Origin of the sequence: Martinezella tropici (genome assembly GCF_003287875.1) — a bacterium.
In the GTDB taxonomy this organism is placed as follows: domain Bacteria; phylum Pseudomonadota; class Alphaproteobacteria; order Rhizobiales; family Rhizobiaceae; genus Rhizobium; species Rhizobium tropici_C.
In genome coordinates this window covers 802,030-859,700 of sequence record NZ_QMKK01000054.1, presented here as the reverse complement: position 1 = coordinate 859,700, position 57,671 = coordinate 802,030, and the positions used below count along the sequence as shown (strand labels likewise).

Annotated in this window: 49 protein-coding genes and 1 pseudogene (1 of these 50 running past the window's edge); 17 read left to right on the top strand and 33 right to left on the bottom strand. The window is 60.2% G+C overall.

The features are described 5' to 3' along the window. The 3 genes in view from DQ393_RS29245 to DQ393_RS29235 are tightly spaced (at most 32 nt apart) and all read left to right on the top strand, a layout consistent with a single transcriptional unit that may run on beyond the window. Window positions 1-389, top strand: partial view of an amino acid ABC transporter ATP-binding protein gene (locus DQ393_RS29245; RefSeq protein WP_112345155.1) — the 3' end only. It extends 400 nt beyond the left edge of the window; 389 of the gene's 789 nt are visible here — the last part of the coding sequence; its start codon lies off the left edge, out of view; the stop codon is at window positions 387-389. Between the two features lie 2 nt (window positions 390-391). After that, the gene (locus tag DQ393_RS29240; RefSeq protein WP_112345154.1) at window positions 392-1,732 is read left to right on the top strand and encodes an MmgE/PrpD family protein; all 1,341 of its coding nucleotides are present in this window, start codon (window positions 392-394) and stop codon (window positions 1,730-1,732) included. A gap of 32 nt (window positions 1,733-1,764) precedes the next feature. After that, window positions 1,765-3,063: an LLM class flavin-dependent oxidoreductase gene (locus DQ393_RS29235; protein ID WP_112345153.1), complete on the top strand. Its 1,299-nt coding sequence runs from the start codon at window positions 1,765-1,767 to the stop codon at window positions 3,061-3,063. Between the two features lie 55 nt (window positions 3,064-3,118). On the opposite strand, the gene DQ393_RS29230 is transcribed toward DQ393_RS29235, so the two are convergent. The 14 genes from DQ393_RS29230 to DQ393_RS29165 form a co-directional block, all read right to left on the bottom strand. Then, the gene (locus DQ393_RS29230; RefSeq protein ID WP_112345231.1) at window positions 3,119-4,840 is read right to left on the bottom strand and encodes an ABC transporter ATP-binding protein; all 1,722 of its coding nucleotides are present in this window, start codon (window positions 4,838-4,840) and stop codon (window positions 3,119-3,121) included. Window positions 4,841-5,152: 312 nt separating this feature from the next. Next, window positions 5,153-6,106 carry a sugar kinase gene (locus tag DQ393_RS29225; RefSeq protein WP_112345152.1) on the bottom strand — a complete coding sequence of 318 codons (954 nt, stop codon included), beginning with the start codon at window positions 6,104-6,106 and terminating at the stop codon, window positions 5,153-5,155. Beyond that, a complete protein-coding gene (locus DQ393_RS29220; protein WP_112345151.1) occupies window positions 6,103-7,161 on the bottom strand; it encodes an ABC transporter ATP-binding protein in 1,059 nt (352 codons plus the stop codon). The genes DQ393_RS29225 and DQ393_RS29220 overlap by 4 nt, the downstream gene beginning before the upstream one ends. A 36-nt stretch (window positions 7,162-7,197) precedes the next feature. Next, the gene (locus tag DQ393_RS29215; protein ID WP_112345150.1) at window positions 7,198-8,019 is read right to left on the bottom strand and encodes a carbohydrate ABC transporter permease; all 822 of its coding nucleotides are present in this window, start codon (window positions 8,017-8,019) and stop codon (window positions 7,198-7,200) included. A 1-nt stretch (window position 8,020) separates the two neighbouring features. Then, window positions 8,021-8,956, bottom strand: a complete 936-nt coding sequence (locus tag DQ393_RS29210; RefSeq protein WP_112345230.1) for a carbohydrate ABC transporter permease — start codon at window positions 8,954-8,956, stop codon at window positions 8,021-8,023. Beyond that, window positions 8,956-10,287 carry an ABC transporter substrate-binding protein gene (locus DQ393_RS29205; protein WP_112345149.1) on the bottom strand — a complete coding sequence of 444 codons (1,332 nt, stop codon included), beginning with the start codon at window positions 10,285-10,287 and terminating at the stop codon, window positions 8,956-8,958. The genes DQ393_RS29210 and DQ393_RS29205 overlap by 1 nt, the downstream gene beginning before the upstream one ends. A gap of 59 nt (window positions 10,288-10,346) precedes the next feature. Then, a complete protein-coding gene (locus DQ393_RS29200; protein ID WP_112345148.1) occupies window positions 10,347-11,006 on the bottom strand; it encodes a GntR family transcriptional regulator in 660 nt (219 codons plus the stop codon). A gap of 21 nt (window positions 11,007-11,027) precedes the next feature. Continuing rightward, entirely contained in the window at window positions 11,028-11,912 is an 885-nt protein-coding gene (locus DQ393_RS29195) for a dihydrodipicolinate synthase family protein (protein WP_112345147.1), read from the bottom strand. 181 nt (window positions 11,913-12,093) lie between these two features. After that, window positions 12,094-13,386 carry an amidohydrolase family protein gene (locus DQ393_RS29190; RefSeq protein WP_112345146.1) on the bottom strand — a complete coding sequence of 431 codons (1,293 nt, stop codon included), beginning with the start codon at window positions 13,384-13,386 and terminating at the stop codon, window positions 12,094-12,096. Window positions 13,387-13,401: 15 nt separating this feature from the next. Then, entirely contained in the window at window positions 13,402-14,343 is a 942-nt protein-coding gene (locus tag DQ393_RS29185) for an ABC transporter permease (RefSeq protein ID WP_112345145.1), read from the bottom strand. Continuing rightward, the gene (locus DQ393_RS29180; RefSeq protein ID WP_112345144.1) at window positions 14,340-15,389 is read right to left on the bottom strand and encodes an ABC transporter permease; all 1,050 of its coding nucleotides are present in this window, start codon (window positions 15,387-15,389) and stop codon (window positions 14,340-14,342) included. Before DQ393_RS29180 ends, DQ393_RS29185 begins: the two co-directional genes overlap by 4 nt. Further along, a complete protein-coding gene (locus tag DQ393_RS29175) occupies window positions 15,379-16,905 on the bottom strand; it encodes an ABC transporter ATP-binding protein (protein ID WP_112345143.1) in 1,527 nt (508 codons plus the stop codon). The genes DQ393_RS29180 and DQ393_RS29175 overlap by 11 nt, the downstream gene beginning before the upstream one ends. Further along, a complete protein-coding gene (locus DQ393_RS29170; protein WP_112345142.1) occupies window positions 16,902-18,326 on the bottom strand; it encodes an amidase in 1,425 nt (474 codons plus the stop codon). The genes DQ393_RS29175 and DQ393_RS29170 overlap by 4 nt, the downstream gene beginning before the upstream one ends. Before the next feature lie 14 nt (window positions 18,327-18,340). Next, entirely contained in the window at window positions 18,341-19,327 is a 987-nt protein-coding gene (locus DQ393_RS29165; protein ID WP_112345141.1) for a BMP family protein, read from the bottom strand. Window positions 19,328-19,678: 351 nt separating this feature from the next. On the opposite strand from DQ393_RS29165, the gene DQ393_RS29160 reads away from it, so the two are divergent. From DQ393_RS29160 to DQ393_RS29145, 4 genes are all read left to right on the top strand, one after another. After that, on the top strand, window positions 19,679-19,885 hold the full coding sequence (locus DQ393_RS29160; protein WP_112345140.1) for a KTSC domain-containing protein: 207 nt from the start codon (window positions 19,679-19,681) through the stop codon (window positions 19,883-19,885). A gap of 166 nt (window positions 19,886-20,051) precedes the next feature. After that, window positions 20,052-21,362, top strand: a complete 1,311-nt coding sequence (locus DQ393_RS29155) for an MFS transporter (RefSeq protein WP_112345139.1) — start codon at window positions 20,052-20,054, stop codon at window positions 21,360-21,362. A 270-nt stretch (window positions 21,363-21,632) separates the two neighbouring features. Continuing rightward, the gene (locus DQ393_RS29150) at window positions 21,633-22,346 is read left to right on the top strand and encodes a FadR/GntR family transcriptional regulator (RefSeq protein ID WP_112345229.1); all 714 of its coding nucleotides are present in this window, start codon (window positions 21,633-21,635) and stop codon (window positions 22,344-22,346) included. Between the two features lie 81 nt (window positions 22,347-22,427). Next, a complete protein-coding gene (locus DQ393_RS29145; protein WP_112345138.1) occupies window positions 22,428-23,348 on the top strand; it encodes a dihydrodipicolinate synthase family protein in 921 nt (306 codons plus the stop codon). A 119-nt stretch (window positions 23,349-23,467) separates the two neighbouring features. On the opposite strand, the gene DQ393_RS29140 is transcribed toward DQ393_RS29145, so the two are convergent. Beyond that, complete coding sequence (locus DQ393_RS29140; RefSeq protein WP_145644276.1) at window positions 23,468-23,782, bottom strand: hypothetical protein; 315 nt, start codon at window positions 23,780-23,782, stop codon at window positions 23,468-23,470. 183 nt (window positions 23,783-23,965) lie between these two features. Continuing rightward, window positions 23,966-24,586: a 5-formyltetrahydrofolate cyclo-ligase gene (locus tag DQ393_RS29135; protein WP_348628030.1), complete on the bottom strand. Its 621-nt coding sequence runs from the start codon at window positions 24,584-24,586 to the stop codon at window positions 23,966-23,968. Window positions 24,587-24,760: 174 nt separating this feature from the next. Between DQ393_RS29135 and DQ393_RS29130 the strand changes: the two genes are divergently transcribed. The 3 genes from DQ393_RS29130 to DQ393_RS29120 all read left to right on the top strand — a co-directional run bounded on the left by DQ393_RS29130 (window position 24,761) and on the right by DQ393_RS29120 (window position 27,291). After that, entirely contained in the window at window positions 24,761-25,666 is a 906-nt protein-coding gene (locus tag DQ393_RS29130) for a LysR family transcriptional regulator (protein ID WP_112345135.1), read from the top strand. A gap of 52 nt (window positions 25,667-25,718) precedes the next feature. After that, the gene (locus DQ393_RS29125) at window positions 25,719-26,840 is read left to right on the top strand and encodes an HPP family protein (RefSeq protein ID WP_112345134.1); all 1,122 of its coding nucleotides are present in this window, start codon (window positions 25,719-25,721) and stop codon (window positions 26,838-26,840) included. A 175-nt stretch (window positions 26,841-27,015) separates the two neighbouring features. Continuing rightward, entirely contained in the window at window positions 27,016-27,291 is a 276-nt protein-coding gene (locus DQ393_RS29120) for a DUF6522 family protein (RefSeq protein ID WP_112345133.1), read from the top strand. 76 nt (window positions 27,292-27,367) lie between these two features. Here DQ393_RS29120 and DQ393_RS29115 read toward each other — a convergent pair whose 3' ends face one another. The 3 genes and pseudogenes from DQ393_RS29115 to DQ393_RS33930 form a co-directional block, all read right to left on the bottom strand. Continuing rightward, window positions 27,368-27,715 (bottom strand): DUF488 domain-containing protein, encoded by a 348-nt coding sequence (locus DQ393_RS29115; protein ID WP_112345132.1) that lies wholly within the window; start codon window positions 27,713-27,715, stop codon window positions 27,368-27,370. Window positions 27,716-27,765: 50 nt separating this feature from the next. Continuing rightward, window positions 27,766-28,752, bottom strand: coding sequence for a GlxA family transcriptional regulator (locus tag DQ393_RS29110; protein WP_112345131.1), 987 nt, complete (start codon window positions 28,750-28,752; stop codon window positions 27,766-27,768). A gap of 26 nt (window positions 28,753-28,778) precedes the next feature. Then, window positions 28,779-28,907 (bottom strand): annotated as a pseudogene (locus tag DQ393_RS33930) (proline racemase family protein); the annotation flags it as partial. Between the two features lie 124 nt (window positions 28,908-29,031). Here DQ393_RS33930 and DQ393_RS29100 point away from each other — a divergent pair. Then, complete coding sequence (locus DQ393_RS29100) at window positions 29,032-30,027, top strand: GntR family transcriptional regulator (RefSeq protein ID WP_112345130.1); 996 nt, start codon at window positions 29,032-29,034, stop codon at window positions 30,025-30,027. An 11-nt stretch (window positions 30,028-30,038) separates the two neighbouring features. Here DQ393_RS29100 and DQ393_RS29095 read toward each other — a convergent pair whose 3' ends face one another. The 3 genes from DQ393_RS29095 to DQ393_RS29085 form a co-directional block, all read right to left on the bottom strand. After that, window positions 30,039-31,568, bottom strand: coding sequence for a UxaA family hydrolase (locus tag DQ393_RS29095; RefSeq protein WP_112345129.1), 1,530 nt, complete (start codon window positions 31,566-31,568; stop codon window positions 30,039-30,041). A 101-nt stretch (window positions 31,569-31,669) separates the two neighbouring features. Next, on the bottom strand, window positions 31,670-32,401 hold the full coding sequence (locus DQ393_RS29090) for a response regulator transcription factor (RefSeq protein ID WP_112345128.1): 732 nt from the start codon (window positions 32,399-32,401) through the stop codon (window positions 31,670-31,672). Further along, window positions 32,398-33,636, bottom strand: coding sequence for a GAF domain-containing sensor histidine kinase (locus DQ393_RS29085; protein WP_112345127.1), 1,239 nt, complete (start codon window positions 33,634-33,636; stop codon window positions 32,398-32,400). The genes DQ393_RS29090 and DQ393_RS29085 overlap by 4 nt, the downstream gene beginning before the upstream one ends. A 298-nt stretch (window positions 33,637-33,934) precedes the next feature. Between DQ393_RS29085 and DQ393_RS29080 the strand changes: the two genes are divergently transcribed. The 5 genes from DQ393_RS29080 to DQ393_RS29060 all read left to right on the top strand — a co-directional run bounded on the left by DQ393_RS29080 (window position 33,935) and on the right by DQ393_RS29060 (window position 39,363). Then, window positions 33,935-34,951, top strand: coding sequence for an ABC transporter substrate-binding protein (locus DQ393_RS29080; protein ID WP_112345126.1), 1,017 nt, complete (start codon window positions 33,935-33,937; stop codon window positions 34,949-34,951). Between the two features lie 108 nt (window positions 34,952-35,059). Continuing rightward, on the top strand, window positions 35,060-36,523 hold the full coding sequence (locus DQ393_RS29075) for a sugar ABC transporter ATP-binding protein (protein WP_432422044.1): 1,464 nt from the start codon (window positions 35,060-35,062) through the stop codon (window positions 36,521-36,523). Next, window positions 36,520-37,464, top strand: a complete 945-nt coding sequence (locus DQ393_RS29070; RefSeq protein ID WP_112345124.1) for an ABC transporter permease — start codon at window positions 36,520-36,522, stop codon at window positions 37,462-37,464. Before DQ393_RS29075 ends, DQ393_RS29070 begins: the two co-directional genes overlap by 4 nt. Beyond that, on the top strand, window positions 37,461-38,411 hold the full coding sequence (locus DQ393_RS29065; protein WP_112345123.1) for an ABC transporter permease: 951 nt from the start codon (window positions 37,461-37,463) through the stop codon (window positions 38,409-38,411). The genes DQ393_RS29070 and DQ393_RS29065 overlap by 4 nt, the downstream gene beginning before the upstream one ends. Window positions 38,412-38,442: 31 nt before the next feature. Continuing rightward, a complete protein-coding gene (locus DQ393_RS29060; protein ID WP_112345122.1) occupies window positions 38,443-39,363 on the top strand; it encodes an SMP-30/gluconolactonase/LRE family protein in 921 nt (306 codons plus the stop codon). Window positions 39,364-39,411: 48 nt separating this feature from the next. Here the strand turns inward: DQ393_RS29060 and DQ393_RS29055 are convergent, their stop codons facing one another. The 6 genes from DQ393_RS29055 to DQ393_RS29030 all read right to left on the bottom strand — a co-directional run bounded on the left by DQ393_RS29055 (window position 39,412) and on the right by DQ393_RS29030 (window position 49,789). Continuing rightward, window positions 39,412-41,835, bottom strand: coding sequence for a cellulose synthase (locus DQ393_RS29055; protein WP_112345121.1), 2,424 nt, complete (start codon window positions 41,833-41,835; stop codon window positions 39,412-39,414). Further along, window positions 41,826-42,875 carry a glycosyl hydrolase family 8 gene (locus DQ393_RS29050; RefSeq protein WP_112345120.1) on the bottom strand — a complete coding sequence of 350 codons (1,050 nt, stop codon included), beginning with the start codon at window positions 42,873-42,875 and terminating at the stop codon, window positions 41,826-41,828. Before DQ393_RS29050 ends, DQ393_RS29055 begins: the two co-directional genes overlap by 10 nt. Continuing rightward, window positions 42,872-45,403 (bottom strand): cellulose biosynthesis cyclic di-GMP-binding regulatory protein BcsB, encoded by a 2,532-nt coding sequence (locus tag DQ393_RS29045; protein ID WP_181592429.1) that lies wholly within the window; start codon window positions 45,401-45,403, stop codon window positions 42,872-42,874. The genes DQ393_RS29050 and DQ393_RS29045 overlap by 4 nt, the downstream gene beginning before the upstream one ends. After that, complete coding sequence (gene bcsA, locus DQ393_RS29040) at window positions 45,403-47,592, bottom strand: UDP-forming cellulose synthase catalytic subunit (RefSeq protein WP_112345119.1); 2,190 nt, start codon at window positions 47,590-47,592, stop codon at window positions 45,403-45,405. The genes DQ393_RS29045 and bcsA overlap by 1 nt, the downstream gene beginning before the upstream one ends. 60 nt (window positions 47,593-47,652) lie before the next feature. Then, window positions 47,653-48,636, bottom strand: coding sequence for a cellulose biosynthesis protein BcsN (gene bcsN / locus DQ393_RS29035; protein WP_112345226.1), 984 nt, complete (start codon window positions 48,634-48,636; stop codon window positions 47,653-47,655). 250 nt (window positions 48,637-48,886) lie between these two features. Then, window positions 48,887-49,789 (bottom strand): alpha/beta hydrolase, encoded by a 903-nt coding sequence (locus DQ393_RS29030; protein ID WP_112345118.1) that lies wholly within the window; start codon window positions 49,787-49,789, stop codon window positions 48,887-48,889. 297 nt (window positions 49,790-50,086) lie between these two features. Between DQ393_RS29030 and DQ393_RS29025 the strand changes: the two genes are divergently transcribed. Next, window positions 50,087-52,270: a TonB-dependent siderophore receptor gene (locus DQ393_RS29025; RefSeq protein ID WP_112345117.1), complete on the top strand. Its 2,184-nt coding sequence runs from the start codon at window positions 50,087-50,089 to the stop codon at window positions 52,268-52,270. 375 nt (window positions 52,271-52,645) lie between these two features. Here DQ393_RS29025 and fhuB read toward each other — a convergent pair whose 3' ends face one another. The 5 genes from fhuB to DQ393_RS29000 form a co-directional block, all read right to left on the bottom strand. Next, a complete protein-coding gene (fhuB, locus tag DQ393_RS29020) occupies window positions 52,646-54,631 on the bottom strand; it encodes a Fe(3+)-hydroxamate ABC transporter permease FhuB (RefSeq protein ID WP_112345116.1) in 1,986 nt (661 codons plus the stop codon). Continuing rightward, a complete protein-coding gene (locus DQ393_RS29015) occupies window positions 54,628-55,536 on the bottom strand; it encodes an iron-siderophore ABC transporter substrate-binding protein (RefSeq protein ID WP_112345115.1) in 909 nt (302 codons plus the stop codon). The genes fhuB and DQ393_RS29015 overlap by 4 nt, the downstream gene beginning before the upstream one ends. Next, window positions 55,526-56,338, bottom strand: coding sequence for an ATP-binding cassette domain-containing protein (locus DQ393_RS29010; protein WP_112345114.1), 813 nt, complete (start codon window positions 56,336-56,338; stop codon window positions 55,526-55,528). Before DQ393_RS29010 ends, DQ393_RS29015 begins: the two co-directional genes overlap by 11 nt. A gap of 61 nt (window positions 56,339-56,399) precedes the next feature. Next, entirely contained in the window at window positions 56,400-56,873 is a 474-nt protein-coding gene (locus DQ393_RS29005) for a GNAT family N-acetyltransferase (protein ID WP_112345113.1), read from the bottom strand. 58 nt (window positions 56,874-56,931) lie between these two features. Next, on the bottom strand, window positions 56,932-57,522 hold the full coding sequence (locus DQ393_RS29000) for a sigma-70 family RNA polymerase sigma factor (protein WP_112345112.1): 591 nt from the start codon (window positions 57,520-57,522) through the stop codon (window positions 56,932-56,934). Between the last annotated feature and the right edge of the window lie 149 nt (window positions 57,523-57,671).

The window sequence follows — 57,671 nt, the reverse complement described above, 5'->3', positions numbered from 1 at the left end:
TACGCCTGTCCGAGAAGGCGAACGTCTATCCCGGGCAGCTTTCCGGTGGCCAGCAGCAGCGCGTGGCCATTGCCCGGGCACTTGCGATGCGGCCGGATCTCGTCCTTTTTGACGAAGTGACCTCGGCCCTGGATCCGGAGACCGTCGGCGAGGTGCTTGCCGTCATTCGCGATCTCGTCAAGGAAGGTATGACGAGTATTCTGGTCACGCATGAGATGCGCTTTGCCGAAGAGATCAGCGATGTCGTGGTCTTCACTGAAAACGGCCGCATCGTTGACCAGGGGCCGCCCGAAGCTATCTTCCAGACATCGACAAATGCGCGCATCCGCCGTTTCGTCAACGGCCTTGCCGGTGCGCGGGCTTCGCTCGAGGATGGTGAGGGAATTTGACGATGGAAAAGGCCTTCCCGCTCACGACAGGCTTTGCCGAAGCCATCGCATCGGCCGATCCGCTGCGAGATGAGACGGCCGTTGCCGCAGCCCGCACGGCGATCGTCGATTGGCTGGCCTGCGCCTTCGGTGGCGCTGCCGACCGCACGACACGCATCCTGCTGGAACAGCTGCCGGCAGGCCCGGGGAACGCCGTCATTATTGGGCACGGGCGGCGTACCGATGCGCTGACTGCGGCCCTGGTCAATGCCCATGCCGGCCATGTGCTCGACTATGACGACGTGCATGCGAGCGTACGCGGGCACCCGACGACGGTCATTGTTCCCGTTCTGCTGGCGCTGGCATCGGAGACACCGATATCGGCGGACCGTCTGATTGCCGGCTACATCGTCGGGCTGGAAGCCATGGCACGCCTCGGTCTCTCGCTCGGCATGCGCCATTACGAGAACGGCTTTCACGCAACGGCAACGCTCGGCACGCTCGGTGCTGCCGCAGCCGTCGCCCATGTGCTTGGCTATTCGGTCGCCGAGACCGCCACGGCACTGGGGCTGGCTGCCACGCATTCGAGCGGTTTGCGCCTGCAGTTCGGCCATGATGCCAAGCCTTATCACGCCGGCATGGCAGCGCGCTCAGGCCTGCTGTCGGCCAAGCTCGCCAAGGCAGGCTTCGGTGGCGCCAGGGATTTTCTCGACAATCCGATCGGCTTCTATTCGGCCTTCGCCTTTGGCGAGGAGCGGCCGCGGGCAGCCATCGAGGGGTGGGGCGCGCCTTGGCAGATCGTGACGCCCGGCCTGACACTCAAGGCTTTTCCGTGCTGCACGGCGAGCCATCCGGTGGCGATGATCGGTCTTCAGCTTCATGAAGAGGGATTGAACGCAGAGCAGGTCGAGTCCGTCATCATCACCTTCCCGCCGGGAGGCGATGCAGCGCTGGTCGTGACCGATCCGACGACCGGTATCGATGCGCGCTTCAGCGCCGAATATGTGTTCGCAACCGCCCTGGTCGACGGTGCTCTGAAGATCGGCCATTTCGGCGAGACGCCGGTGAGGGAGGATCTGATGGCGATCGGCCGGCGCGTTCGCCGCCGTCATGACGAGACGGCGCCACGCCTTTCGAACGATCCGAAAACGCGTTTCGTCATTGCCGAGGTAACGCTCAAGGACGGAAGCCATCTGACGCGCGAGTTCAAGGGCTTGCCCGGCCTCAGCGATCCCACGGAAAAATTCCGCGACGCGACCGGAAACCATCCGGCCGTGTCGGCCGTTCCCGATCTGGTGAGAACCATGCGCGGCGAGGACGACCTTCATCGTCTCGTCCAGCTTCTATCCAACAGTTTGAACTGATCCAGTTTCCAAGAAACGCAAGGCATGCACCCATGAGCAAGACCCGCAAGATCCATCTCGGCCTTTTCCTGCAAGGTGCCGGCCATCACGTCTCCGGCTGGCGTCATCCTGAGGCGGAAGCCGGCAGCGAGAATTTCGACTTGCTGCGCCGTGTCGCCCGGATCGCCGAGGCTGCGAAGTTCGACATGCTGTTCCTGGCGGACGGCCTGACGAGCGGTGTCGATGCGCATCCCTCGATGATTGCCCGTTTCGAGCCGCTGACGTTGCTTGCCTCGCTCGCAATGGTGACCGAGAAGATCGGCCTTGCCGCGACGGCATCGACCACCTATGGCGAGCCCTATCATCTCGCCCGGGCCTTTGCCTCGATCGATCATCTGAGCCATGGCCGCGCGGCCTGGAACATCGTCACCACCTCCTATGCCCGTACGGCCGCCAACTTCTCCAAAAGCCATCCGGAGCATGACGAGCGCTATGCCGTGGCGGAGGAGTTCGTCGATGTGGTGCGCGGCCTGTGGGACAGCTGGGCCGACGATGCCTTCCCCAAGGATAAGGAGAGCGGCGTCTATGCCGATCCCGCAAAGGTGCGCGTGCTCGACCACAACGGCAAATATTATTCGGTCAAGGGCCCCCTTAATATCCCGCGCTCACCGCAGGGACACCCCGTGCTCATCCAGGCCGGCTCATCCGGGCCGGGCCAGGATCTTGCCGCCCGCACCGCCGATATCGTCTTTACTGCGCAGCAGAGCCTCGACGAGGCGCAAGCCTTTTACAGGAGCCTGAAGGGCAAGATCGCCGGCTTCGGGCGCAGCCCCGACGATGTCGCCGTCATGCCTGGCTTCCTACCCGTCATCGGCAGAACGGCTGCCGAGGCGCGCGAAAAGCTGGATGTCTTGAACCGCTGGACCGACATCAAGAGCGCCATGCCGCTTCTGGAAGAGCGTCTCGGCCATAGCCTCGCAGGGTATGATCTTGATGGCGCGCTGCCCGATCTGCCGATTTCCGACCAGCTGCGCAGCCGCGCCGAGCTGCTGACCGAACTCGCCCGTCGCGAAAAACTGACGATCCGTGAGCTCGCCCTGCGCGTCGCTGCCGGCCGCGGCCATCACATCGTGCTCGGAACGGCCGAGGAAATCGCCGATCGCATGCAGCAATGGTTTGAAAACGGCGCCGCAGACGGTTTCAACGTCATGCCGCCCTTCTTCCCCGGCGGCCTTGAGGATTTTGCCAACGATGTCGTGCCGATCCTGCAGGAGAGAGGTCTCTTCCGTCGGGATTACGAGGGCACGACGCTGCGCGATCATTTGGGCATAGCGCGGCCGGCCTGGGCTTGACGAAGGCCGAGGCCATCAGTCTCGGCTCTCTTTTTCAGGCGTCCATAAGGATGGATCAGGCGTAAAGGCCGAACTGCGCATTGTGCAGCCGCGCATAGGCGCCATGGCGGGCAAGTAGTTCGTCATGTGATCCCTCTTCGACAATGCCGTTATCGCCCATGACGATGATGCGGTCCGCATTTCGGATCGTCGACAACCGATGGGCGACGACCAGCGTCGTGCGTCCCTTCGCAAGTTCCAGCAGCGCCTGCTGGATCGCATATTCGGTCGCGGTATCGAGCGCCGAGGTAGCCTCATCGAGAATAAGGATCGGCGGATCTTTCAGGAAGATGCGGGCAATCGCAAGGCGCTGCTTTTGCCCTCCGGAAAGCTTGACACCGCGCTCGCCCGTCGGCGTATCGAGCCCGGCGGGCAGGGAGCCGACGAATTCGTCAAGCGAAGCGCGTTGCAACGCCTTCATGATGTCTTCGTCGGTGGCGCCGAGCTTTCCATACGCGATGTTCTCGCGAATGGTCGAGCCGAACAGGAAGACGTCCTGCTGTACGATGCCGATCTGGCTGCGCAGCGAAGCCTGGGTCATGTCGCGAATATCGATGCCGTCGATCGCGATGCTGCCGGCCGTGACATCGTAGAAGCGTGGCAGCAGCGAGCAGATCGTCGTCTTGCCGGTGCCGGAGGCGCCGACAAAGGCCACGGTCTCGCCAGCGGCAATCGTCAGGGAGAGATCCTTGAAGATCACAGCCTGATCGGAATAGCCGAAGCCGACATTCTTGTAAGCGATATTGCCTCTCAGATGATCGACCACAATCGCATCCGGCCTGTCGGCAAGATCGGGTTCCGTATCGATCAGCGACAGGAAACGTTTGAAGCCCGCTATGCCCTTGGGATAGGTCTCGATGACCGAGGTAATCTTGTCGATCGGGCGGAAGAAGACGTTGATGAGCAGCAGGAAGCTGACGAAGCCGCCGTAGCTCAGCTCTCCTGAGATGACGAACCAGGTTCCCGCCATCATGACGACGAGCTGAACCAGGCGCGTGCTGAAATAGCTGAGCGCGATGCTTGCCGTCATATAGGCGTAGCCGTCGAGTTTGGTTGCCTTGTAATCCTCATTGTCGCGGGCAAAGAGCTGGCTTTCATATCGCTCATTGGCAAACGCCTTGACGACCCGGATGCCGCCGACCGTCTCCTGCATGCGGCTATTGAAGTTGCCGACTTTGCCGAACAGGCTGCGCGAATTCACCGTCATCTTCGAGCCGTAACGGCTGACCAGCCAGGTCATAAAGGGCACGATGGTCGTTGTCAGCAGCGCGAGCTTCCAATGGACGCTGAACATCAGCAGGAAGGCGCCGATGAAGGTCATGATCGCGATGAACAGGTCCTCGGGACCGTGGTGGGCAATCTCGCCCACCTCCTCGAGATCCTTGGTGACGTGCGTGATCAGATGACCCGTCCGGTTATTGTCGAAATAGCGGAAGGAAAGCTTCTGGATATGATCGAATGCCTGGCGGCGCATATCGGACTCGATCGAGATGCCGAGCGCATGGCCCCAATAATTGACAATCGCCGACAGGCCGGTGCTCGTCGCATAGACGACAAGCAGCAGCGCCGCTGTCGCAAAGATCAGACCCCAGTCGCGGCTCGGAAGCAGTTCATCGACGAAAAGCTTGACCGCCAGCGGAAAGCCGAGTTCCAGCAGGCCGGCAAGCACGGCGCAGCCGAAATCCAGGAAGAACAGCTGCTTGTAGCGGGCATAATAGGAAAAGAAGCGACGAAGCATGAATGCCTCCATGGGCACTGAAGAGGATAGGGGAGACAAGAACGGACTGAGCGGCAGCCCGAATTCGGCATCGCCGTTCAGCGTCAATTGGTGCCGAAATTTCTCATCTGGCGATCCTCCTGCTTGAGTCGCGCGATTTTTATAGTCGACGCATGCAGGCGTGTCACCCCTATAAACGGCGGGGGACGGTCGTGGCATTTGGCTTGCCGCGCGAAGGGAAACAATGCCCGCAATGGACGGATTATGGCTGTCAGGTGATGCCAATGGTGAGATATAAATTCGCGACGAGTTCCGATGGCAGCTTCAATACCGTCAGAATCCTTGAAGCCGTTCAGAACGCCTGATCACATCGATACGTTTCGGCGCACCGGCACGACCTCCGAAGAACTCGCATTTGATCGCCGCAGCGACCGAGGAGAAGCGGATAGCTTCTTCCGCCGCCATTCCCTCTGCAACGGCAAGAGCGAAGGCGCCGTGGAAGATATCGCCGGCGGCAAGCGTATCGACAGCCTTGATGGATATGGTCGGACAGTGCTGGACCTTGCCGGCGCCATCGTCGAACCAGTGACTGCCGGCGGCACCCGCCGTCACGCAGATGAAGGCATGATCGAACCGTTGTTTCAGCCGCTGAGTCATCACGGAAACATCGTTGCTTCCTGTCAGGCGTTCGGCGGCCGGTTCGGAAAAGATGATGTGTGTTGCCTCCGGCGCCAGCTGCTCGATGATGCCGTCGGGCGCGACGTCGCCGTCAAGAATGGCCGGCTTGCCCATGGCGCGCGCCGCCTCCAAAACCCGAAGAGCCAGCGCCGGCCAGCGAACATCGACAAGCACGGCATCGAAGGCGGCGATATCGGCTGGCATGAATTTCTTGATGGTATGGTGCAGTTTCGGATCGTAGAAAGGAACGATCAGCCTTTCGCCGTTATCGTCCACCAGGATCGTCGAGACGGCAGAACGGGCGCCGCCCACGCGCAGCATGCCATCCATATCGATGCCGTCGCCTTTGAGATCGCGAACGATCCGATCGCCGGTCTCGTCCAGGCCGACAGCGCCCCACAGGCTCGCCCTGCCGCCGAGCCGCACGACGGCATAGGCAGCGCTCGACGCCATGCCTTCGGCGATCTGCAGCATCTCGTAAGGCAATACCTTCCCCTGACCTCCCGGAAGGGTACGGACGCGAAAAAGCGTATCGAGAACGGCAGCGCCGACGCACAGGACATGCCTGGGTTGGCCGGGCGGCGGATCGAAGATCGATGGGGCGCTCAAAGCCGCTTTCCGCTCGCCTTGTCGAACAGATGGATGCTGGCCGGGTCGATCCCGATTTCGATCTTGTCGCCGAAGCGGATGTTCAGCCGCTCGCGGAACAGGCAGGAGATGTCTTCGCCGCCGCAGTCGAGCTTGGCATAGATCTCCGAACCCGTGCCCTCGACGATGCCGACTCGGGCCGATAAGCCACCGGTTGCCGCGCGGATATGCTCGGGCCGAATGCCGTAGACGAGCGCGCGCCCGCCATGCTCGGCAGTGGAGAAACCCTCCGGCAGCGGCAGGATGAGGCCCTTGTCGCTGCGGAAGACGCCTTCTTCGATCCTGCCGTCGATGAAGTTCATCGAGGGCGAACCGATAAAGCCGGCGACGAACAGGTTTGCCGGGCGGTCGTAGAGATCGAGCGGTGCGCCGACCTGTTCGATGATGCCGCCGTGAAGCACGACGATCTTGTCGGCCATGGTCATCGCCTCGACCTGATCATGCGTCACATAGATCGTCGTCGTGCCGATGCGCTGATGCATGGATTTGATCTCGCCGCGCATCTGCACACGCAGCTTTGCGTCGAGATTGGAGAGCGGCTCGTCGAACAGGAAGACCTGCGGATCGCGCACCAGCGCACGCCCCATGGCAACGCGTTGGCGCTGGCCGCCGGAAAGCTGGCGCGGCAGGCGCTCCAGCAGGTTCTCCAGGCCGAGGATGGCGGCAGCCTTCTGCACCTTGGCGGCGACTTCCGCCGGGTTTGCCTTCTTCAGCTTCAGCGCGAAGCCCATGTTTTCGGCGACCGTCATATGCGGATAGAGCGCGTAATTCTGGAACACCATGGCAATGTCGCGGTCGCGTGCCGGAAGATGGCTGACTTCGCGGCGGCCGATGTGGATTTCGCCATCGCTGACTTCCTCGAGGCCTGCGATCATCCGCAGCAGCGTGGACTTGCCGCAGCCGGAGGGACCGACAAGGACGACGAACTCGCCATCGGCGATGTCGACGCTGATGTCGAGAATGACCTTCACCTGGCCATAGCGCTTCTGGATATTCTGTATGTTGACGGGTGCCATGAATGTGTTCCTGTCAGAAAGAAAGGGGTGCCATCGTCAGCCGCCCTTGACGGCGCCGGCGGTCAGTCCTGCGATGATCTGGCGTTGCGCGAACATCGTCAGCACCAGGACCGGCAGCGTGACGATCAGGGCCGCGGCCGCAAGCGGCCCCCAGCTCACCTGCTCGAAGGAGAGCATGTTGTAGACGGCGACGGGCAGCGTGCGGGTCTCGCGGCTTGCAAGCACGATGCCGAAGACGAAGTTGTTCCATGAAAAGATGACCGAGAGAATGAAGGCGACGACGATGCCGGGGCGTGCGATCGGTAGTGCGACCAGCCGGAAAACCTGCCAGGGCGTCGCGCCATCGATGCTTGCGGCCTCTTCGAGCTCCATCGGCGTCGTCTCGAAATAACCGATCATGATCCAGACGACGATCGGAACGGTGACGACGAGATGGATGATGATCTGCGGCCAGAGCGTTCCCAAGAGATTGAGCCATTGGAACAGCAGGAACAGCGGAATGAGGAAGGAAAGGCCCGGCGTCATGCGGGCGATCATGATGACGATCGCCGACTTTTCCGCCTTCAGCCGGGCGATGCCATAGCCCGCCGGCACGCCGATGACGAGGGCGAGCAGGGTGGCCGCACCCGTCACCAGAACGGAGTTCCACAGATAGAGGAAGAAGTTGTTTTCCTGGAAGACATTGACGTAGTTCGTCCAGGCAATGCGATCCGGAATGAGGATCGGCGGATAAGCGCCATTGTCGATCTCGTATTTCAACGATAGCGAGATCATCCAGAGGAAGAACAGGACGACTGGTGAAACGACGACCAGGGCCACGAAGAACAGGCCGATACGATTGAGTGTCGAGCGCTTCATGTCAGTTGCCCTCCGCGTCCGTCCACCGCGTGCGCTGGCGGATCATCAGGAGGATGAAGGAGAGCGCGACGATGACGATGAAGAACACCACTGCCATGGCCGAGCCATAGCCAATGTCGTAGTAGGAAAACGCGGTGTTGTAGAGATAGATATTGATCGTTTCGGACGCCGTTCCCGGGCCGCCCTGCGTCATCGCATAGATGATATCGAAGCTCTTGATCGCGTCGATGCTGCGGATGATGACGGCGATCATCAGGAAGGGCGCGATCATCGGCAGCGTCAGGTAGCGGAACTTCTGCCAGGCATTGGCACCGTCGATTTCGGCGCTCTCATAGGGTTCGCGCGGCATGGAGGCGAGACCGCCGAGCACGATCAGCATGACGAGCGGCGTCCACTGCCAGACTTCGACGAGGACGAGCGAGGGTATGACGCTATACTGATTGTAGATCCACTCCTGCGGTCCGATACCCACCATCGACAGAAGATAGTTCAGCACGCCGAGCTGCGGATGGAACATCATCGTCCAGACGAGGGCGACGGCAACGGGCGTTGCCATCATCGGCATCACGAAGATGCCGCGCAGGAAGCCCCGCAACGGAAAATTCGCATCGAAGATCAGTGCGGCCAACGTCCCGAAGAACAAGGGACCGACGACGGAAAGCACGGTGTAGAGCACCGTGTGCCAAAGCGATTCCCAGAAGCGCGCATCGGTCGCCAGCCGGATATAATTGTCCAAGCCGACGAAACTCTGCGATTGGCCGAGCGTCCATTTGTTCACGCTCATCCATAGGGTGAAGACCCAGGGAAAGACGATGACGGCGGCAATCACGATCAGCGCGGGAATGACGAAGGGCCAGTAGTTGGGAGCAAGCCTTTGCGGCTTGCTCCTTCCTTTGGTTGCCTTCGCGGCGGTATCTTCAATGCTCACGGAAGCCATCATCCCTCGCTTCGCGCCAGCACCGGCTCGAACTGGGCAGTTGCCGTCTTCAGTTCGGCCGCCGGATCGGCGCCGCCGATCATGTTCGTCAGCGCGACGCCGTAGATATCGCGAAACTCGGTAACCGGGATGATGACAGGTAGCGCCAGCTGCGAGACCTTGGCGGAGCCGGCGACGGCATCCAGCCAGGCGCCTGGCATTTTCACGCCTTCGCGGACCTTCTGATCCTCCAGAACGGACTGACGGAACGGAACGCCGGCGCCGGCCTGCAGGAGGCGCGCGCCCATGTCGTGCGAGATTGCCCATTGGCAGAAGAGGTAAGCGGCCTCCTTCTTCTGGCTGGCGGCGGTAACGCCGATACCGTCGCCGAAGGTTGCCGCAGCCTGCCCATTCGGCCCCTTCGGCATGATGCCATAGCCGACCTGGCCGACGACGCGGGACTTTTCAGGATTTTCGATCGGCGGCGCGAAGCCGACGCCGTCGAGCCACATGCCGATCTTGCCCTGCAGGAAAGCCGATTGCGCTTCCGCCCAGTTGAAGCCGGAAACGCCGGGAGGTGCCGATTTCGTCATCAGGCGCTGGTAGAGCTTTGCAGCATCCAAGGCCCCTTGCGATTCCGTCTGCAGCTTGCCGTCGGCTGAAAGCGGTGTTGTACCCTCGCCGAGCATGAAGGCCGTCCAGACCGGTGTATTGGCGTTCTTAAGGCCGCGCGCGACAAAGCCGTAAGTGTTGGTCGATTTGTCGGTCAGCGCCTCGGCGGCCTTGACCATGTCCTCGAAGGTCTGCGGATAGGCGAGGCCCTTCTTCTCGAACAGGGTCTTGTTCCAGTAGACGATCCAGTAATCGACCGAGAAGGGCAAGGAGCGCATAACACCAGAGGAATCCTTGGCGAATTTCAGGCCGGCCTCGGCGAAATCGCTTTCCGTCAGCGACGGATCGGTGAGCGACGGATCCTTCATGAAGCCGCTGATATCGGCAAGCCAGCCACCCTTTTCGAACTGGCGCTTCTGGACGTGGTAGCTCAGATGCACGACGTCGAAGCTCGGCTTGCCGGAGCTGAGCTCGATCGTGGTCTTCTGGCGCTGCTGCTGTTCCGGAGTCGCCTCGGCATTGACCTTGATGCCCGTCAGCGCCTCGAACTCGCTTAGATATTTGAGGATCGTCTCGCTGCGCGGGCTCTTGACCAGATTGACTTCGAGCGTCGTGCCGGAAAAGCGCTTCCAGTCGACGGCTGCCGAAGCGGTGCGGACACCGAGAAGGCTTGCCGCGCCGAGTGCGGCGGTGCCGGCCATGAAGCCGCGACGTGTCGGGTTGAAAAATGACGATGACATTGCGTTCCTCCTCCTTTGGCCGAAAATCTCCTCATTCGCGGCCCGTTATCCAAGGTTTTTTACATCTTCAATGCGCGATCCCGTGCTCCGCCGATGTGCGATACGAGAGCGGCAACCGCCTCTTCGGCCGATCGTCGCTGAATGGCCTCAAGCACCTTCAGATGCTCTTCCATGACCGGTCCGACATGGCCGTTGATGCGAAACCTGTCCTGGCTGATCAGCCGCATCTTGATCGAATTGACCCGATAGGCGTTCGAGATGATCGTATTGCCGAGCGCATCGATGAAGGCATCATGCATGCCCCAGTCCACCGATTGCGCGTGAAGCTCGAGTTCCTGCGAGCTGTCGCCGGCCCGGATCGCATCCGCGATATCGCGATGGTCCTTCAAAAGCTTAGCAATCGTCTCATCCGACGCCGAATAGGTGAACAGCGCGACGGCTTCCTTTTCCAGAAAAAGACGGAGCTGGAAGGCCTCGCGGATTAGGTCCAGATCGATATGAGCGATCTGTAGTCCGCGCTGCGGCACCGTCTTGATCAATCCTTCGGCTTCCAGGCGCGGGATCAGTTCGCGGATGGCACCGAGCGTCAGTCCCGTCAGCTCGACCAGCCGCCGCTGCGAGATGAATTGCCCAGGCCGAACGTCGCGCGCCAAGAGATGGCGCGTGAAGCTCTCATAGGCTTTCTCTCTCAACGTCGTCTGTTCGCCTGGTCCGTCCATCGGCAGCTCCGGACTGTTCGGTTAGGCTGCCTCGGCGCGAAACAGCGCACCGAAGGCAGTAAAGAGCGTATCGGAATCTCGGCTGTTCAATGCCACGAGCGGCGGGCGCACGGCAAGCCAGCTGTCGTCCTCGGTCAACCGGGTGAGAATGGCCTTGATCGAGGGGATGACTGGATAGTTCAGCAGCTCTTCGACGAAACGCTCGACATTGGCGTCGTCGATGCCCTTTTCCGCCATGGCCTGGACCTCGCGGGGGAGGAGGTTCGCCATGCCGGAAATGGCTCCCTGTCCGCCGAGGCGCACACCGCGCGCCAGATGCCGTTCATCGCCGATCAGAATGATGAGATCGCCATGCGTCTTCAGCAGTTCCTCGGTATAGGGCCAGTCGCCAGAGGAATCCTTGACGCCGACAACGACATCCGGAAACGCCGTGCGCAGGCGACCCACGAGGGAAATGGAGAGCGGTACCATCGTCACCGAGGGAATATTATAGACGATCACGTCGCGGGCATGCGTGCCGAGCATGGTGAAAACGGCCGAAAACCATTTAAAGAGGCCATCGTCGCTGACGTTCTTGAAGTAGGAGGGCGGGGCAAGAAGAATATTGCGGACGCCCTGCGCCAGTGCCTGCCCAGCTTGAGCTGCCGCATCCTCGGCAGCATCGACGAGCACGCCCATGACGATCTGCTCAGGTGCGATGCCGGCGGCGATCATGGCGGCCAGAACCTGCTTGCGCTCCTGCATGCCGATGGAGGCCCCTTCGCCTGTCGTGCCGAAGAGCGTGACGCTTTTGCAGCCATTGGCCAGACAATGCTTCGCCTGCTCAATCACGCCCGGGATCGCGATCTCACCATCCGCATCAAAGGGCGTTGCCAGGGCGGCCGACAGGCCGAAACTTTCTTTCATCCGATCCTCCCGATCTTGTAGGATCACTGCGTAGCACACTGACATGTTAGTTGTAAAGCGTCGATTCATTTAGTCATGCATAAGGACGCCATGATCGTACAGGGAGCATAATCGGCCGCTGCGACCACGTCCGATGCGGCGCGTGTTGGTTCGCAATGGTTCCGACTGTCAACAGCCAGCGCTATTTCCGCACAGGAACGTAATCGAGCCCGCCATCTATCCGTGAAGGCCGGCCATCGAGGAAGAGTTCACCGATGCGCGGCGCGGAGCGGGCGATGACCTTGCCGCGCTTGATGACGGCGAGGCGATTGGGCTTCAGGCGCAGCGCCTCCAGCGTGTCGATGGCCTGCAACACGACGAAATCGGCATTGCAGCCCTTTTCCAGGCCATAGCCTTCAAGGCCGAGCGCCTTGGCGGAGTTGACGGTGAGCGCATCGAAGATCTTCTTCTTGTCTTCGATGCCGGCCATCTGTGCGACATGGATGGCCATATGGCCGACCTCAAGCATGTCGCCCGAGCCCATCGAATACCAGGGGTCCATCACGCAATCATGGCCGAAGGAGACGTTGAGCCCGGCATCCATCAGTTCGCGCACGCGCGTCATGCCGCGTCGCTTGGGATAAGTGTCGTGCCGGCCCTGCAGCATGATGTTGATCAGCGGGTTGGGAATGACGTTGATCCTTGCTTCCGCCATGAGGGGGATGAGCTTGGAGACGTAGTAATTGTCCATCGAATGCATCGAGGTCAGGTGCGAGCCGGCAACGCGGCCCTGCAGCCCGAAACGAATGGTTTCTGCCGCCAACGTTTCGATGTGGCGCGACATCGGATCGTCGGTTTCGTCGCAATGCATGTCGACGGGAAGGCCGCGATCGGCGGCGATCCTGCAGAGCGCCTCGACGGAGGCTCTGCCCTCATCCATCGTGCGCTCGAAATGCGGAATGCCGCCGACGATATCGACGCCCATGTCGAGTGCGCGTGAGAGGGAAGCCACGCCGTCTTTGGCGCGATAATAGCCATCCTGCGGGAAGGCGACAAGCTGCAAGTCGATATAGGGCTTGACCCTGTCCTTCACCTCCAGAAGCGCCTCGGCCGTCACCAGCTTAGGATCGGAAGTGTCGACATGGCTACGGATGAACAGCAGTCCTTGTGTGACGGCGAGATCGCAATAGCGTAGCGCGCGCTCGACAAGCTCCTCCTTCGTCACGATCGGGCGCAATTCCCCCCAAAGTGCGATGCCCTCCAGAAGCGTGCCTGATATATTCATGCGTGGCAGGCCAAGCGAAAGCGTCGCGTCCATATGGAAATGCGGGTCGACGAAGGGCGGGCTCACCAGCCGGTCGGTCGCATCGATCTCTTCCTTCGCCTCCGCGGCGATCGAGGCTTCGATTGCTGCGATCTTGCCATCCTTGACCGCGATGTCGATGCGCTTGCGACCATCGGGCAGATTGGCATTGCGAATGATCAGATCGAACATGAACGGCTCCTCGGATTATCTTTCGCCACGGCGATAGGGTTGCATCAGCGCCTGCGGCACGCGGGCGCGCCTGCTCATGACGGCAAGGGCAACAATGGACAGAATGTATGGCGTCATCAGAAAGAGCTGATAGGGCACACCCTGCACCGCTGTTTGCAGGCGCAATTGGAAAGCGTCGAAGAAGGCAAAGAGCAGGGCGCCGAACAGCGCTCGACCCGGCCGCCAGGACGAAAAGACGACGAGCGCGATGCATATCCAGCCGCGGCCCTGCACCATCGTCGGAAAGAAACTGTTGAAGGCGGAAAGCGTCAGGAAGGCGCCGCCCATGCCCATCAGAGCACTGCCGGCGATGATGGCGCCATAGCGGATCCTCGTCGGGTTAAGGCCCTGCGCCTCGGCCGCATGCGGATTTTCACCCGTCATGCGGATCGCAAGTCCGACCGGCGTGCGGAAGATGAGATAGGCCATGACCAGTGCCGCCAGGATCGCGAGATAGGTCGGGGCGGTCTGCGTGAAGAGAGCCGGGCCGATGAAGGGCAGGGTGGAAAGCCCGGGGATCGCGATCGGCTGGAACGGCGTGATGGTCGGCGGTGTTCCGGCAACCGGAACGATCAGCCGGAAGACGTAGTAACTGAAGCTGGATGCAAAAAGCGTCACGCCGAGGCCGGAGACATGCTGCGACAGGCCAAGCGTCACTGTCAGGGCCGAATGCAGAAGCCCGAAAATACCGCCAGCGATTGCCGCAATCAGAAGACCGGTCCATAAATCCGCGCCATGATAGACGGAGAGCCAGCCGATCATCGCGCCAAAGGTCATGATGCCCTCGATGCCGAGATTGAGAACGCCGGCGCGTTCACAAAGAAGCGCGCCGAGCGTGCCGAAGATCAAGGGTGTCGCAATCCGCAGCACGGCGGCCCAAAGCCCGGCCGATGCAATGATGTCGACCAGCGTGTTCATCGGCGGATCCTGTATTGCGTGAAGAACAAGGCGATCAGCATGGTCAGTAGCGACAGGGCGACCGTGACGTCGGCAATATACGTGGGAATGCCGAGGCTGCGGCTCATGCCATCGGCGCCGACGAACATCGTGGCGGTGAAGATCGCCGCAAGGACGACGCCGAGCGGGTTGAGGTTTGCAAGCATGGCGACGACGATGCCGGCATAGCCGAACCCGGGGGACAGATCGGTCGTGACGTAACCTTTGACACCCATCACTTCGATCGCGCCGGCAAGGCCGGCAAGCCCACCCGAAAGACAGGCGACCTTGACGAGCGTCGAGCCAAGGCGAACGCCGGCAAAGACAGCGCCTGACGGGTTGAGACCTGCCGCCCGCGACTGCATGCCGAAAACGGTGCGCGACTGAACGAAATAGACGAGCGCCGCAATGACGATCGCAATTGCAAAACCGATATGAAGGCGCGATCGCGCAATCAGCTTGGGCAGCATGGCGTGATCCCCAAGTGCCTGGGATTGCGGCCAGCCGAATGCCGTGGGGTCCTTCAGCACGCCGTCGATCAGCATGGAGACGAAGAGAACGGCGATGAAATTCAGGATGAGGCTGGTGACGACTTCGTCGACGGAAAAGCGCAGCCGCAGCCACAGCGGCACGAGGATCAGGACCATGCCGGCAATAGCGCCGATCACCATCAATAGCGGAATGAGGATCGGGCCGGGCAGGCCGGCGAGCATTTTCGACCCGAAGCCCGCAACGGCAATGGCACCGAAATAGAATTGCCCCTCGGCGCCGATATTCCACAGGCGGGCGCGAAAGGCGACTGCGGCGGCCAATCCCGTCAGGATCAATGGCGTCGCGCGAGTCAGCGTCTCCGTTGCCGAAAGCCTGGAGCCGAAGGCTCCAAGCAGAATCCGGCGATAGGCTTCCAGGACAGGTGCGCCGGCAATCGCGATCAGGATGCCGGCGAGCGCGAGTGCTGCGATGATTGCAAGCAGGGGAGCCAGGGCCATCATGTAGAGTGGGCGGTGTTCGCGCCGTTCAAATCGCATGTTCTGTCCCGCTCTTGTCTTTCCATTCTCCGGCCATCATCAGTCCCAGCAGGCGCGCATCGGCCTCGCCGGCATCGATCGGGGCCGAAAGCCGGCCGCCGACGATGGCCTGGATGCGATCGGCCAGGGCAATCACTTCATCCAGATCCTCCGAAATCAACAGGACGGCGGTGCCTTGCCGGCGCGCTTCCAGAATACGCCCGTGAACGGCGGCGACGGCGCCTTCGTCCAATCCGCGCGCTGGCTGCGCGGCGATCAGGATGCGTGGTCGCTCATGGAGATTGCGGCCGAGGATCAGCTTCTGCATGTTGCCGCCCGATAATAGCCGGGTGCGTGTCGCAGCACCGCCGCCGCGCACGTCGAATGCCTCGATGATCTCCTGCGCAAAGGCCATGCCGGCCTTTTTATCGACGAGGCCATGCTTCGAATAGGAAGACAGGCGCTCGAGCACGGCATTTTCCCAGATCGCCATTTCGCCGATCGCACCATCACGGTTTCGGTCTTCCGGGATGCGTCCGATGCCGGCATCGATGACCGCGGCAACGTCGAGATCGCCGACGGGCTTGCCGAACAGAAGAAGTTCGCCGGATGAGCGGTTCGACATGCCGGACAGGATTTGCCCCAAGGTCGCCTGGCCGTTGCCCGATACGCCGATGATCCCCAGAACCTCGCCTGCCCGGACATGGAAGCTGATCTTTTTCAGCCGTTCGACGCCACCGTTCTTGACGGTGATATCGCGAGCTTCGAGCACGATGTCGCCCGGCTTCGACGTTTCGCGAGTTGGGCGCGTGACACGATGTCCGACCATCAACTCGGCAAGCTCGGCCTTGCTGGTCTGAGATGCCTGTCTTTCGGCCGCGACCTTGCCGCCGCGCAGGACGACAATACGATCGGCCGTGGCCATGACTTCATCGAGCTTGTGCGAGATGAAGATCAAAGACAGGCCTTGTGCTGCCATCTGCTTCAACGTCGAAAAGAGCTTTTCCGCCTCGATCTGGGTCAGAACGGCGGTCGGCTCGTCGAGGATCAGGATGCGCGCATCATTGTAGAGTGCCTTGAGGATCTCCACCCGCTGCTGCTCACCGACGGAGAGATCACCAAGGCGCGCATCGGGGTCGACCTTCAGGCCGAAACGCTCGGAGATCGCCAGGAGCTTGTTGCGGGCCGCACCCGTTTGAGACTTGAGTGACCAAAGCCCTTCGGTACCCGTCATAATATTCTCGAGTACCGTCAGGTTCGGCGCCAACGAGAAATGCTGATGCACCATGCCGACGCCGGCCCGGATCGCTGCGCGCGGCTTGCCCTGCGGCAGTTCCATATTGCCGATCAGGATGCGGCCGCTATCGGGCACATAGTGCCCGAAGAGGATACTCATCAGCGTCGTCTTGCCAGCGCCGTTTTCTCCGAGCAGGGCAACGATTTCGCCCTTTGCCAAGGACAGCGAGATATCGTCATTGGCAATCGTGCTGCCGAAGCGTTTGCTGACACCTTCAATGGAAAGGACAGGAATGGTCATGCCGGAAAGCCTGCAATCGGGAAGCGATGCTGCCAACGTTGCTCGGCCTCGAGCACGGATGCAAGCTGCAGCAACAGCTTATCCTCACCCATGGGTGCCATCAGCTGGACCGGCAGCGGCAATCCCTCTCCATCTTCGCCGAAGGGAAGTGTGATGGCCGGAAAACCGGAAATATTGGCGAGCGCGGCAAGAGGGGCAAAGGACGTCATGCGTTCGAGGTGCAATTCCGTGTCCGAATGATCCGTCGGAAAGGACCCGATGGGCGGTGGTGCAGAGGCGAGCATCGGCATGACGACGACATCGACCCTGTCGAAGACATCCCACAGAATACGGCTTGCCCTGACGGCGCCATTGAGGGAGTTCCAAAGGGCGGTTGCCGGCATGGCGTGTCCGCGCATGATGAAGGCTTGCGTCATCGTCTCTGCAAGGCGCGTGTCCAGTTCGAGATCGTCAATCAGGCTGGCGATATTGACGGAAATGATATCGCCAAAGGCACGGGCGCTGGCTTGAACGGCACTTTCCACCTCACCCCAACGGATGGATACCAGTTCGTTTCCCTGGCTTTCGAGGAAACTGGCCGCTGCTTCCACCGCTTGGGCCCGATCTGGTTCGATTGCGTAACGCTGGCCGGTGTCTGCAAGGAGTCCGACGCGAAGCTTACCGGTCTTGGCCGGGAGTTGAGCGATATCCGCGAACGGTCCTCGCGTTCGACCTCGCACGACATCGAATATCCGTGCGGTATCGCGTACCGAGCGGGTGACGGCCAATTCGCTCGCGATGCCGCCGAGATGATTGCCGAAGGAGGGGCCGGCGGGCACGGCGCCGCGTGTCAGCTTCAGTCCGACAAGGCCGCAGCAAGCGGCCGGCACGCGGATCGAGCCGCCCGCATCCGTCGCATGCGCGATCGCAACGATACCGGCGGCGACTGCGGCCGCCGCACCGCCCGAAGAGCCGCCGGCGGTTCTGTCTTGGTCCAGGGGATTTCGGCAGATCGGGCCGATTGCCGGTTCGGATGCGAGTGAGAAGCCGAATTCCGGGCTGGTGCTCAAGCCGAAGGCGCAAAGGCCACCGTCGCGAAAGCGGCCAGCCAAATCGCTATCTGCTCCTTCACCCGTGCGGGCGAACAGGCGCGAGCCAGCGGTCACCGGTAGCCCCGGGAAGGGGCCGCCGAGATCCTTGGCAACCGTCGGCACGCCTGCGAATGGCCGCAGCGCAAAGCGCTCTGGATATTCCGATGCCTCCTGATCCAAGACTTGCGCTGCGGCAAGTCCCGCCTCTGGATTTAGATAGGTAATGGCGCCAAGCTCATCCTGCTTGGCGCAGGCGGCAAGCGCTGCCTGCATGGCATCCACACAGGTAAGCTTGCCGGACTTGATCGCGCCAGTAAGCTCCGTGGCATCGGCGAATGATGGGCTGGTCATGATCGACCGAAGGATTACTTCGGTTGATCCGCTACCTTCGGCACTTCGAAGGTGCCGGCCTTGATGTCGGCACGAACCTTCTCCATTGCAGCTTCGGCCTCTGCCGGTGCGACGCCTTTCACATAGACGATGTCGCTGCCGCCTTCCTTCATCAGGCCGTAGGCCGTGTAGTTGCGGCCAACCGGCTTGCCGGCGGCGACATCGGCGATCGCCGCATTGAGAATGGGGCGGAAGTACCACATGGCATTGGCAAAGACGGTTTCGGGATAGCGCGGTGTATAATCGATCAGCGATCCCACCGACTTGATGTGGCGCTCCTTGGCGGCATCGGCCGTGCCGATCCGCTCACCGAAGAGAATGTCGGCGCCGGCATCGATCTGCGCGAGACCGGCTTCGCGTGCCTTTGGAGGATCGAAGAAGGTTCCGATGAAGGAGACGAGATGCTTGCAATCCGGATTGACCGCTTTGACGCCCGCGGCAAAGGCATTGATCAGCATATTGACCTCTGGGATCGGGATTGCTCCAACGGAGCCGACGACGTTCGACTTGGTCATCTTACCCGCCAGCATGCCGGCGAGATAGGCGCCGTCATAGTTCCAGGTGCCGAAGACACCGAAATTGCTGCCGGCTGCTTCGCCGCTGGAGCCGAGAACGAAGGCGGTATCCGGATAATCGGCGGCGACCTGACGCGCTTCCTTCTCCACGGCATAGGCTTCGCCGATGATCAGCTTGTTGCCCTGTTCGGCATATTCGCGCATGGCGCGCGGATAGTCCGTGCCGGAAACGCCCTCGGAAAAGACGTATTCGATAACGCCTTCCTTGGCCGCGTCCTGGAGCGCCTTGTGAAGACAGGAGTTCCAGGCGTTTTCGACCGGCGAGGCATGGATGCCCGCCACCTTGAGGGGTGCGGCAGCGCGTGCGGCCGGCGCCAGCGCGCTGACGCCAAGGGCAATGCCGGAGGCTATGACGGCACGGCGTGACAGTATGATTTCATTGGTCATTTTTCAGTTCCCCTGCTTTTTGATCATTTGGTAAAAACCATAGAAGGGGGCTAAAAAAGTGTCAAGCAACAGGCATGCTCAAATAATATGCGAAAGCGCCCCCATGCTTGCTCGTCACATATATTGATAGACAGTCCGTGCGGCCGTTATTCGATCGTCCTGCAGGCCATCGCCGGTTGTTGCTTGGCGCCATACAAATTGGCTCTACGCTGAGGATTCCTGACCAAAAGAGCCGATCCGGCGTGGCAATCGATAAAATCTGCTGATACAACTGTATTCTTCATTAACTAGCTCACTTCACTCAATGTTTTGGATTTCGTGCGATAACGGAACCAAAGGGTAGGGTGATCCATGCAAGAGCTTCCAGTTTCGTCAAAAATCATTAAATCCGTTTTCTTCCGCCCCGATGATGGGCGGCTTTACATCCGCTTTAAGAACGGCGAGGAGCGTCAGTTTACCGGCGTTCCGCAGAAGGCCGCAATTGCCATGGTGAAGGCACCTTCACCGGGCCAGCACTATATCGAGCATATCCGCACCCAGTTCGAACGCGTGGCTTGAGACGAGAGTTCAGAGCCGGCTGTCTTGCCTTGAAGACGCCGGCTGACTTGTTGCTCTCCGGCCACAAGCTCCATAGGCGATGGCCAGGCTTATCCATCAATGCATTGATAAACGAAGAGTTGCGCTATCTACATCGATCAGAACCATCTCCCAGGGAGGACGCGGCGTGATTGATGAAAAGCAACTTATATCCAAGATCACCTGGAGGCTCATGCCCTTCCTCGGGATCCTTTATCTGATTGCCTATATCGATCGCCAGAATGTCAGTTATGCAAAGCTGCAGATGGTCGGCGATCTCGGCATGAGCGAATATGCTTATGGTCTCGGCGCCTCGCTGTTCTTTATCGGTTATTTCATCTTCGAAGTACCGAGCAACCTGCTTCTCGACAGGTTCGGAGCGAGCAGATGGTTCGCGCGCATTCTGATATCCTGGGGCGCGGTGACGGTCGCGCTCGCCTATACGCAGAATGCCACCATGTTCTATATTCTCCGCTTCCTGCTCGGCGCCTGCGAGGCGGGCTTCTTCCCCGGCGTACTCTATCTGCTGACCCTTTGGTATCCTTCGGCCTATCGCGGCACCATGGTCGGGCTCTTCATGATCTTCAGCGCCTTTGCCAATGCGATCGGCGCGCCGCTCGGCGGCGTGCTGCTGGATCTCAATGGACTTTATGGTATTGCCGGCTGGCAATGGGTCTTCCTGGTGACTGGCATTCCCGCGATCATTGCCGGTTTCGTCACCCTGTTCTATCTGCCGGATCTGCCTGCCAAGGCGACCTTTCTCGACGACGCGGAAAAGACCTGGCTTGAAGATCGGCTCGCGGTCGAAAATTCGGCCATGGAGCAAAATGCCGCCGACGGCTTCAAGGCGCTTGTCAATCCGCGCGTGCTGTTGATGGCGCTTTGCTATATCGGCTTTCCGCTGGCCGCCTATGGGCTCAGCTATTGGCTGCCGACCATTGTCAAGAATTTCGGTGTGAGCAACACAACGAACGGTTTTCTCAACATCATTCCCTGGCTTCTGGTCGCGATCGCCCTTTACGCCGTGCCGGCAGCGGCGGACAAGGCCGAATCGAAAACGCCCTACATCGTCATCCCTGCCTTGATCGGTGCCATAAGCCTGGTCTTATCCGCCGTCATTCCCGATCATACGCTGCAATTTGCTTTCCTCTGCATTGCGGCCGCCGGCATCTTCGCCGGCCAGCCGGTCTTCTGGAGCCTGCCGTCGCGCTTCCTTCAGGGCGCTGGCGCCGCAGCCGGCCTTGCCGCGATCAATTCCGTTGGCAATCTTGGCGGCTTCATCGCCCAGAACGTCGTCCCGTGGATCAAGGATTCCACCGGAAGCACGATAGCGCCGATGTTCTTCCTTGCCGCTTGCCTGCTGGCTGCCGCGCTGCTTGTTTTCATCATCGGGCGCATGGTGCCACGCACGCCGCGGCGGGACGGTCTTGGTGCTCCAAATGCGGCCGGCATGAAGTGATTGCGATTATTCAAGCAAGAGCATCCTTCAAATGAGAGGGCGGCCTGACGGCCGTCCTGATTTCTCGCGCGGCTGCTGGCACCATCATCATGGAAATGCCGATACGACGGGCTGCCACCCGTCGCCATCGCATCCCTCTGGCGCAGCGGCAAGACCATATTACGCTCCCAGATAATTACAGGAGTTGACAGATTTTTACAGATTTAGTAGCTCTGACGCACGGGAAATGCGCTATGCCTTATCGCTAGTCGGCCTTCACAAAGGATGATGATGAAACTCTCCGTCGCCAACGATTCCGGTGCAGGCGCGACGCGCTTCGGCGACATCATCTATGAGAGGATTGTCGCGATGATCGCCGACGGACAGTTTGCGGTGAACGAAAGATTGCCGGCGGAAGCCAGGCTCGCGGAGATGTTCGGTGCGTCGCGGCCTGTCGTGCGTGATGCGCTGGAGCGGCTGCGTGCCGATGGCTTGATCGTGTCGCGCAAAGGGTCCGGTTCCTATGTGCGCCAAAGGCCGGATTCCTCAGTCCTGAAAATGGTGCCCGTAGGATCGCTCGCCGACGTCCAGCGCTTTTTCGAATTTCGAGCGGGGCTCGAGGCGGAAGCCGCCGAGCTAGCGGCACGCAACTGGCAGGCTGATGACAAGGAACGGATCACCGCAGCGCTTCAAAAGATCGAACAGTGTCTTCGCGAGGGCCGGCTCGGCGCGGAAGAGGATCAGGAATTGCACGATGCGATTGCGATCGCCACCGGCAACCAGTTCCATGTCACCGCCCGCGAATTGTTCAGGCCGCACTTCGCCATCGGTCATTCGGTGACACGCAGCCTCAGTCTCAAGCGGACTCCGGAGCAGATCCGCAGTGTGCAGGATGAGCATGCGGTGATCGTTCAGGCGATCTTTGCGCGGCAGGATGCCGAAGCGCATGACGCCATGAAACGACACATCTTGAATGCACGCGCCCGCATGTTCAAAGGCGTCTAGAATATTGAATGAGATAAGGCGAGGCGATCTACTTTTTGAAGCTTCCCGCTTGCGCCTCGATGGATGACGAAGGGTAGGAATATGAGCATCGAAACCATGCGGCGGGCGCTGACTGGCGTATCTGGCGTTCCGGTCACGGCCTATGATGCAAATGGCGAAGTGGAACCGCGCATGACCGCTCAGGTCTACCAGCGCGTGGCAGCGGCCGGCATCTACAACATCGTCGCGGCAGGCAATACCGGTGAGTTCTATGCGCTGACGCCTGAAGAAATCCGCCGCGTCCACGAAGCTGCGATAAAGGGCGTCGATGGCAAGGCACCGGTGACGGCGGCAATCGGCCGTTCCCTGCGCGAGGCGATCCAGATGGCCAGGGATGCCGCCTCGATCGGCGCTTCCGCCGTCATGTCGCATCAGCCGGTGGATCCGTTTGCCGCACCCGCTTCTCAGATCGACTATTTCCGCGATCTTGCGGAAGCATCGCCCCTGCCGCTCGTCGCCTATGTCCGTGCCGAAGGTTTCAGCGTCGACGACATGGTTCGCTTGGCCGGCCACGGCAATATTGCCGGCATCAAGTTCGCGACGACGGATCTGATGCTGCTTTCGCGGGCGATCGCCGCCTCCGATCCGAATGGCGCGCTGTTCGTCTGTGGCCTGGCCGAAAGCTGGGCTCCGTCATTTGCAGCCGCCGGTGCACGCGGCTTCACCTCCGGCCTCGTCAATGTCGCACCAAAGCTTTCGCTTGCCGTTCTCGATGCCTTGGCAAAGGGGGACTTTGCTGCTGCCCGTGCGATCGTCAGCACGCTCGAGCCTTTCGAGCGTATGCGCACGAAGTTTCGCAGCGGCGCCAATGTCACGGTCGTCAAGGAAGCGGTCACTTTCTCCGGCCTGAATGTCGGCCCCGTTCGTGTTCCGGGGTTGCCAAGCCTCGATCAGAAGGATCGCGAGGAACTGTTTGCCCTGCTTCGTACCTGGCGGGAAGCAGGCGAGCTTTCTACCAGCTGACTCGCGGCATCGGCACAACCGCTGGCGGCGGGAATGCGCGCGACATACACTCATGCTGATTTGATGAGTGATGCTGCCTCGAGACGCATTCCGTCAACGTCTCACGCCGGCGGCCGCGGTTAGGGCGCGTGCACCGTAAACTGTAGGTAGGCTGCAAGGCTGATGGCGGACAGCGCCACAATGGCGACCGGATGGGAGAGGCTCTTGCTGATGGCCGCAAGCGTCAGGCCGAGCAGGATGATAGCGCCTCCCAGCAGAAGCCCTTTGTCGGCGATAGACAGTGCAAGGGCGGAGAGGCTCACCGCGGCTGCGACCATCGTGACCGGCATCTGGTTTTGCAGACCTTCGCCGCCGCTCGTAAATGTGAGCAGGAACCTGTTCCAGCTCAAACCGAGGGAAATGCTCAAAAGCAGCGGTAGAAGAATGGGCAGCATGAATATCGTCTCTTGCAGTGGGCGATGAAAGAGACGCAATTCATGTGCCAACGACTGCAGGCGGCGATCCGTCCGGCCCAAACGTCATGCCGGCATGAATGGTTGCCCGTTTGGGCGGCGATCTGCCGTTCCGTTCAGCACTCCGGCAGGACTGACGGGCTCAAAATCCCATATGATCAGGGATCACCGACAGCGCGCTCCGTTTTGCGTGATGATGACATCCATCGGAATATCGTGATGAAGCGGATGGATGGTTTCGATCCTCTGCGATTCGAAGCCGACCCCGATGGTCAGCGGCTTGCGATCGAGGGCGGCAAGGGTTCTGTCAAAAAATCCGCCTCCATAGCCAAGACGGAAGCAATGTGGATCGAAACCGACCAGAGGTGCAATGACGATATCCGGAACGGCTTGCCTGCCGCCGGCCGGAACCGGAATGTTCCATACTCCGCGTTCAAGTCGCTCCCCCATTCTCCACGAGCGGAATATCAAGGGTTTCGCCTTGGCGACGACAACAGGCAGCAGACACACGGCGCCACGAGCTGTTGCGGCCGCCATCCATCCCCGGAGGTCCGGCTCTCCGAGAAACGGCCAAAACAGGCTGATATGTTTATCGGCGATGTCGGGAATGACCTGATCGAGATGGGCTGCAATCGAACGCGTATATTCCTCGCGCTCTGCCACCGGCAGGGCTTTCCGATCGTCGATCAGCCTTTGCCGCTCCGCTTTTCGCCACGCAGAGATATCCAGGATTCGGTTCTCGCTTGATGGGATGCCGCTATAAGCCGGGTCGACGTCGTGCAGCATACAGGCGGGAGATGCGTATTCACGAGATTCTTCGTCCGGTTGATGTCGATCTGATTTTACCATCCGCTCCTTAACGCTCCGTCCCACTCGATATCGAAACATGCTTGAGCTATGAGAATGATTTTTATATAGGGAATGATAGGGCAGCTTAATTCCTGAATCGAGATCTTTTCATTGGACCTCTCATCGATCGAGATATTCCTGGCCGTCGCCAGTGATCGCAGCGTGACAAAGGCTGCGAAGGCTGTCGGTCGCGTGCCATCGAACGTGACGACACGCATCCAGCAGCTGGAGGAGGATCTGGGCGTCCTGCTCTTCAGCCGCGACGGCAAGAAGATGACGCTGACGAAAGAAGGCGAGACGTTCCAGATCTATGCCAATCGACTTGCCGCACTGGCGCTTGAAGCGCGCCAAGCGGTCAGGCCCGTGCTTCCATCGGGCACATTGCGGGTCGGAACGATGGAAAGCACGGCTGCAAGCCGGCTGCCCGCGGCGCTCAGCCAATTCAATCGCATGTGGCCGAATGTATCGCTCCAACTGACCCTTGGCGCCTCGCGTGACCTTGCCCGGGATGTTCTGAATGACGTTCTGGACTGCGCGCTGATCGCCTTGCCGCCAAAACCCATGCTGGATGACGATGCGGGTTTTGGGGCCGAGCTCAGACAACTCGAGGCCGCACCGGTCTTTGTCGAGGATCTGTTGCTGCTGTTGCCGTCCGGGCATTCCTCAATCCGGTCGGCCGCCGACCTGCGGGTCGGATCGATTGCGGCCCTGGAACCCGGATGCACCTATCGGCGGATTGCCGAGAGCTGGGCGCGCAAATCGAGCACCTTGCCGACGACGGAACTCGGCTCCTATCATGCCATCCTGGCAAGTGTGGCGACCGGCAATGCTGCCGGTGTCATACCGAAATCGGTCCTTGATCTCATGCACTGGCCGATGACATCAGCGACACATCAACTGGCCGCGGTCGACACGATGCTTATTTTCCGCAAAAATGATCGCCCGAGCGCCTTCAATGCGTTTCATGAGGTCCTTAGCGCCACCAGGGGCAAGGGCTCTCGACTGGTGCCGAACTAATCAAATTCTGTCGCCCAGCCACGAAATACGCTTCCGGAAAACTGGTTTCATCATGCAGCATCAAGAGTCTCAAAAGGCCGGATCCAACCGGTTCCGCTTGTTTTCGCCGATCCTTGCCGGAGCAACCTTACGCGAGCGATTGATTGCCTGCCTCGGCGCTTTGATCGGTATCGGTCTTACCGGCGTCATCAGCGGTTATCTTTTCGGGCAGGGGCCGCATCTTCCGCTTATCGTCGCCCCGATGGGGGCGTCCGCGGTGCTGCTTTTTGCGGTTCCGGCAAGCCCGCTTGCCCAGCCCTGGTCGATCATCGGCGGCAACACCATTTCCGCCATGATAGGTATCATTGCAGCCTATTTCATCCGTGATCCGATCATCGCGATCGGGGTCGGTGTCTCGCTTGCGATCGGGGCGATGTCGTTTACGCGATGCCTGCATCCGCCGGGCGGCGCGGCTGCCTTGACCGCCGTTCTCGGCGGGCCGGTGGTTGCCGGCTGGGGCTTCCTGTTTCCTTTCGTGCCGGTCGCCCTGAATTCCTGCATACTCGTCGGCCTCGGGCTGGTGTTTCACAAACTCTCCGGGCGGAATTATCCGCATGTGGTCGCAAAGCCGGCCGAAAACATCCATCAGACACGCGATCTGCCGCCGCCCTTGCGGGTGGGCTTTCGCGAGGAGGACGTCGATGCAGCCCTGGACGAGCTCGACGAGACCTTCGACATCGATCGGGCAGACCTCGGCCGCCTCCTGCGGCAGGTCGAATTGCAGGCGGCGGTACGATCGCATGGCGACATAAGCTGCGCCGATATCATGTCGCGCGATGTCATCGCCATCAGCGAGGATGCCGAGCCGGATCATGCACGGCATCTTCTCCTGAAGCACAACATCCGCACCTTGCCGGTGAAGGACCGGGAAGGCCGCCTGATCGGCACGGTCGGCCTTCGCGAACTTTCGGAAAGTTCGGATACTATCATAGGTTCCGCATCGAAACCGGCCGTGGCAGATGCCGCGGATCCCGCCTTGTCGCTGTTGCCCGTTCTGACGGATGGTCGCACGCATGCGGTCATCGTCGTCGATGCCGACTGGCGCGTCCTTGGCCTGATATCGCAGACGGATCTTTTGAGTGCCATGGCCCGGCTTCTGCCGACCAGGGGCACTCCAGCGCAAGTGGTCGCATGAAGTAGACGAGAAAGTTTTGGGCGAGCAGCTTTTGAAGCGTTTTCGCGTAACCTTCGGACGCGTCTATCGGAGGTGGACGCCTTCGATGCGTGCTAAATTTCCATTTAAAGAATGACAATTATAAATCATTCTCCATTATTGAAGATGATTGCGGATCCGAAGAATGGGCAGGAATATGTTCGTCGAGCGCGCACAAAATGGAGACTTCATCGTCGATTCCTTCGAGATCGCCGAACGTTTCGGGCTATCGCTCAGCGAGTTCCGCCGCTACATGCAGCGCGGTGCGATCTCCTCTTGCGTCGAGGTGGGCACGGCGGATCATCAAGGCACCAGGCGCCTGTCCCTGCGACTTGGCAACCGGATATGGCGGGCTGTTCTGGACGACGATAACAGGGTTCGGCACGAGGAGATGACATTTCTGCATATGGGTGCGCGACCGCCGGCCCCTTGACGCAACCGCAGCCTGGGTCGAAATCCTACGGGCCTTCCCACAGGATCGCTCCGTCACGGACGAATGTTGCGCTGCTTTAGTCTTTGGTGATGAAATCCACGAGCACGATGGCGTGATTGTGCTCGCTGTCTTTCGCACCGTAAAGAAGCGTCGCAGTCGATTGTCCGATCTCGTCTTTAAGCTGATCCACCGCTTTGGCGTTCTTCTTGAGTTCATCCTGATAGCGATGGCGAAACTCGTTCCATTTGTTCGGATCGTGAGCGAACCACCGCCGCAGATCAGCGCTTGGTGCGACGTCCTTCAGCCAGACGTCGATATGGGCATCGCTCTTGGCTATGCCGCGGGGCCATAATCGGTCGACAAGGATACGCTTGCCGTCATGCTTGTCTGCAGGTTCATAAATTCGCTTGATGCGCACGGACATATCGGATCTCCGCCTTCAGCAGATGTCGCCACGAGAACGCCACAGGCATCTTATGCCTGTGCGCGGCGTAGCTCCGTCGGTGATTGCCCAAATAGCCTTCGGAACAATCTGGCAAAGTGCGACGCACTGTCAAAGCCCACTTCAAGTGCAATTTCGATGAGCGGCGCCTGCGTCTGAAGAACCAGTTGCTTGGCGCGCTCCATGCGAATGCGCGTGTAGACAGCTCCGGGAGACGTCTTCATTTCCTCCAGGAATAGGCGCTCGAGTTGTCGCCGAGACAGGCCGACGGACGCGGCAAGATCTTCGGTCGGCACGACGTCCTCGATATGGCTTTCCATGGTGATGAGCACGGCTTTCAGACGCGGGTCCTGGCATTCGATGGCGAGCGGCTTGCGCGGCTGGATATCCAGGCCGGATCGAGCCCGCTCGATCTGCAGCACTTCTAGAGCATTTCGTTCGGCATCCCTGCTGATATGCCGTCTGACAAGGAAGGCCGCCATATCGGCAGCGCTGCTTCCGCCGGCACACGATCCGCGGCTGCGATCGAGATTGAACAGGCGGTCGGAACGAACCGGATTGTCGGGAAATTGCTCTCGATAGGCCTGGTAGTGCAGCCAGCTGACGCAGGTCTGGTGTGTTTTCATCAGGCCGAGGCGCGCCAGAATGAAGGTGCCGGTGCAAACGCCGATGAGCGGGATTTTTTGAGCCGCGGCCTTCTTCAAATAATCGGCGGTCTGATTGTCTATCGTGATGTCCGTGTTCAAAAGTCCACCGACCACGACGATGTAGTCAAACTCCCGCGGCTCGATAAAGTCCGATGTCGGTGCGACCTGAACCCCGCAGCTGGAGGTGATGAGATGCCGTGTGCTACCCAACAACTGCCAGTCGGCCAGGACCCTGCCGGACTTATCGGCCTCATCGCTCGCCAGTCTTAGCGTATCGATAAACAGCGCGAAGGCGGAAAGGGTAAACGATCGCGCGAGAATAAATCCGACCTTCAAAGGACCATGCTTCAATTCATGCTTGCCGGATTTCATCTAATGCCTCGCCTGATCAAGCCCTTCTACTTGATCTGGAAACCATACGCCAAGGGATAACGATCGTCGACGAAGATCGTATTGTGACCGACGATCCGCGCGCATCCGCTAACGCTCGGCTTGATGCCCTTGAAGTGCCCGATGTCGGCCTCGGCTCTCGAATTCGCACGATTTGATCCGCTTGGAGCGGGCGGCGCCTCTATTGGATTGCCGTTCCCTTTTTGAATAGGCAATGTGGATAGCGATGATGGTAGTCCGTTTGATGAAACATGGAACGATATGAGCGTATCGCATTTGGAGAGCAGCGGTCTGCGCAAGACCAGGCTCTATGAGGAGCTTCACGGGCGATTGAAGGCCGAGATCTTGGCGGGAGCCGTGCCGGATGGACTTGTGGTGACGGAGGCGGCACTTGCCGGCCTGGTCGGCAGCAGCCGCGCGCCGGTGCGCCAGGCGCTGCAGCTGCTGCTTGAGGATGGTCTTATCGCCCGGTTCGATGGCCGAGGCTTTATTGTCGGGGTGCCGGGAACACCGCCGAAACGGGTTAAGCTCGACAATTATCTCGGCAACTTGCTTGATGAAAACAGCGGCAGGCCCGCATTTGCCTGGCAGGCGCTTTATGAAGATGTCGAGCGCATCGTCGTCCATCGCTCCGTCTTCGGTCGTTATCGCATCAATGAAAACGAATTGGCGCGGCATTTCGGCGTCGGGCGCGGGGTGGCGCGCGATGTGCTGCTAAAGCTCGAGACGCTCGGCATTACCGAGAAGGACGACAATTTTCGCTGGTCGATCGTACCGCTCGACGCTCAGCGCATCCGCGACCTATATGAGGTTCGCGAGCAGATCGAGCCGGTGGCGCTCGCCAGCGCCTTGGATGGACTTTCCAGCGACCACGTCGAGGCGATGCTTGCGCGGCTGTCGCAGGCGCTTGCGGATTATCCCGATGTCACGGCCTCGACAATGTACGAACTCGAGCTCGATCTTCATCTGCGCAGCCTGCAGGCCTGTCCGAACAAGGAATTCCTGAATATTCTGAAGCGGACGCATTGTATCCTGACGTTGAGCAAGCACATCGTCGGTAGTCGCATCAAGAGGCCGGACCATGAGCCGTTTCTTGCGGAACATATCGGCGTGTTCGAGATGGTGCAAAAGCGCGACGAACAAGGGCTGCGGAAAGCCATGCGCGATCACATAAGCAATTCGCAGCCTAATGTGCAGGCGCGTGCCGCCTATATCCGCGAGCACTACCAGCCGGACGAATACAGCTTCATCACCTGATTTTGACGGCGTCAGGTAATGGCGCCGACCTGCCAGGGAACGAATTCATTGTCGCCATAGTCGAAGGTTTCGCTCAGCGTCTTCTTGCCGGAGGCGACAGCGATGATTTCCTCGAAGATCCGTTCGCCGGCCGCCTCGATCGTGTCGTCGCCGCTGACGATGTCACCGCAGTTGATATCCATATCCTCGCGCATATGGTTGTACATCTCGGTGTTGGTGGCGATCTTGACGCAGGGTGCCGGTTTGAATCCGGACACCGATCCCCGGCCGGTGGTAAAGCAGATCACATTGCAGCCGCCGGCCACCTGGCCGGTGACGGCAACGGGATCGTAGCCGGGGGTATCCATGAAGACGAAGCCGGGTTCATCGACGATCTCCGAATATTCGTAGACGGCCTTCAGCGGCATGGAGCCGCCCTTGGCGACCGCACCGAGCGACTTTTCGAGGATGGTCGTCAATCCGCCGAGCTTGTTGCCGTAGGATGGGTTGTTGTTGAGTTCCGCGCCGTTGCGGCGGGTATAATCGCGCCACCAATCAATTCTGGAGAGCAGCTTTTCGGCGACTGCGGGCGTGACCGCTCTGCGCGTCAGCAGATGTTCCGCGCCATAGATCTCCGGCGTTTCCGCCAGAACCGATGTACCGCCATTGCGCACGAGAAGATCGGAGGCATAGCCGAGCGCCGGATTGGCCGAAATTCCCGAATAGCCATCGGAGCCACCGCATTCCAGGGCGAGCTTGATGCCCGAGAGGGGCTGAACGGTGCGCTTGGCTGAGTTCACCTCGGGCAACATGTCCTTGATCATTTCCGAAGCAGCCGCGATCGTTTTGCGGGTACCGCCGAGATCCTGGATCGTCATGGTGCGCAGCCGGTTTCCTTCCTCGAGCTTGTAATGTTCGAGAATGGGCGCGATCTGATTGGTTTCGCAGCCAAGGCCGATCATCAGGATGCCGCCGAAATTCGGATGACGGGCGTAACCCTGCAGGGTGCGGGCGAGATAGCGATAGCCTTCAGACTGGGTATTGATGGCGCAACCGCCGCCATGGGTCAGTGCCACCACGCCGTCGACATTGTCGAAGCCGTCCAGGCCTCCGGTGCGATTGAAATGCTCGGCGATATATTTTGAGACGGTCGCAGAGCAGTTCACCGTGGTGATGATGCCGATAAAGTTGCGCGTGCCGACACCGCCTGCTCCGCGATCGAAGCCCATGAAGGTCCGACAGTCCTCGCGCGGCAGCATGCCCGTCTCTTCGATATCGACGCTGAACTGGTAGGGGTGTTCGGATTCGATGACTGCCAGGTTCTGCAGATGGACATGGCCGCCGGCCGGAATGAACTGCGTCGCAACGCCGATCGGCTGGCCGAATTTGCGGATTTCCTGGCCCGACTGGATGTCGCGGACTGCAACCTTGTGGCCGCGCGGGATCTGGTCTGCAGCAATCAAGCCGTCGATGCCGGTGGCGCTGCCGGCGCGGATCATCACGCGGGCAACCGCGACATCGTCGATGGGATTGAGCAGGATGACAGGCGAAACGGCGGACATGAGAAATTCCGTATGGTTGGATTAATGTCTATTGCTAGCAATAGACAATTATTCGGTAGAAGACGTCAAGCGTGATCGACGCCGGCGGCAAATTCTGTCACTCAATCGTGGGGCTGGCGGGCGAGCCAGCCGGTAAGATCGGTTTCCGCCCGCTCCAGAGCACTATGATTGAGCAGCTTTCTGAGAAACGCCACGGCCACGGCGCGGGCTCTTAGGTTGAAACGGCTGTCGTCGTCCTGATTGCCGAGCGGCTGATAGACCCCGAGCTTGATGTAGAGCTGCTGTAATCGATTTTGAACGCTGCGCACTGAGAGATTGCGCCTTTGGGCAATGGCGCGGTCGGTCAATCCCAGTGCGATATCGACCAGGATCTCATATTCGGCTTCGGTGAAGCCGTTGACATTTCCAAGGCTTCTTTGCTGCATGCCACGCACTTCGCGGTCGATCACGCACTGGCTCTCGATGAAGATGCTGCGCAGCGCCAGCTTCAACCTGTCATCTGAAGCCGATTTCAAAACATAGCCATAGACGGCACCGGCCGGCACGATGCGGGAGACGCCGCGAACATAGGCTTCATCGGAATAGTTCGACCAGAAGAGGATACGCGTCTCCGGCCGCTCCTTCCATATGGTGCGCGCCGCCTCGATGCCGTTGCGCTGGCTCATCTGCAGATCCATGACGATATGGGCAGATTTGCAATCCCGCGCCAGCCGTTCGCCGCTGTTGCCGTTTTCGGCTTCCAGCACGCCATCGCATTCGGGAAGTGCGGCTCGGATTGCTTCGTTGAGATAGGAGCGATGAAGCGGATCGTCCTCGATGATCAGAACCTTCATGCCGCGGCTCCTCCCACCGGCTGCGCCTTGGCGGGCAGGGTGACGCTGACCAATGTTCCTCCGGATGCGCCGGCCGGTTTGATCGCAAAGCGTGCCGAGATCAGCCGCGCGCGGGTCCGCATATTTTCGATGCCGCCACCTGACGGCCTGCGGGCATTTCCAAGTCCAAGACCGTCATCCGTGACGTCAATGGTCACCGCGCCCCCGGCCGCTTTCAGGTGAACATCAATGTTGCTGGCATGGGCATGGCGTATGGCGTTATTGATGGCCTCCTGCGCGATGCGGAAAAGGGCAATGGAAACTGGCTGTTCGAGGCAGTCGATGGCGCCGCCGGTCTCGTCTTTCAGCGTCCAGGCCAAAGTGGCGCCGCTCTCCTGAATCGACCGCTCAAGATGGTTTTCCACCGCTTGCGCAAAGCCGAACAGCTGAAGGACCGAGGGCTTGGCCTCCTCGATGATCTGGCGAAGATCGTGCATGCTATGCTGCAAACCGCGAAAAAGCGGTTCAAGAGCCTCACCGGTGACATCGGGCTGGCTGGCAAGCCTCTCCAGCCGGCGGGAGAGGCGGGTCAGATCGGCCAGAATCTGATCGTGCAAATCCATGCCGATACGTTGCCGCTCGGCCTCCAATGCCTCGGTCAATTTCAGGGCACCGAGGCGAAGACCTTCTTCGCGGGCGCGGGCTTCGGCTTCGACGATGGCCGAGAGCTTAGCCTGGTCGGCGGCACGGATGGCGAAGAAATGGGGTGCCAGCAGATCGGCAATGACGCGGGCGCTTTCGACATGCTGCATGGTGTAGAAGCCGGTCTGATGGCTCGAGCAGGAAAGCGCGCCGATAACGTGCCCCTGTACTTTCAGTGGTACGTGCACGCGGCTATGCAGCGATTGGTGAAAGATCGGGTGTGAAAAAGCGCCCTGGAAATGGAACTGCGGGTCGCTCCAGGCATCGTCGGTCAGCAGATAATCGCTCTCGCCCCAGAGAAGCGTGCGGATGGGGCTGTTGCTGACCGGCGCCGGAAACCGGCGTCCCCAATCGGTTTCGAGCCCGCTCTCGTAGGCCGTGTGAAATTGCTCGTCCACCAGCAGGATACAGACGTCGAGATGATCGTGCGGGATCACGTGGCTGATTTCGGCTGCGACTGCTCGGATGACGGAGTGAAAGTCGAGCTGGCCGGCGAGTAGCCTCGATATGTTGAGATAGTGGTCGAAGACCGATTGCGGCGCCAGATCGCGCAAGGCACGCCCTCCCAGGCAATGCGTCGACCGCTTCTCCTCCGGTCGATCGCAGCATAAGGATTTCCGACGCTATTAAGCGCCGATCCGAGCCGTTCGTCCTGCGGGCTTGCGCATTTTTTCTGCGGGATCCCGCAAGGTCCCGCAGCTTAAGCGCCTGTACAATCGAAACAATCTCGGACATCCTGTTTGTACTGACAGGGGAACCTTCAGTGCAAATATTATTTTCGGTCGTTCGTTGAGGAGCGCGCTCGAAAATCTTGGCCTGGAAGAGGAAGTACGGGCTCATTGGGAGGAAAATATGAATATTGCCAAGATGCTGCTGGCATCCGCCGTCATCGCCTGCGTTGCCGTGCCGGGTTCCGCTTTTGCTGATACATCATCCAAGAAAATTGCGTTGTCGAACAATTACGCCGGCAATTCCTGGCGCCAGGCCATGCTGACCAGCTGGCAGAAAGTCACGGGCGAAGCCGTGAAAGCCGGCGTGGTGGCTGCCGCCGATCCGTTTACGACGGCGGAAAATCAGGCAACCGAACAGGCAGCGCAGATTCAGAACATGATCCTGCAGGGCTATGACGCGATCGTCATCGACGCCGCGTCGCCGACGGCGCTGAACGGTGCGATCAAGGAAGCCTGCGATGCCAAGATCGTCGTCGTTTCCTTCGATGGCATCGTCACCGAACCCTGCGCCTGGCGCATCGCCGTCGACTTCAAGGGCATGGGCGCCAGCCAGATCGAGTATCTCGCCAAGAAGATGCCCAAGGGCGGCAACGTCCTCGAAATTCGAGGCCTTGCCGGCGTTTCCGTCGATGACGAGATTTCCGCCGGTATCCATGCGGCTGCCGCCAAATATCCGCAGTTCAAAATCGTCGGCTCCGTGCACGGCGACTGGGCGCAGGACGTCGCGCAGCGCGCCGTCGCCGGCATCCTGCCGAGCCTTCCGGATATTGCCGCGGTCGTGACGCAGGGCGGCGACGGCTACGGTGCTGCACAGGCATTCGCCGCTGCCAAGCGCCCTATGCCGACGATCGTCATGGGCAATCGTCAGGACGAGCTTGCCTGGTGGAAGAAGGAGAAGGATGCCAGTGGTTATGAAACCATGTCCGTCTCGATCGCCCCCGGCGTTTCGACGCTTGCCTTCTGGGTGGCGCAGCAGATCCTCGACGGTCAGCAAGTGAAGAAAGATCTGGTCGTGCCGTTCCTGCGCATCGATCAGGACAATCTCGAAGCCAGCCTGGCCACCACGCAGGCGGGAGGCGTCGCCAATGTCGAATACACGCTCGATGACGCCAAGAAGGTCATCGCCGCAGCGAAGTAATCCATATCGACAAGCAAATGAAGGCCGGTGCCGCCGATAGAGGGCGGCGCCGGTTGGATACAACGCCCGGCCGGACGATCCATGATTGCAGTCAAAGACAATAGTTCGATGAAGGAAGACACCGAGCCGCATGCCGTCGTCTCGGCGAGAGGCATCAAGGTGCATTTCGGCGCGGTGAAGGCGCTCGATGGTGCCGATCTGACCATTCACGCCGGCGAATGCATCGGCCTTGTCGGTCACAACGGTGCCGGCAAGTCGACGATCGTCAACGTCATCAATGGCGGTCTTAACCCGCATGAGGGAACGATTACCTACGACGGCAACGACAAGGCGCACGGCATCAATGCCGCACGGGCATACGGCATTCGTTGTGTCTTTCAGGAGCTGTCTCTTGCTCCCAATCTGACCGTTGTCGAGAACATGCGGGTCGTTCATCACGGTCTTTCCGGCTGGAACTGGCGCCGGCAGGCGGCTGGGATCGTACGCGCCAAGCTCGACGAGATTTTTGCCGGCCACAAGATCGATGTTATGCGCAGCGTCGGTGAGCTTTCCATCGCCGAACGGCAGATGGTGGAGATTGCGATCACCTTCTGCACCGTCGGTCAGAAGCCGAAGCTGGTTATTCTCGACGAGCCGACCTCATCGCTGGATGCCGGATTGGCCGAGCAATTGATGACCTATGTGCGGGCATTCGTGCAGGCAGGCGGCGCGGTGATGCTGATCTCGCATATTCTCGGCGAGATTCTTTCGACGGCGAGCCGCATTCTCGTCATGAAGGATGGCCGCGTCGTCGCCGATCGCGCCGCCCAAGACTTTAATGTCCGAAGCCTTGTCCAGGCCATGGGCAGCGTCGTCAAGGAACAAGACCGCAAGCACGGGAATGAGGAGCGTACCGCTACACCTCCCATCCTCACCTTGCCGTCGCGCAGGGGCAGGGGCCTGACCTTCGAGGTCCGAAAGGGGGAGGTTGTCGGACTTGCCGGACTTGCCGGTCATGGCCAAACCGACATGCTGCTCGATCTCCATCGCTCCTTGTCGGGCAATTGGCTGCCGGGCAGGCGGGAGAATATTACCTTCGTCGCCGGCGATCGCAGCCTGAACGGAACCTTTCCTCTGTGGAGCATCTTGAAGAACCTGAGCATCGCATCGCTCGGTGATCTCTCGAAGATGTCGCTCGTCAACAAGGAGAGTGAGAAAAGCCTCGGAGCCGAATGGAAGGGTCGCATCGAAATCCGCACGCCAACGATGGAAAACGGCATCCTGTCATTGTCCGGCGGCAATCAGCAAAAGGTCCTGTTTGCCCGCGCGCTTGCGACGACGGCACCGATCGTGCTGATGGATGATCCCATGCGCGGTGTGGATATCGGTACCAAGCAGGAGGTCTATCGCATCCTGAACGATGAGGCTTCAGCCGGCCGGACCTTCATCTGGTACTCCACTGAAATGGATGAAATCCGCCTTTGCGACCGTGCCTATGTCTTTCGAGACGGCGTCATCGTTGCGGAACTGGTCGGAGAGGAAATCACGGAGGAAAACGTGCTGGCAGCGTCCTTTGCCGGAGAGGGCGCATGATCCGTCCATCGTCCACCACCTTGCGCCTGCTTATCCCCGCGCTGTCGCTTGCTGTCTTGCTGATCGCGGTCTTCTATCTCCAGCCGCGGGCCATGAGCTATATCGGGCTCAATCTGCTCTTCAATCTCGCCGTCCCGATTGCGCTCGCGACGATCGCCCAGATGATGATCATGTCGGTGAACGATCTCGATCTGTCGATGGGAACATTCGTCAGCTTCACCGCTTGCGTGGCGGCGACCTATCTTCATTCGTCACCGCTCCTGGGCATCCTCATTCTCGCCGCGGCAATCGCCGTTTACGCCATCATAGGGGTGATCATCTATGTCAGGGACCTGCCGTCGATCGTCGTCACCCTCGGCATGAGCTTCGTCTGGGGCGGCTTTGCGGTGCTGCTGCTTCCCGCGCCGGGTGGCACGGCGCCCGACTGGGCCCGCTGGCTGATGACCTCGAAGCCACCGTTGGTTCCTATGGCGATCGTTGCGAGCGTCGTCATCGCGCTGATGTCCCACCTGATCGTCATGCGCTCTTCCTTCGGCGTGCTGATCCGTGGCGTCGGCGGCAATCAACGTTCGCTTGAGCGGGCCGGCTGGTCCGTCGTCGCCCTGCGTGCGGCAGCCTATGGGCTGGCCGGCCTCTTTGCGGTGCTATCGGGCATCGCGCTGGTCGGGCTTACCACCTCGGCGGATGCAAATATCGCGTTGCGCTATACGCTTCTGTCGATTGCCGGCGTCATCCTTGGAGGCGGGGAATTCATAGGCGGCCGCGTTTCCCCGATAGGGGCCGTAATCGGTGCACTGACCCTGACCTTGGCAGGTTCGTTCCTGTCGTTTCTGCGGATCTCGCCGGATTGGCAAATCGGTGCCCAGGGCGCCATCCTGATCATCGTGCTGGCGCTACGGCTCTTGCTCAACCGCGTTGAAAAGCGGGAGAAACAATCATGATCGCTTTTCGCGTGCTTGGCCGGAAGCCCTGGATCTGGTCCTTCTTCGCCACCATCATCGTTTGGCTCGTCACCGTGCTCTTCACGGGCGGCGCGAGCTCCATCGGCCTCTCGCAGGCAGCGCTGACCTTCGCCGCTTTTTCCGTGATCGTCGGCATCGGCCAGATGTTCGTCATTACGCTCGGACCGGGCAATATCGATCTGTCGGTACCTGCCACGATGACGCTTGCCGGCACGGTCGCGCTCAAGCTGATGAATGTCGAGGACGGCATGATCGTGCCCGGTCTCTTGGTGTCGATCCTCATTGGCCTTGGCATCGGTATCGGCAATTATGCCCTGATCAAGCTTTTGCGCATCCCGCCCATCATCGCGACACTCTCGATGAGCTTCATCGTCCAGTCGACCGCCATCTGGAGCAATCGCGGCCTGCGCATCAAGCCGCCGGATCAACTGGCCGATTTCACCACGTCCGGTTTCCTCGGTGTGCCGAATGTCGCGATTGTCGCTCTTCTGCTCTCGGTCGTTGCCTGGGTGCTTTTGGAGCGGACGATCTATGGCCGCTGGATATCGGCAATCGGGCAGAGCATGTTCGCGGCGCGCATGGCGGGCATTCCTGTCGACGGAACACGGCTTGCAACCTATGTGCTTTGCGCTGTGCTCGCCTCGATCTGCGGCTATCTGCTCGCGAGTTTTTCCGGCGGCGCCGCTTTGAACATGGGGGCCGAATATCTGCTGATGTCGATCGCCGTCGTTATCATCGGCGGAACGGCGGTCGCCGGCGGCGATTCGAACGTGCCGGGCATATGGGGCGCGTCGCTTTTCATGTTCCTGGTGGTCTCGATGCTGAACACCTACGGCTTCGGCGCCGGGCCGAGGCTCATTCTGACCGGCCTCATCATCATTGCCGTCATTCTCGTTGCAGGCGGCCGCCCCATCGGCGGGCGCTGACACTGTTCTCCAGCAGTTTTAGGACAATCAAATGTCGAACGACTCCTCGTCCCTTTACGAAATCTACGATACCCGTTTCCGGAACCTCATTGTTCCAAGTGCCGGGCTGGAGGAGCTTTATTCGGACTGCCGCTGGGCGGAAGGACCTGTCTGGTTTGCCGATACCGGATGCCTGATCTGGAGCGACATTCCCAATGAGCGCATGCTGCGCTGGGTGCCGGGCGGCGGCGTCTCGATCTTCCGCGCGCCGTCGAATTTCGCCAACGGCAACACGCGCGACCGGCAGGGGCGATTGATATCCTGCGAACATGGTGGCCGCCGGGTCACACGCACGGAAATCAACGGTTCGATCACGGTGCTTGCCGACAGCTACAAGGGCAAGCGCCTGAATTCGCCGAACGACGTGATCGTTCGTTCCGACGGATCCATCTGGTTCACCGATCCGACCTATGGCATCCTGTCGAACTACGAGGGCTACAAGGCGGAGCCAGAGCAGGCGACCCGCAACGTCTACAGGCTTCATCCGTTGACAGGCGAATTGGACGTCGTCGTCGACGATTTCCGCCAGCCGAACGGCCTGGCATTTTCTCCCGACGAGACGAAGCTCTATGTTGCCGACTCCGCCGCCAGCCACGACATCAGCGCCCCGCGCCACATCCGCGTCTTCGATGTCGTCGATGGGAAGAAACTCGCAAACGGCCGGGTCTTCTGCAACATCGATACCGGCATACCGGACGGTTTCCGCGCCGATATCGATGGCAACATCTGGACCAGTGCCGGCGACGGCATCCACTGCGTCGCGCCTGACGGCACCCTGATCGGCAAGATCAAAATACCCCAGACGGTCGCCAATCTGACTTTCGGTGGTCCGCGCCGCAATCAGCTGTTTATCACTGCGACGCAATCGCTTTATCGGATCTACACGACGGCGACCGGGGCGCAGGTGCCGTGAAGGCGCACTTGTTTGTGCTTGCCAGTGGGGCTGGTGATACCGCTGGCCTCAATAATCCCCCCCCGGCTGCGGATGCTTGGCGAGCATGAGGTCTCTAAGTCCGCGGCTGCCGTCGCGGTTGCCGGTGGCGGCGACGGCGGTGAAGATGCGTTCGGCGTCGTCGTACATTTTGAGATTGAGATAGCAGTATCCGCGTAGCACCATGAGATCGACCCGCTCCTGTTGCAGTTGCGCGCGCTGGTCGAGATAGAGCAGCGTCTCGTGATAGCGTTTGCCCGAGAAGGCTGACAATGCCCGATCGGAGAGTATCGCCACCTGCAGTTCGGCGGCACGTTGGTGGCTCATCGAGGCCTTGGTCGCGGCAACGGCCGCATTGTTGGCGAGGCCGGCGCGGAGATAGGCGAGGCTCTGGCCATAGGCGGCCTCTTCCCGGGATTTGGGATCGGCATTGTTCAACGCGACGCCGAAGGCTTCCACCGCCTCCATCGGCCGATTGAGGTTCATCAGGCACCAGCCGCGCGACAAGGCATTGGCCGGTGTGAGCAGCTCTGCATTGGTTGTGGTCGTGCATCCGGACGGCTGTCGCGCTGCGCGCGCAGCCGTTCTCGTGCGGGGTGTCGGTTCGGCATAGTCGACGGACGGGGCTCGACGAGCAGGCGTGAGCGGCTGCGTGGCATTCGGCGCGTTGACGTTAGATTGCGCCATGGGGGCTTGAGTCGCCGCTTGAGGAGTGACCGGCGCTGTATATTGCGGGCTGCCCTGTTGTGTTGTCTGGGACGTTCCTTGCGGTGATGCCTGCTGTATTGTCTGCGCCGCCTGGTTGGGAGAGGGCAATGGTGCCGAGGCAGGTGCGCGCGGCGCCGGCTCACCGAGAACGGCGATGCGCTGCGAGCGGCCGGCCCAAAGCCGTTGGATCTCGGCGACACCCTGCCGGTCATTCAACTGATCGCGTGTGATTGCGAGGCCATAGGCGGAAGGTTCGTCATCCGGTTTCCAGCGCAGCGCCGTCTCGAACCAGCGGGCGGCCGCCTGCGGCTGATTGAGCGTGCGGGCATACCAGCCGAATTGCTGCGCCGTCGGCACATATTTCTCCTTCACGATCTCAGCGGCAACACGCTGCAGCACGTCCTCGCCAAGATTGGCGGGCGGTTGCAAGGCCATCAGATTGGCGGTCGCAGCGAGATACGTCGCCATCGCATCCTTGGATTCGTTGCGCCATTTGTACATGACGTCTTCGGCTTCCTGCGGCTTGTGATCGGCGATCAGAACCAGTGCCAGGCCCTGCGAGATCGTTGCGGAATCCTTTTTCTCATGTGCTGCTTTGAACCATTGTTCCGCATCGCCGTAGTTGCTGCGCCGCAGATAGTACCAGCCGAGGAGCGCATCATCCGATGCCAGGCCCTGGCTGCGGGCGATACGCTCGACCTGAGACAGATAATCCTGTGCAATGGTCAGCTTCGGGTCTTCATTGCCCTGGGCCACGAAACGGCGGGCAAGATCGATCCTTATGCTGTCGAACTCCCGCCCACCATTGCCGTCGGGTTTTTCAAGCGCCAGCAGCTCCTGCATCGGTTGATACGACAGCAGGCTCGCGGCCTTCTGAATGGTGGCAATTCTTTCCTGCGGGTTGGTGCAGGTCTTTAGAATATATTTGTAGGCATCCTGGCCGCGCGCGGCGCGATCCGTGCGGATGAAGGCTTCGGCAACGCGCCAGAGGATGTCGATGTCGCTGCAGGTCAGCAGGCTTGGCGTATTGGCGCCGACGGCGATCACGGTCGCGTATTGCTTGAGGTCGGAGGCGTTGACAAGGCGGGTGCGGGCTTCCGCTATCTCGAGGCGCTCAAGGAGATCAGTGGGCGGCTGCCAGCCGGTTTCGGCCGTCTGGCGATCGGCAATGGCCTTGCGCACCTCTGCATAGCGGCCCTCCGAATAGAGCTGCCACATGGCCTCGAGCTGCTTGTCGCCATTTTGCGGGACGGCCAGCGGATCGGCGGGCGGCGTCCAATTGGGATAGAGCGCCTGCAGGCGCGAGATCTCGGCCTGTAGCCTTGCCTTGTCGCCACGGCTGGCAAAATAGCGCAATGCGCTTTCATCCACCTTGGGCGGGTTACTGCCTGGTTGAGCCTCGCCCTGTTGCTGCGAGGATGGCTGCGGCTGTGATTGCGATGGCGGCGTGGTCTGTGCGACGACGTCCGGTTCGGCCGAGCCCGCCTGCTGCGTGCTCGAAGGCTCGGAGAGAACCGCAGAAGGCGCGTTTGCCTGTATGTGATCGGCAAGCGCCCGCAGGTCGACAGGCTGTTCGGGGGTGTCGCCCCGCGCCATCTCCCCAGCGAGCGCGATCTGCGGTTCCAGGCGACTGGATTTTGCCAGCCTGATCTTGTCCTCAGGCGAGTCATGATCCTTCGTCGCGAGCGTGAACCCCGCCATGGCGACGGCCATGAAAGCCATGATCAAGGTGGACTTTATAAACACTCCGGGTGTTTCTCCGCGATGAAAGCCAGGCTCAGCAGTTGCAAGGTGGCTGGATAGTAAAGCGATGGTGCGAACTGCCTGACCGAAGCTGGCAGTTTTGTTCCGTTCACCACACACGCCACAACATGGTTAACAATTTCATAACCGGGATCGGAAAGCAGGTCCTTCGGCTTGCCGGTTGTAAGGTCGATCGTCGCCGGCACATCTCCCTCGACATTCATGCCTTGCCGCAGACGCGTGAGCAGGGCTTTGTCGTCTATGCCAGCTCGCGCCAGGTAGAGCGGGATCCTGACGGCATTATAGCCGAATTCCGCCTCGAAGCCGTCGGCGGGCTCCGGCTTGGCCCTCAGGCTGATCCAATCGGCCGGGAGCTTGCGTGGGCCGAACTGTATCGTGTGCAGCAGGGCCAGACCATCGTCGCTCAGCTTCCGCCAGCGATCGGAAGGCGCCAGCAGGGCCATGACGGGAAACGCTTCGAAGATCCAGTAGGACGGATTGATGACGGGGCCATCCTTGCGCCCAGGCGGCAGATACCCATCCACACCCGGGATGAGCAGCGTCCGCCCTCCGGAATTGACGACTACATGCGAGAGAATTGCCTTGGCCATATTCGCCGCCGCCTGCAGGTAATCCTTCCTGTCCCAGGCCGATCCCGCAAGCGCCAGGGCATAGGCGATCAACAGGTCGCCATCGGAGGCGTCATTCGTGTCGGTGACGTGAGGTGTGACCGCCGGATCCCATTTCCAGACGGCGAGACCATCGTCGCGGAGCAGGAGTTCCGTGCGGGTAAAATACCAGATCTGCTCGAAATCAGCCTGGCTATTGGCAAGATAGGCAAGAAGGAGACCGTAGCCTTGCCCTTCGCTGTGGCTGACACCATTATTGCCATTGTCGATGATACGGCCGTTCTGATCGAGAAACTTCGCTTTATAGGCAGCCCAGGCTTGCGCATCGATCGCTGCGCGCTGAGCGGCGACCGGTTGGGCCACCATCAGGGCGGTTGCGGTGCAGATCGCAAGAAGGGAGCGCCAGCCTCTCATTCACGCCTGCCGATCTTGGAAAGGACGCTCGCCGTGCTGACGCCGAGCAGAAAAGAGGCGGCTACAAAAAGAAGTGCGTAGGACAGGATGTTGCTGGAAAGCCAGTTTGCAGCGATCAATCGATAGTTTGTCAGCGACCAGGGCTGGGTTGTGACAAAGGTGAAGCGGCTGATAGGGACCGTATCGATCTTTCCGGTCTTGCCGGAATAGACGGTGATGCGACCGCTGATCTCAGGCCAGGTGCTCTGCATGGTCATTGCCTCGACACCGGAGCGCAGGTCTTGGGCGCTCGGTGCGGTCACGGCGGTCCAGGTTGCATCATTGGTCGGATTTGCCTCCTGGGCGATCAGAAGGCTGTTGGCGTTCGATGGCGTGAACACCTGCTCCGAGCTGGGCATGAAGCGCAGCGAGCTCAGCGTGATATCGAAATTGCGATGCATCCATTGCTGGAAATGTTCCATCTGCCCCTGCAGCAGTCCGCCGCTGATACGGGAGCGCCAATCGGCGATCGTCACGGAAGCCTCCGGCGTGCCGGTCTGCCCCGGGGCTGGCGGGCGCCATGCCACCTGGGTCGATGAGGCGATGTTCATTTGCGTGAGGACCGTCGAGGGCAGTTGCGAGACGGAGCCGATGAACAGCGCATTGCTGGACCCGACGGTGTTTGAGGAGACCGTCGGGTCCACGCCGATGGGATGTCCGGCAACGAGCGCCATTCGACCGAGGAGTGTCGCGGCCGCAGATAGCGTGTCGGCATCCGCCCGGTCGATGAAGAGTGCGGTCGGTTCACTGCTGCGATTGTAGGGATAGCCGGTACCGGCAAACGCGGCAAGGTTGGGCCGCTGTGCGACCCTTGCAAAATCCGGCACGCGGAACTGGCTGGTATCGAACAATGCAAAACGCGGTGTCGTGCTCGATGTTGCCGCAGGCGTACAGGCTCGATCCTCGTCTGCGAGCAATATGGCTTCCAGTGTGATTGTGTTCAGGCCCGGCTTGAAATGGCGCATGGTGATGCGGACGGGCAACTGCCGGAAGATGCCGCCTCCGCTCGCCGTGATCGGCTTGGTCGTGGCGATGCTGCCGTTGACGTAGACGTCGATATGGCTGCCCGGCCGCACATCCCTGGCGTAGGCTGCGTCAAGCAGGATGGTGGCTTCCCCATAGGCGTTGGCATAGAAATCGGATGGAATTGCCACATTGAAGCTGGTGTGGAAGCGCCGCCCTGAGAATTCGGTGGTCTTGATGCCCAGCTGCTCGAAGGAAAGGCTGGCGCCGGAGTAGATCAGCGGCGCATCCGGAGCCGACCATCGTTGCGTCACCAGCACATCCCGGCGGGTATCGGGATCTCGGTCGGTCGGAGAAACCACCATATCGATCGCAGAGGAAATCGCCTGCCAGGATGGACCGCTGATAAGCAAAAGCTGCTGACCGCTGCGCGGATCGGTCGCAAACGTCGCCAGAGCTCCATTCTGCGCCGAGGCCGGAACGGCAAAGATCGGTTGCAATTCCGCCGGCGTGCCGACGATAACAGCCATTTTGCCGGAACCGGGCGGGGGCAGTGCGTCCGTATCGAACGAGAAGATCTCGTTCGGCATGCCGCTAAGGAGTGCAAGGCCCTGTGCGAGACGGAGGATCGGCTTGGTCGTTCCGGGTTGTGCGAGCGCCGGCACGACAAGATTGAACTGCGTCTTGCCGGCTCCGTCGACGCCGATCGCGCGGATTGCATCGGTCGTCGACAATTTTTCCGCCTCACTGCTGGCGAAGCTCAGATAGGTTCTCGCGGGATCGATGTCCGACCAGAGCTCGTAGGTCGAGGGGATATCGCAATCGACGCGGTGGCGTTGCGCCGCCTCGAAGATCAGCAGATTGGCGCCGGGTTGCAGGAGCCCGCGCGGGATGTCGAACGTGACATCCGATTCACTGTCGGAAGAGCCGATCTGCTGTTGGTGGACTACGCGATCGTTCAAGAGGACGGTAAGCTGCGATGCCTCCGGAGCAACGACGACGGCGTTCTGATAGGCAAAGCTCAATCTCGCCGGTGCGGCTGCCTGTTCCGGCGTCAGATAGATCGACCAGGACCTGCGATCGGCCTCCCCCTCCAATCGCAATTTGGCGAAGGGAACGACATAACGCCGAAATGGCGTGGGTGCGACAGCGGCTGCCGGTTTTGCCTTCGGCATTGTCTGTGGGCTTGTCTGCGCCGGGGCGGCGGGCGTTGTGGCCTGCGGCGCAGCGGTTTGCGGCATGGCGGCGGGCGGCGCCACGACCAGGGGCTGGGTAACCGGTGGAGCAATGGCCTTAGGTACAACGGCCGGAGGAATTGCGGCTGAAGGCGCCGTCGTCTTGGGCCGTTCGGCCTGTGGTACTGTCGTGCGGGGTGTAGTGATCTGCGGCACCGTCGGCGATGCGTCTTTGGGCCGCTCGCCCGACATGTCGAAGGGGGCGGTCTGCGCCTGCGCGGCCGCAGGGCCCCAGAGAACAAGGAGAATAGCAAGAGCAGGAAGGATAAGGGTGGACAGGATACGGTTCATCAGCTTCTCGCCTTCGCCTCCTGCCGCTGCTGGGTGCGATCCGAGCCGACGCCCCTGAAAAGGTAGATCAAACCGCGACTGGTCTGATAGAACGACAGGCTCAGGAACCAGATCGTTCCCCGGATGATGCCGGGATTGCGCCGTCGCGCTTGCTGGAACTTCGTCCATTGGTCGGAATTGGCGAAGACGAGATCGGCGATCAGGCGATGGTCGGCCGCGCCCTTCGGAACATACTGGCATCCAACGGCCGTGATATCGCCCGTTTGTTCGATATTGCGGATCACGACCGACAAGGTCACCATGTCGGCGCCACTATAGGGCTGGAAGCGAATGGTGGCTTCCGAACCGACCTTGATCGGTTCCATCCCCCTGTTGAAGACGTTCAGCCTGGCGCCATGGACGGAAACATCCTCGATGGATGCGGAGTTCCAGTTGCCGTCGGTCCCGAATTCGCTGCGCCGATCCACCCTGACGCGCCGCGAGGAGGCGCGCTCCCCGCGTTCCGAGACGACGCCAAGTGCGCAGCCGGACAGGATAAGGTTGATGAGGTTCCAACCACCGACGACGAGCGTGACATCCGCCTTATAAGGTTCCGCATAGACGCGGTATATGGTGACCGCCAGCGCGATGATCTGAACGGCGAAGATGACGAAAAACGGACGGCTGATCTCCGAGAGCCGGCTGACGGCGATCGATTCGTCCTTGGCAGTGACCTTGAAGGTCGGCTTGCGCGGATTGAGCATGACCGAAACGACGGCAGGCAATAGATGCACCGTCTGGACATATTCATAGAGCTCGGAAATCCATGGCCAGCGGAACGAGCCGTAGAGATAATTCTGCATCATCAGGTTCACGAGCATGTAGGCAAGCGTATAGGCGAGGAACTCGCTGCCCGACGCCGTAAAGATCTCGAGGTCGAAGAACAGATAGAAGAGCGGCGCGAACAGGAAAATGACGCGCGGGAACGGAAAGAGCCAAAAGAGCGTCGACGACATGTAGCAGAGGCGCTGCGGCAGCGTCAGGCCGCGCTTCAGGAGAGGAAAGCGGAAGCGCAGGATCTGCATCATGCCCTGCGCCCAGCGGCTGCGCTGGCCGATGAAGCTTGCAAAGGTCGCCGGCTGCAGGCCGGCAATAAGGGGCTTGTCGACATAAATGCTGTTCCAGCCGGCCCCGTGCAGGGCAAGCGCGGTTTCGCAATCCTCGGTGATGCTGATGCCGCTGAAGCCATTTTGCGATTCCAGCGCCCGGCGGCTGAGCACGGCGGCGGACCCGCAGAAAAAGGCCGCATTCCATTTGTCCAGGCCGCGCTGAATGATGCCGTAGAACATCTCGTTCTCGCTCGGCATGTTGTCGAAGGTGCGCAGGTTGCGCTCCAGCGGATCCGGATTGATGAAGAAATGTGGCGTCTGCACGAGGAAGAGCTTTGGATCGTCCTCGAAATATCCGACCGTTTCGCGTAGAAAATCGCGAGCGGGCGCGTGGTCGGCGTCGAAGACGGCAATCAATTCGCCGTTCGAATGCTCCAGCCCGTTGTTGAGATTGCCGGCCTTTGCATGTTCGTTGCGCTCGCGTGTCAGATATTCGACTTCCAGATCGTCGCACAGCTGCTTGAGCTCATTGTGGCGTGCGATCGCAGCCCGTGATTCCAGAACCTTCGTCGAGTTGCGCTTTTGCGCGGTACCACCGTCGTCCAACAGCCAAACCCTGAGCTTGTCGGGCGGATAGTCCATCGCCTTGGCCGAGGCGAGCGTATTGGCAAGCAGGTTGGTGTCTTCATTATAGGATGGTACGAAGACGTCCACCGTCGGGAAGTTCTGTGTCTTTGCCGCGCGTGCGGTACGCGGGGGCAGGGGTGTCGCGACGATGAAGAGGCTGAGCATCAGCATCGCGACGTTGTACATTTCGGCGAGATAAAGCAGCAGGCCCGGGATGAAGTTTTCCAGCTGGTTGACCGGCGGCAGCGTGTAGGAGGTGCGCCAATAGACATAGCGCAGCACGATGGCGGTGCCGAAGGCGAGGGCGACCAGGCGCCATGTTCCCTGACGCTTGAGAACCTTGATGATGGCCATGATGGTAACGACCACCGTGCCGGCAATCAGCTGGGTTTGAAGGTTGACCGGCAATGTGATCAGCACGATGCCGCATAGCGCTATCACGGCCCATATCAAGATGCTGCGTGCTGTGTGCATCGGTGTCCCTTCAAAGGTATTGCCAGACGCCATCCTGGCGTCCCTAAGCCGTTCCGCCTGCTAGCGGCACTCCTGGGATATGCCAGCTTCTCCGTTACAGTCGGGTAAAGGCACGACGATATTGCTTGCCGTATTGATTGACGGCGGCTGCCCGATCGAGGTTGGCCCGCTTGCACCATTCGTCTGTGGCGGCACACCTTGTCCGTCGGGCAAGGGTACCCGCGGTCCGATCATTGGCGGCAGGGTTGGCTGGACCGGCGGCTGCGGCTGCACCGCGGCCGGGCGGCGGATGACAACGGTGCGCGCTGGTGCGGGGCGGTTCTGGTAGCCGATGCCGATCGGCGCCGCACGATAGGTCGTCGCATCGGGATAGACCAGTTCGCCCGGCTTGCCCAGAACTGCATCGGCTCCGCGCGGCCCGCCGAAGGGGTTCAACGCGGCACCGGCAAAATGGCCGGCGATCGTATAGCCATAGACGGTGCTCAAGAGCTGGCGTTCGGTCGCATGGGCGTCGCAGAGCCGGATGCGCACCTGCACCATGCCGAAATTGCGTTGCTCCTGCGAGGGGGCAAAGCCGGCCTTCACCTGCTGCCAGGCATAGAGACAGGTATCGCCGGCCCTGCTTTGGCCGGAGGCATAGCCAAAGGGACCGTAGCTGTTCTGGACGAATATCGCCGAGCGAGAGAGCCGCACGCCGGGGATTGCAGCCGCCATTTCACGCGCGATCGCGCCCTCGCTGACCGTCTCGAAGGGCCTGCTCCCGAGCCCGGGATTCGAGCCGGTTATGCCGAGAAACTGAACCTTGAGAAAATTCTGGCCGGGAACTGAAGATGAGGTGTAGAGCGAGATTGTCTGCTCGACATCTTTCGCGCGCCTGCGCTCCACCACATTGACAATCGCCGGTCCGCCCGGAGGCGGAAAGGCCAGCGCCTTGTCGGCGGCAATGGTTTCCACGCCGATCGACTGGCGAACCTGGCCGGTTGTCGTGCATCCGGCACCGAGGCAAGCCAATATTATCAACGCTATCGCTTTTGAAAAATGCATCTCGGGATCGCGGCAATCGTGTGTGGTCGCATTCATCGCAAATTGCGCGACGCTCTTTAGAATCAAGCCCTTGTATTCAATATAGCAAAGAAAGGTGATTATGGTTAACCAGGGGTTAATTTTGCTTGATCGACTCTCCGAAATGACGGGAAATCCGCGCCGAATACGCCTGTCGCGCCGGCTACGCGAGCAGGCGACGTTGCTGAAGAATGCGGTGAAGCCGCAAGTGGCAAGCGGATGAATTTTCTAACTATTTCATCCTGCGAAATGCGATCTGTACAGCCCGGTTCAAAGCGACCGGAAGCACCGACATATGGTTCTCTCCGGCATATTCCTCAAAGCTTATAGCTCCTGTGGATGAGGTCAGCTTAGCCCATCTGTGCGCCATCTCGCGGGCGAGTTCCACCGTGCGCGTGTCCTTTGCGCGTTCCAACCGCTTTTGTTCTTCCGGCGTACCCTTGTGGAAGGGCGCAAGAGTCTCGCCTTCATACTGGCCGGCGGAGAGGTGCAGTTCGATATCGATAGCGTCGTGATACTTATCTAGGAATGCACTCTCGGTCGAAAGAATGGCAGCGTCTTCCCAGTAGATCGCGGGGCTTGCCGAAATCCAGCTGCTGAAAGCAGTTGGTTTCGTCATCAGCGCGTAGAGCACGAAAAGGCCACCGAATGAATGGCCGAAAAGTATCTGACGCGATCGGTCGATCGGAACCTGCTCTTCGACCCAGGGTTTCAGTTCGTTTTCGATCAGCGTCAGGAAATGCTTCCCTCCGCCTGTCCTCACGTCGGGTGTGTCTGGAAAAAATGGTGGATAAACCCGGCCCGGCGGTGGGCTTAGATCCCAGGAGCGGCGAAGCGGATCATACGGCTCGTCCGTGGGATAGCCGATGGCGACGATGACGCCTTCGCCGACATTGGTCCCATTCGGGTAGCTCGCCTGCACCTTCAGCGCATCGACGGAGGTGGCAAAGCAGGCGTTGCCATCCGTCAGATAGAGGACCGGCCATCCCTCCGGCGGCGCCGGCTTGCTGGGGCGATAAAGAAAAATCCTGTGCGGCTGATCGGCATTCTCAAACGTCAGATCGGCAAACGTGCAGCCGCCAAGCGTAACGGGTGCCTGGACACCGGCTGTTTCAGGTAATGACGGTTCGGACATGATTTCTCCGGCTGACCGAATATTTGGAACATCGAATTGCGCGGCGTCCCGACGAAAAGATGATTTTATCCCTCATATTATCGGAGACGCAATCTGACAAGCCACTCAAATGAAGTGGCAATGCAAATTATGGTTGTGCATTTTCTGCCGGCCGTGGACCAGGCAGGCCATTTTGCAACAAGGATTCGGAATTCAGAAAAAAAGATGACTTAATAACTCATGTATTCTTGACGCCGGCTGCACCCGCGAACTAGTTTGCGCCATCTTTTTTCAGGAACGGGCAGGCGAAAAGGGAATATGAAGCAGGGATCGTATAATTATATCAATAACTTGACGCGTCGGAGATTCCACCTTACGGGCAGTGCTACAGCACTTGCCACTGTGCTTGCGCTGGGCGGAAATGCCTTTGCGCAGGATTCCAATGCGGACAGCGGCAACGCGACCAAGCTAGCGCCGATCGTCGTCAGCGGTCAGTCGAGCGATGCAAGCGACAATACGACGATAGCGGCAAAGAAAAGCCAAGGCGCCACCAAGATCAGTACGCCTCTGGTTGAAACGCCACGCTCCGTTTCGGTCATAACCAAAAAGGAGATGGAAGAACGAGGCGCGCAGGATATCATCGAAGCGGTTCGCTATTCTGCCGGCGTCCAGACCGGCTCGTACGGCTTCGATCCGCGTTTTGACCAGATCTATATTCGCGGTAACGACGTCACCACTAATGGCGACTACCGCGACGGATTGCGGCAGCCCTACATGAATTACGGGATGTTCCGAACCGATTCCTATGCGCTCGATCGGGTTGAAGTGATCAAGGGGCCGGTATCGGTGCTCTATGGCGCCGGATCGCCTGGTGGTATCGTCAACAAGATCTCGAAGCTGCCGACGGAAGAAACGATCAGGGAGGTCGGGGTTCTCTGGGGAACGTCGGATCGCGCCCAGACGATGTTCGATTTCGGCGGGCCGGTCAGCAAGGATGACGACACCATGCTGTACCGGATCGTCGGCCTGGCGCGAAAGGGCGACACCAATTTCGATATCGCCGACGACCGCTATTTCATCCAACCTTCCTTCACCTGGAAGCCTGACGATGCGACGAAATTTACGGTCTATGGATCAGCGCAGTCCACCGAGACCGACGCCAATGTCGGCGCACTGACCGGTCCGGACGGTAATGTTCTCAATCTCCGCGACAGCGATCCGGACTATGACTATCAAAAGACTCAGCAGCAGCAGGTCGGCTATCAGTTCGAGCACGAATTCGATGGCGGCTTCACCTTCCGTCAGAACCTTCGCTTCTCGCATCTTGATCTGAAGTCGCGTTATCTCAGCACTTACAGCTGGATCGGCGACGTTGCGCAGCGCGGCGCGACCGCGATCGGCGACAAGATGAATGTCTTCCAGGTCGACAACCAGCTTGAATCCAAATTCGATACCGGCCCTGCTGCCCATACCATGCTGTTCGGTCTCGACTATACCCGCATGAACGATTCGTTCGCATATGGGATGGATGGAACGACCAGCCCCGCCTATGACTTCGATATCAACAACCCTACCTACGGAGTATCGGGTCCGACGCCGGCCTATAATCTCAGCCGGGTCGATGGCAGCCTGCAGCAGTTCGGCGCCTACGCCATGGATCAGATCGAAGTCGACAAGTGGCGCTTCACGCTCGGCGGGCGCCAGACATGGGTCAAGCAGTCGACCGACACCACTATCGTCTCCACTGATACGACCACTGGTGACCGCCTCGACAAGAATGCATTTTCGTACCAGGCCGGCGCCCTCTATCTCTTCGACAACGGCATTGCGCCCTTCACCAGCTATTCGACCTCCTTCAACCCGGTTACCCAGCGATCCGCATCGGGCAGCATCCTCGATCCGACCAAGGGCGAACAGTATGAACTGGGCGTGAAATACCAGCCGCCAGGCACCGACATTCTGCTCTCGGCCGTCGCCTATCATCTCGCCGAGAAGAACAAGCCCGTTCTGGTCGATCCGCTAACGGGCATCTATGCCTCGCTCGGCGAGGTGACCAACAAGGGCATCGAGCTGGAAGCCAAGACGACTATCAGCGACGGCTGGGATGTGATTGCCGCCTACTCATACAACCATTCCGAAATCACCCGTGGTGACGATGCCGGCAATGCGCCCGCAGTGACGCCCAAGAGCATCGCCAGCCTGTGGTCGAACTATACCTTCCAGGAAGATTCGGCAGCAAAGGGCCTCACCGTCGGCGCCGGTGTCCGCTACACCGGCGAGACCTATACCAGCACTGCCAACACCGCCAAGAACGACGCAAGCTTCTATCTGGACGCAGCACTCTCCTACGACTTCGGCGCAATCGACCAGAAATACAAAGGCCTGACCGCCTCCGTCGACCTCCGCAACATCGTCAATCGCCGCCTGACGGTTTGCAATGAGGGTTATTGCTATCTCGGCCAGGGGAGAAACGTCACGGCGTCGTTGAGGTACAGGTGGTAACGTTGCGTAATAGGCGCGCGTTTTTTCGCGGCGCCTGATGTACCTACCAATTCGGCGAGATTTGTCGCTTACTGCTAACTGCATTCTATAGAAGCGGCCAAGATTTTGAGCATCCACTGTCCTTTTTCGCCGTGCTCCACCGGCTCTGGACTGGGCAAGGATGAGGCGGAACAGATTGATAACTCAGCCAAGGTCGGCTTTCTGCGCCAACGTGGTTGGAGTTTTCCGGCGCCTCTCTAAGCGGGATTGCAGCCAGCTTTCAACTTGCAAATCGGTTGCGTTGGACAATGGCATAGCTTCTACAGAAGGTCATACCATCGTTGAGATCTTACAAAGCTTACATGTGAGTTGGATCGAATTTAAAGAATGAAGCGATCATTTTGATCGCTTCATCAGCATCACCAGCAGCAGCGGCGCCCCCACGAGTGCCGAGATGAGGCCGGCGGGCATTTGATAGGGAAATGCGATCATTCTGCCGAACCAGTCTGCAAGCACCGTGAGGCCGCCGCCGGCAAGGGCGGCGCCGGCGAGTTGGGGTGTGGCGCGGCGCAATCCGAGCTCGCGCGCCAGATGCGGGCCCATGAGGCCGATGAAGCTTAAGGGGCCGAGGACGAGGGTGGCGGCGGCGGTCATGGTTGCTGCCAGCGCAAAGAGGCTAGCGCGGGCGAGATTGACGCGGATACCGATCGCTTGTGCTGCCTGCGGCCCGAGCGGCAGCAGATCGAGCCAGCGATGGGCGAGGAAGGCAAGCGCAAGGCCCATTATCGCAGCCGCAGTTGCGGAAATTGCCTTTGGCGTGTCGACAAGATAAGTCGATCCGCTCATCCATTGCATGACGATCATCGCACGTGGATCGCCGCCTGCGGCGAGCACGCTGATGAAGGCATCGAGCATGGCTCCGAGCGCGATCCCCGTTAAAAGGACACGCTCGGGTGCGAAACCGGATCGGATGCCGAAAAGGAAAATGGCAACGAGAACGGTGAAAGCGCCGATACCGCCGAAGCCGAGTTGCGCGGCAATGCCAGGAGCTGGCAGGAGAAAGAGCGCGGCAGTGACGCCCAAGGTGGCGCCCGCGGAAATGCCCAGCACCTCGGGGCTTGCCATCTCGTTGCCGCTCAGCCGCTGCAGGATAGTGCCGACCACGCCCAGCATCGTGCCGGCCGCAAAAGCACCGGCGATGCGCGGCAGCCGATAGGGCAGCACGTCGGGCCAATGCATATAGGTGAGGAGAGTCCATGCACCGTCCGGTGCGCGCCCGAAGAAGACCGCACCGGCCAGCAGAAGGACGAGCGCCGGAACTGAAGCAACCAGCAGCGCTTTCGATGTTCGAATGGCATGGTTCGCATCCTGCGATGGATGCGCAATGTTGCGCTGCACTGTCTTCAGGCGCGGCAGCATCAGAAGCAGCAGCGGCGCGCCGAGCAGGGCTGTGATGGCGCCTGTCGGAAGGAAGGTCGAGGATGCCCCGGAAAGGAGCACCAGTGCTTCATCCGTCAACAGCAATAGGCCGGCTCCGATGAGGGGGGACCAAACGAGCTGGCTCTTCATCTGCCGGGCGCCGGCAAGCTGGGCGATCCGCGGCGCGATCAAACCGATGAAGCCGATGACGCCGACCGCGCTGGTGACGATAGCGGCAAGCGCGATCGCAATGCAGACGGCGGCGATGCGCGTGCGCTTCACCGACAGGCCAAGTCCGCTAGCGCCGCTATCGCCGAGCTCCATGAGTGACAGCGGTTGCGCCATCAACAGGGCAGCTCCGGAGAGGACAGCGATTTTCGGGAGGAGAGACAGCGGAATGGTCCAGCTTTGCTGTGCCAGCGATCCGGCGCCCCAGATGAAGAGGCCGGAGAGATAGCGATCGTTCATCAAGACGAGAATGGCGGCCAGTGCGCCGCTCCAGACGCCGACGATCAGTCCGGCAAGGACGAGTGCCAAGGGCGAGAAGCCGCGTCTCGCGCCGATGAGAAAAACAATAGCCGCGGCGGCAGTACTCCCGAACAGGGCGACAGCATCGCGGCTGAGGCCCTGCAGAGCGGGAAAGGCGAGCATGACGGTGACGAGCGCGAGATTGGCACCCGCGGAAATGCCGAGCGTCGAGGGGGAGGCCAGCGGATTGCGCAGCACCTGCTGCAACAGGCTTCCCGACAGCGAAAGCGCGGCGCCGGCCAGCAACGCCGTCGCGATTCTCGGCAGCGTCGAATAGAGCAGCAGCAGACGCTGCGGATCATTACCTGCTTCCTGCTCGGTCAGCCGTGCGAGATCAGGTGCCAGCTGATGCCAGGAAAGGAGTCCGGCGAGCGCCAGCAGTGTCAGCGCCACAGCCGGAGCGCCGAGGATATTGTTCGCTTCGATGCGGGTCATGCGAATGTTTCCAGATGATCGAGCAGGATACGCGCGAAACGCTCCGCTTCCTGCACCATGCCGAACATCAAGGTGCCTGGCAGCACCGAGACGCGCCCAGCACGCACAAAGGGGAGGCTGGTCCACAGCGGACTATCCTGCAGGTTGTCGAGCACGTTGGGCGGAAGCAGCGGCTCGAATGCGATCAGCCTCAGGCTTTGGTCGAGCGTTGCCAATTGCTCCAGGCCGATCGCTTCAAAGCCCCAATAGTCTCCCGGTCCGGTCCATGCATTCTTCAGGCCGATCCTGGTCATGACGTTCTGGTAGAGGCCGTCGCCGCAATAGATGCGGGCGTGGCGCTGGTCGACGAAATTGATCAGCGCCAGAGGCGGCGGGTTGAGCTTCTTCACCCGGTTTGCGCAATCGTCGAAGAATTGCTCGGACCGGGCGAGGAAATCTTCTGCTTGTGGCCGACGGCCGATGGCGTCGGCAAGCAATCGCGTCGCCGTGATGGAGCGCTGCAGTGCCTCGCCGCCCTCGGCATAGATCGTCAGTTCCATGACCGGCGCGATCGCTTCCAGCCGCGGCTTCAGGGGGGCGAGATAGGGCGTCGTCAGGATCAGTGCCGGCTTGATACTGGCGAGGACCTCGAGATTGATCTCGCTGGTGGTGCCGAGGTCGATGACGCCATCAGGCATTTTCGGCTCGACGACCCAAGTATTCCAATCGGCAAGCGAGGCGATAGCGGCCGGTGTGACGCCGAGCGCAAGCAGTGTCGAGGCCAGACCATAATCCAGAGAGACGATCGGGCCTGATATCGCTTCGGCCGCCATTCCCGCCCGCGGAACGGCACAAAGTGCAGCGGCGGCAAGAAACAACGCGCGACGGGATAATGCCAGAGTCTCGAAGCGACGTTCAGATGACATAGGCGAGCGGCGTTCCATGCACGGGGTGGGCCGTGACGCCCATATTGGTGCCATAGATCGTATGCAGTGTCTCGGCTTTCATGAGGCTTGGCGAAGGCCCCGCGGCAATCAGGCGTCCTTGCTTCAACGCATGAAGATGATCGCAGAAATGCGCCGCGACATTGATGTCGTGCAGGACGAGAATAACGCTCAATTCCTTCGTCCGGCAAAGCTCCCGCACAAGCCCGAGAATTTCCATCTGATGGGCGATGTCGAGCGCCGAGGTCGGCTCGTCCAGCAGCAGGCAGCGGCTATCCTGGGCGACCAGCATCGCGATCCAGACGCGCTGGCGCTCGCCGCCGGAGAGTGTATCCACCATCCGCCCCGCAAGCGTATCGACATGCGTCAGCTTCATTGCCGTCTCCACCTTTTCCCGGTCGCGATCGCTGAAACGGCCGAGCGCTCCGTGCCAGGGATAGCGCCCGCAGGCGACAAGCTCCTCGACCTTCATGCCGGCAGCCGATGTGGTGTCCTGCGGCAGATAGGCGACGGCGCGCGCGAAAGCACGCATGTCGTAGGAGCCGGCGGCTACGCCGTCGAATAGAATGCGGCCGCCCGTCGGCTGGATCTGCCGGGCCAGCAACTTGATCAGCGTGGATTTGCCCGAGCCGTTGTGACCGATCAGACCGGAAATCTCGCCGGCATTGAAGCTGATATCGAGCGGGTGAAGAATGGTTTTGCCATCGACCTCGAAACGCAGGCCTTCCGTCTTGAAAACCGTTGCATGACGCTGATCGTTTCGGGCGCTAGTTTCGTCTTTCATTATCGTTCCTGCTGAAGCCCGGCGGCTCGCTGACATGTCGACTGCCGCTGGGGCGGTTTAGTTAATTGATTGGAATCAATGGTTTGACGAAGAAAAGACATGGATCGCTCTCGCGCCAGAGCGTCGGGAATATTTCGGCGCGGATGAAGCCGTTCCTGTCATAAAAGGCGCGTGTCTTTTCATATTGCGGTTCGTCTCTGCCGCGCGGCGCAAGCGTCTTCACCGTCAAGAGCTTGCAATCGGAAGATCGCGCGAATGTCTCGGCTGCCGCCAGCAATCGCTTGCCGACGCCGCTGCGATGGTATTGGCGTCGCGTCGCAATCACCAGGATCTCCATGGCAGCCGGCGGATGCGCACGCAACGAAACGAAACCGGAGACGGTGTCTGTCTCGACGCAGCCGAACATCGGCAGGGTTTCCACAGCTCCTGCGCAGGCTTCGACGACATTGGGGTCGGTGAACCACTCCGTAAGCTCCGACATGATGTCACGACAGATGGCACCTTTGGATTCGGTTATCTCGATAGCTTCCTGCATCTACTTTTCCTTACCTGTCGGTTGAGCGTTGTTGGCAGAAGATGGCGGTGTATTCCCATCAGGCGCGCATTTCCCGAACCCGTGCGGATCGGTGGCGGCGGTGGTTGCTGGTGGCGGCACAATCATGATCGGCTTCAAGCGAGATGGCGGCAAGGCAACGCGAATGCGCCTCCCGCAGAAGGCCGCAGACGAGGGCGCAGGATACGCCTGCCTCCTTGGCGATGATGTTCTGGGGAATGTCGTCGAAATAGTGCTCCTCGTAGAACTTGCGGGTTCTGGCAGGCATGGCTTCGACCGTGCAGCGAAAGGCCTTGTAGGCTTGGGCCTCATGGAGATGTTCTTCAGGGCTTCCATAGGCCGAGGTATTGCCCCCGACCTCTTCCTCGACGAACAGGCCGCGTTCATATTGCTGCCGCCGCATATAATCGGTGGCCAGATTGCGCACCATGCGCATCACATAGGACGCAGGCGCCGCTATGTCTTCTCCCAGCGGCTTTGAGACCAGCTGCAGGAGAACCTCCTGCACGACATCCTCGGCCGTGGTCATGGAGCCCGTGATCCTGCGCGCGACGGAGAGAAGTTTCGGGTAGGCGTGAAGTGCTGTTTGGAGTTGCTCATTGGAAGTCGACTGCGAATGGTTGGCAATCATGTCGGGCTCTCGCTGAAATCCAAAGTTGCATTTCTGTGTGCCCCTCTTTTTGAGAGGGAACCTATAAAACATGACAATGATAGTCAAGATAGCGGAGTGGAAAAGTGCAGCATCTCCTAAATCATGGCGTATGCGCCTGATTCTATTTC

Excerpts from the sequence above, each read along its gene's own strand:
- DQ393_RS29240 (WP_112345154.1), top strand. The coding sequence starts at position 392 with ATGGAAAAGGCCTTCCCGCTCACGACAGGCTTTGCCGAAGCCATCGCA.
- DQ393_RS29235 (WP_112345153.1), top strand. The coding sequence starts at position 1,765 with ATGAGCAAGACCCGCAAGATCCATCTCGGCCTTTTCCTGCAAGGTGCC.
- DQ393_RS29230 (WP_112345231.1), bottom strand. The coding sequence starts at position 4,840 with ATGCTTCGTCGCTTCTTTTCCTATTATGCCCGCTACAAGCAGCTGTTC.
- DQ393_RS29220 (WP_112345151.1), bottom strand. The coding sequence starts at position 7,161 with ATGGCACCCGTCAACATACAGAATATCCAGAAGCGCTATGGCCAGGTG.
- DQ393_RS29215 (WP_112345150.1), bottom strand. The coding sequence starts at position 8,019 with ATGAAGCGCTCGACACTCAATCGTATCGGCCTGTTCTTCGTGGCCCTG.
- DQ393_RS29210 (WP_112345230.1), bottom strand. The coding sequence starts at position 8,956 with ATGGCTTCCGTGAGCATTGAAGATACCGCCGCGAAGGCAACCAAAGGA.
- DQ393_RS29205 (WP_112345149.1), bottom strand. The coding sequence starts at position 10,287 with ATGTCATCGTCATTTTTCAACCCGACACGTCGCGGCTTCATGGCCGGC.
- DQ393_RS29200 (WP_112345148.1), bottom strand. The coding sequence starts at position 11,006 with ATGGACGGACCAGGCGAACAGACGACGTTGAGAGAGAAAGCCTATGAG.
- DQ393_RS29195 (WP_112345147.1), bottom strand. The coding sequence starts at position 11,912 with ATGAAAGAAAGTTTCGGCCTGTCGGCCGCCCTGGCAACGCCCTTTGAT.
- DQ393_RS29190 (WP_112345146.1), bottom strand. The coding sequence starts at position 13,386 with ATGTTCGATCTGATCATTCGCAATGCCAATCTGCCCGATGGTCGCAAG.
- DQ393_RS29185 (WP_112345145.1), bottom strand. The coding sequence starts at position 14,343 with ATGAACACGCTGGTCGACATCATTGCATCGGCCGGGCTTTGGGCCGCC.
- DQ393_RS29180 (WP_112345144.1), bottom strand. The coding sequence starts at position 15,389 with ATGCGATTTGAACGGCGCGAACACCGCCCACTCTACATGATGGCCCTG.
- DQ393_RS29175 (WP_112345143.1), bottom strand. The coding sequence starts at position 16,905 with ATGACCATTCCTGTCCTTTCCATTGAAGGTGTCAGCAAACGCTTCGGC.
- DQ393_RS29170 (WP_112345142.1), bottom strand. The coding sequence starts at position 18,326 with ATGACCAGCCCATCATTCGCCGATGCCACGGAGCTTACTGGCGCGATC.
- DQ393_RS29165 (WP_112345141.1), bottom strand. The coding sequence starts at position 19,327 with ATGACCAATGAAATCATACTGTCACGCCGTGCCGTCATAGCCTCCGGC.
- DQ393_RS29160 (WP_112345140.1), top strand. The coding sequence starts at position 19,679 with ATGCAAGAGCTTCCAGTTTCGTCAAAAATCATTAAATCCGTTTTCTTC.
- DQ393_RS29150 (WP_112345229.1), top strand. The coding sequence starts at position 21,633 with ATGAAACTCTCCGTCGCCAACGATTCCGGTGCAGGCGCGACGCGCTTC.
- DQ393_RS29145 (WP_112345138.1), top strand. The coding sequence starts at position 22,428 with ATGAGCATCGAAACCATGCGGCGGGCGCTGACTGGCGTATCTGGCGTT.
- DQ393_RS29140 (WP_145644276.1), bottom strand. The coding sequence starts at position 23,782 with ATGCTGCCCATTCTTCTACCGCTGCTTTTGAGCATTTCCCTCGGTTTG.
- DQ393_RS29135 (WP_348628030.1), bottom strand. The coding sequence starts at position 24,586 with ATGCTGCACGACGTCGACCCGGCTTATAGCGGCATCCCATCAAGCGAG.
- DQ393_RS29125 (WP_112345134.1), top strand. The coding sequence starts at position 25,719 with ATGCAGCATCAAGAGTCTCAAAAGGCCGGATCCAACCGGTTCCGCTTG.
- DQ393_RS29120 (WP_112345133.1), top strand. The coding sequence starts at position 27,016 with ATGTTCGTCGAGCGCGCACAAAATGGAGACTTCATCGTCGATTCCTTC.
- DQ393_RS29115 (WP_112345132.1), bottom strand. The coding sequence starts at position 27,715 with ATGTCCGTGCGCATCAAGCGAATTTATGAACCTGCAGACAAGCATGAC.
- DQ393_RS29110 (WP_112345131.1), bottom strand. The coding sequence starts at position 28,752 with ATGAAATCCGGCAAGCATGAATTGAAGCATGGTCCTTTGAAGGTCGGA.
- DQ393_RS29100 (WP_112345130.1), top strand. The coding sequence starts at position 29,032 with ATGAGCGTATCGCATTTGGAGAGCAGCGGTCTGCGCAAGACCAGGCTC.
- DQ393_RS29095 (WP_112345129.1), bottom strand. The coding sequence starts at position 31,568 with ATGTCCGCCGTTTCGCCTGTCATCCTGCTCAATCCCATCGACGATGTC.
- DQ393_RS29090 (WP_112345128.1), bottom strand. The coding sequence starts at position 32,401 with ATGAAGGTTCTGATCATCGAGGACGATCCGCTTCATCGCTCCTATCTC.
- DQ393_RS29080 (WP_112345126.1), top strand. The coding sequence starts at position 33,935 with ATGAATATTGCCAAGATGCTGCTGGCATCCGCCGTCATCGCCTGCGTT.
- DQ393_RS29075 (WP_432422044.1), top strand. The coding sequence starts at position 35,060 with ATGAAGGAAGACACCGAGCCGCATGCCGTCGTCTCGGCGAGAGGCATC.
- DQ393_RS29070 (WP_112345124.1), top strand. The coding sequence starts at position 36,520 with ATGATCCGTCCATCGTCCACCACCTTGCGCCTGCTTATCCCCGCGCTG.
- DQ393_RS29065 (WP_112345123.1), top strand. The coding sequence starts at position 37,461 with ATGATCGCTTTTCGCGTGCTTGGCCGGAAGCCCTGGATCTGGTCCTTC.
- DQ393_RS29060 (WP_112345122.1), top strand. The coding sequence starts at position 38,443 with ATGTCGAACGACTCCTCGTCCCTTTACGAAATCTACGATACCCGTTTC.
- DQ393_RS29050 (WP_112345120.1), bottom strand. The coding sequence starts at position 42,875 with ATGAGAGGCTGGCGCTCCCTTCTTGCGATCTGCACCGCAACCGCCCTG.
- DQ393_RS29045 (WP_181592429.1), bottom strand. The coding sequence starts at position 45,403 with ATGAACCGTATCCTGTCCACCCTTATCCTTCCTGCTCTTGCTATTCTC.
- bcsA (WP_112345119.1), bottom strand. The coding sequence starts at position 47,592 with ATGCACACAGCACGCAGCATCTTGATATGGGCCGTGATAGCGCTATGC.
- bcsN (WP_112345226.1), bottom strand. The coding sequence starts at position 48,636 with ATGCATTTTTCAAAAGCGATAGCGTTGATAATATTGGCTTGCCTCGGT.
- DQ393_RS29030 (WP_112345118.1), bottom strand. The coding sequence starts at position 49,789 with ATGTCCGAACCGTCATTACCTGAAACAGCCGGTGTCCAGGCACCCGTT.
- DQ393_RS29025 (WP_112345117.1), top strand. The coding sequence starts at position 50,087 with ATGAAGCAGGGATCGTATAATTATATCAATAACTTGACGCGTCGGAGA.
- fhuB (WP_112345116.1), bottom strand. The coding sequence starts at position 54,631 with ATGACCCGCATCGAAGCGAACAATATCCTCGGCGCTCCGGCTGTGGCG.
- DQ393_RS29015 (WP_112345115.1), bottom strand. The coding sequence starts at position 55,536 with ATGTCATCTGAACGTCGCTTCGAGACTCTGGCATTATCCCGTCGCGCG.
- DQ393_RS29010 (WP_112345114.1), bottom strand. The coding sequence starts at position 56,338 with ATGAAAGACGAAACTAGCGCCCGAAACGATCAGCGTCATGCAACGGTT.
- DQ393_RS29005 (WP_112345113.1), bottom strand. The coding sequence starts at position 56,873 with ATGCAGGAAGCTATCGAGATAACCGAATCCAAAGGTGCCATCTGTCGT.
- DQ393_RS29000 (WP_112345112.1), bottom strand. The coding sequence starts at position 57,522 with ATGATTGCCAACCATTCGCAGTCGACTTCCAATGAGCAACTCCAAACA.